The following is a 54129-nucleotide window of genomic DNA, read 5'->3' as shown; positions in this document are numbered from 1 at the left end:
CGGTCCGGGGTGCGCAGCACCCCGGGCACGCCCCGGGCGGCGCGGCGGCCGGGCCCCGGCCTGCTGCTCCCCGCTGATGGGGTTTTTCACGTCGGCCGGGCCGCGACCCGCGCCGGGCCGTTCCGCTGCCGCGTCCGCCCGGTGATCGGTTCGTCGCCCTCGCTGCGCCCTGCGAGGGCCTGCGCTGCGCCCCTGCGGGTCGCAAGGTCGGGCGGTGTTGGTGCGGGCATGGCAAAGGCCCCCAGGGGGTTCCTGGGGGCCCGGGCGGTGCGCGGTGGGGCGGGTGGGGTCAGTTGGTGGTCGTCAGTGCCTGGAGGAGGGTGTCGGGGGCGGGGGTGGTGCCGGTGGCGAGGTGGCGCACGCCGCCTCCGGGCGGCGGCCATGGTGCGCCCCGTCCGAGGGGGTGGCGGCGGGAGGTCGCGGTGCGCCAGCCGTGCAGCTCAGACCAGACCAGGGCCGGGGCCGGCGCCGCGGGTGCGTCCAGCGTCACAGCGGCTACGCAGACGTTATCCGGGTGCTGCACGACCGGAGCCGCCTCCGAGGTCGTCCAACCGCGTGCGTGCAGCGCCTTGGCGACGTCCGCGAGGTAGGGCAGCGCCTGGCGGCCCCGCAGGACCGCCTCGGCGCGCACAGCGGCGCGCCGGGTCAGGCCAGGCGAGTAGCCGAGTTCGGTGGCGGCCTGCGCGGCGTTGAGCCCGCGCTGCTGCATGCGGTCGGCCATGCGGTCCGCACGGAGCTGGGTCAGCGCGCTCTGGGCGGTGTTGCGGTGCACGCCCAGCTGGTCGGTGACGCCGGCCGCGGTCAGTTCGGGGTCGTCGTCCAGGAGCTGGGCGACCCGCGCGAGGAGTTGGTCGCGCGGGACCTGGTCGCCGGCGCCGGTGGGGCGGCCGCCCCCGCCCCCGCCGGCTCCGTGCCGTCGCGGTGTGGGGGTGTGGTCGCGTACGACGTGGCGGGGCCAGTGCTCGACACCGTGGACCAGGGCCAGGTGCTCGGCCACGGCCGGGTCCTTCTTGCGGGTGTCCCACTGGTACGGCTCCACCCCGCGCAGCGCGGCGGCCTCCTGGCGGTCCAGGAGATCCTCCTCGTCATCGCGCGCCGGCAAGGGCGGGAGCAGCCGGCCGGCGAGGAAGGCGTCGATCTGCTCGCCGTCGTAGAGCCGGGTGCGGCCCGCGTTCAACGGCGCGGGGAAGCCGTCCGCCTGGTGCTGGCGGGTGTTGAGCAGGGTTTGCAGGGCGATGCCCTGCTGCGCTGCGATGTCAGCCAGGGTGCGCACCAGGTGCCGGCGTCCAGCACGGATCATTCAAGGCCTCCCGCGTCCGGCACTTCACCGGAAGACGTGTCGAGAAAACAACACTACAGGTTTTCCTACCGGCCAGAGGGTCGGGTAACCTGCGAGATGAGCACGCGCCCCTCGGGGTGGTGTCTTGGGTCGGCCGGCACCCGTGTCACCCGCCCGTGGGCGGACTGAGGGTGCCGGCCACTGCTATGGCCGGCTGTGCTCCTTCGCGCGATCCTCAGCCCCGTCACTGCGACTGCGGTAAAGAGCGCCTATCCAGTCAGAGTTGCGAGCAAAGCCGCCACGTCGACACGTCCTCTGGCCGCCCTGGGGCGCTGCTCTTCACGCTGGTGGCGGGACCGTACATCGGTGACTGCAAGCGGGAGAGGGCGACAGCCGGGTGCTGACCATCAACGTGGCCGTACTACTGGCCTTCATCGTCGTGATGCGACTGCGGCGGCGCACCCAAGCGCGTAGCCGACTGGACGAGAAGATGACCGTGGTGATCGTCTTGGTCCTGGGGGTTCTCATCGCTCCCACGCCCTTCGGGCACAGTCTGGGGCAGATGATCGGCCAACTGGCCAGCAGCATCACCCACGCCAGCTCCTAGCCCGCCGGCGGCGGGCAGAACGCTACTCGGCAAGCCGACCCCGTCAGGCTGTGGGGCGCCGCCTGGTGCCGTCGCCGCGGCCGTTGAGCGGGATCAGGGTTTCCAGGTGCGCGCCCTTGACCCAGGAGCCCAGCAGGTCGCGGTGGAGGGCCACGATGTCGTGGCGCAGCGCCAGTCCGAGTGCGGCCTTGGTGAACGCTCGGCTGGTGGTGACGAGCAAGGCGACATCGGCGCCGTGCTCCAGGCGCGCCGTACCGACGAACTTCTGCATGTCGTGGGAAGGGACGCTCCGGTGCGGCGCGTACTTCTTGCACTGGACGACGATCTTGCGGCCATCAGCCAGGTAGCCGACCACGTCCGCGCCCAGGTCACCGCTCTTACCGCTGACCATGACCCTCGTGCAGCCGTCGCGCCGGCACAGGCCGGCGACGTAGCGCTCGAAGTCCTGCCACGACAGCCCATCGACCTCAGCCATCGACAGCTCACGCGCCCTGGCCTCCTCCTGAGCCCGCCACACGCGATCCTGGCCGACCGCGCGACGGTGCGCCCCAAGCAGCACCCAGCAGACCGCCGTCACCCCGACAAGGCCCAGCACGCCCACCAGCACGGGCCACACCACCGCCCAATGCTGGACCAGGACCACGACGAGGACCACGGCGACCGGCACAGCCCACCCCTGGACCTGCCGGCGCGTCCGCTTCTTCATACGCCAACGCCGTCGACGTCCCGCCATCACTCCCCCACTTCCCAGTCGGTGCCAACCGCAGCAGGCCAATCCCTCAACGTGCGCTTCCGGATGGTGGCGGCCGAGCCGTCCTTCGCGGGGCGACTTTCAGTGACACGGCGGAAAAGGCGTACAAGAATGGCCGTGATCAAGCAGGCGCAAGGGATCGGCGCCCGGTAGCGGCGACGCGTCGCGCCGATGGACCGCCTGAAGGGTCCGCAGCCGCCGACCACTGGCGCCGTACCGCGAGGACGTCCGCGATTACCAGGTGGCGGACGTCGTGCTCTAGGTCGGCCTTGGGGCGGCGAGACCTCCGGTGGCCGCCCCGGGGTCGAGACCAGAGGTGCCGAGCCACGAGACATGGCGGTCGTTTCTCCGGACGACCTCGGGCACCACGGACCGGCCTACACACCGGCAGACGGCACAGCCGCGGCGGGGACGCCACGGGGCGGTCCGGCATACCAGCGGGTGGTGCCAAGGCGGGCAGGATCACCGGATCGGACGACCGAGGCCGCGAGCGGGTGCGGTCCGCGACACGGGTGCAGCTGCAGCGTCCCGATCGGGCCGGGTCGGTCAGGCCGCTGAGTGATGGCCGGTTGGATGCTGTCGGCGTACCCGACGCCGATGATGGCAACTAGCCGGTAGGCCGATCCCCCATCTGGGTACAGAACGAGGGAAGTCAAGTGACTGGCTGACCAGTTCACGGGGGGTGCGGCATGGTTGTCAGTCCGACCTGCTTCACTACGGGCATCGAATCTGGGGAGAGTGGCGATATGCCTACGGTGATTCACAGAACGCGCGAGGAAGTGTTAGCTCAGCGCCAGCAGCTGCTGGACGAGCAGCACATGACCTACGAGGAACTACGCGACCGTGCCGCGGTCTACAGCCTCAGCATGGAGCAGCTGATGGTGTGGCACACCATCGAGGGGCTGGACTACCTTCTCGAAGGTGACTGCTGAAGCGGTGGCTACGCCGCATGACTTGGCGAGAGAGTTCGCCGACAAATTGACATCGTTAACGCGGGGTGTCCTTGGTGAGGGCGCCCCGCGTTTCCATGCCGTCAACGTTGGCTCAAGAGTTCGAGTATCCCCACTCAACGAGAACGAAGTCGAGGCCAACATCCCCGTCAGCATCAACGGCGAGCCACGCCTGGAGCTGTTGGCCCGGTATTACTGCTGCTGGGACGGGTCAAGTACCTTCCTCGCGACCGACAAAGCAGACATTCACGTCTTCTATCGGGGTATCGCCGATCCCTTGGTCCGCTTCGAGTACGTCAGAAGCAGCAAGGAACCGCCCGGGGCCCACATCCAGGTTCACGCCCATCGCGACGAGATGGCCTACCTGCTGCGACTGGCAGACGCGGGTCGCCCGAAGCGAGGGATGAAGCACGACAAGCTCCCACGGCTGTCCGAGATGCACCTTCCCGTGGGAGGCCACAGAATGCGGCCGGCCCTGGAGGACGTACTGATGTTCTTGAAGCGCGAGCTCGCCATCGACACGGCTCCAGGCTGGCAAGCGGTGATCAACGAACGCTTGCAGGAGTGGCGAATCGTGCAGCTCAAGTCCGCAGTACGAGACCATCCTGAGGCTGCGGCCGAGATCCTTCGCGTCCTCGGCTACGAGGTCACGGAGCCCAAGATCGGCACCCAGCGGGTTGATCCCGACTCGGTGAAGCTCTTCTGGCCGTAGAGCCCGCCTTAGGCGGCCAGCCTGGCCATGCCGGGCCCAGGCAGGCGCCGGACACGGACAGGCCAGACATGGTCGCCGTGCGCAGCCGACCGGCTGGCCGGATCGGGCGGCGCGGGCCAGTCGGGCTCGGCCTAACGTTCACCTCGTCCTGTCTCGGTTTGCCCAGCACGGGTGGTTACACGAAGGGGTAGAGGGGGACTCGCTGGCCCGTGTCGTGTTCCCAGTGGTGTTGGAAGAAGTCCGGTTCGCCGCCGAGAGCGCGCACCAGCCTCACTGCCTGCTGCCAGGTGATCGACGTCTTCCCTCGCAGAAGAGCCCCGATTTCATCTGCGGTCAGCGCACCGTCTGTTGCTTCCGCCAGACCCCGCAACGACGGGCAACCGGCGCTCTTATACAACGTGCGGAGTCCGGCAGCGAGAGAGGTTCCCGATGGTAGCCGCGCCGAGGGTCGAGGCTGAGGCATGCTCGTTTGGCGTCCTGGCGATGAAGCCCTGTCGTGCTTTTTGTGGTCCGCCCACACCTTATAGAGCGCGTCGGTGTCTGCTCCTAGCGCGACGGCGATGCGCTCGGTGAGCTCCCACGTGGGCCATTTCTCGCCGCTCAGGACCCGGGAGAGGTAGCTGGCGGAGACCCGCGCTCGCAGGCCGAGCTGACGAAGGGGTAGGCCGCTGGCTTTCTGCATGTGCGAGAGGACAGGAGCCAGCGCGCCTTGGGACCGCAGCCTTCCTGGTGGCTGGGTGTCTGCCTGGCGGCGCGCACGGTCTCCGGACAGGGTTCTGCTTGGGGCGGCCACCCGGGTCGCCGGCGGCAGAACCCGTTGGCCCAAGCGCTTACGGCAGACCTCTTCACGGTAGGAGCGCCTGACCGTCTCGGAGCTCAAGCCCATCGTCGTTGCCACCGCTTCCCAGGTGAGGTGGCGCTGCCGGGCCAACAGCACGACGCCTGAGGTGATCGTCTCTGTGCGCTGTTGGATGAGAACGGCGTACTCGAGGACCTCCTGGGCTGCGACCGGGTTGAGGAGCAGACGCGCGAGATGCCGCAGTTCCTCCTGCGTGTTGCGGGCAAGTTCAAGGACTTGGAGCTGTTCCTCCGACGGTCCGGCCGCGCTCTCGCCTTTGTTCTTCATCCGGGCTCGATAAGCGGCCTGCCTACAGGCCTGACCGCAGTACCGAGCAGGGCGGCCTCGGCCACGTTGATCGTCGATGGGGTTGTTGCAGTACCCGCAGAGTGGATCGGGTGCGTTGTGCGTCACAGTCATCGAAGGGCGCCTTTTCTAACAGCCCGCTTGCCGGGCTTGCGTCACACCAGCGGTGAATTCTGCCCTTTTCGTGAGGGCGTGAAATGTCCAGGAACCGTGCCGGGCGAAACCGGGCTCCGCCCGGCACGGCAGCCAGACATGGTCAGTGCTCGACCGCGTAATGCCACATCACTCGGGCGATGGCCGTAGAGCCTGCAGCTGCGAGCGAGACGAGGACCTTGCGCACCCACCTCTGCGGCCGGGAGATGAGGATCACCGGCCATACGGGGATGGCGACAAACGATGCGTGAACCGGTCGTCCGTGACGTTGGGTATTTCCGTCACGGCTGTTAGGGTCTAGACCGTGGAACGGCCCCCGACGTGGGGGTTTGCTCCTGTTGCGATTCGAGGATCGTGTCATAGCACACTCCTTTGGATTGTGTCATCTGGGCAGCGTGAACTCCATCAACGGGGTCGCACCCCCTCAGGAGTTCACGCTGTCGTGACCATAGTCTTACGGGCTGTGTTCCGCCAAAAAGCGATCAACGAGCCCCGGGAGCCGTAATGCGGCAATTGCCGGGCGCGAAATCGGGCATAATTTGCCAAAACGGCGTGTCGCATGCCTGCCCGATGCGGAAATCCGACCGTATTTTCCCGAACTGGACCGTAACCACCTCGGCAGTTGGTAGGGGGCTGAAAACTCCCTGCCTGGTACGCCGACTCTCGAGGCAGACGCGATGAGGGGAAAGCCTCGGAGAGCGCCGGCTTGAGGACGTGGGCTCACTGAGCGAGCCGTGGCACCCGTGCTGCTTCAGTGAGCCGTTCGCCGGGCTTCTCCTGACCCAAATCCACTGACACTTCACGCCAGGCGATCCCGGGGGCGAAGATGGGTGCGCGCTCGTAGGCAGCGTGCATGGTCCGCAGCTGAGGGGGAGAAGGATGGCTAGGCGGGGTTTGTCGCGGCAGGAGCTGAATCGGCGGCAGCGCGCGAACCGGTTCGTCGGGCGGTCCAGTCAGCTGACCGCCTTCCGGGACAATCTGGCCCGCGACCCGCAGGCCGAGGACTGTCACTATTTTTTCCATGTGCACGGCAATGCTGGGGTCGGCAAAACGACCCTGGTGCGGCAGTGGGAAGCTGCCGCGCGCGCCCAGCAAGCGGCCACCGTCTACATCGATGACGACGTACACAGCGTCATCGAGGCGATGGAGACGATCAGCGCCCAGTTGCAGCGCCAAGGTGCCGCGCTGAAGCGGTTCGATGAATTGCTGGCGACGTATCGCCAGCGCCGGCACGAGGCCGAGAGCGCGCCGGCGCCGGCGACGCCCGCTGCTACCGGCTCCGGCAGTCGGCCGCCCTCGGCGGTAAGCACAGCTGTGGCCGCGGCCGGTCTGGCCGGCCTGGGGATGGTTCCGGGCATGGGGCCGGTGGCGGGCGCCATGGACAGACAGAACCTGGCGCAGCTCACCGACCGGGCGTGGAGTCTGGCCGGGGCACGCTTTCGCAGTCACGACGATGCCAAGCTGGTCGTCTCTCCGCTTCAGGTCCTCACTCCAACCTTCCTAGACGACCTCGGCAAAGTGGCGGAGCGCCGGACGTGGGTAGTGCTGTTCATCGACGTGTTCGAGGTAACGAGTCCGGTGATCGGCGAATGGCTACGGGACGTCCTCACGACAGACAGGTATGGAGAGCTGGAGGCCAATATCATCGCAGTGCTGTCGGGGCAGGGACGCCTCGATCCCGCCGTATGGGCCGACAGCCGAGCTGTAATTCAAGACGTGCCGCTGGACGTGTTCAGCAAGGAGGAGGCCCGCGAACTGCTGGCCCGCCACAGCGTCACCAACGAGCCGATCGTCGAACTCGTACTGGAGCTGACTGGGCGACTGCCGGTCCTGGTCGACCTCCTCGCCCAGGCCCGCCCCCAGAGTGCCGACGATGTCTCGGACCCCTCCGAGACCGCGGTGGACCGCTTCCTCAAGTGGATCACCGACACCGCCCTGCGCGATTCCGCGCTCGCCTGTGCCCTCCCCCTGCAACTTGACGAAGACATCTACCGTGCCACCGCGCCCGAAGGGGCCGCCGACGCATACGCGTGGTTGTGCGGGCTTGCTTTCGTCAGTGGCCAGGTAGGGCGTGCCCGCTACCACGACGTCGTCCGCGCTCCCATGCTGCGCCTGCAGCGCACCCGCTCCGCCACCCGCTGGCGCCAGCAGCACGAGCACCTAGCCGCTACCTACCGTCGTCGGCGTGAGACCCGCGAGGTAGCCCTCGATGGTCACGAGACCGACACCGACTGGCTGGAATCACGTCTTAACGAGACGTACCACATGCTGTGCGCTGATCCGCTCCGGGCATGGCCCGAGGCGTTGGCAGACCTCGTTGACGCCTGCGATCAGGACATCGCCGTCGTGCGCCGATGGGCGCAGACCCTCATGCTGGCTGGCCGAGACACAGATGACCCGCTCTTGCTCCGGTGGGGGCCACGCGTGCAGCAGGCCGCCGAACAAGAAGCGGGCACCATCGCCGTCCTGGGCTGCCTCCTCGGTGCGCCGGAACTCGCCCCTGCTACACGCGCCCTGGCACACGCCCTACGTGGCCGCGACTACCGCCTCGCTGGCGCATACGACCAAGCCCTTACCGACTACGCAGCGGCTCTCGACCTGACCCCCGACCTGGCACGCGCCCACTACGGCCGCGGAGAGACTTACCGCCTCACAGGGCGCCATGCCGAAGCGCTCACCAACCTCAACCAAACCCTCGAGTTGGCGCCCACCGAGAGCGAGTACCTGCTCTGCCGCGCGCTGATCCACGAGGCCCTTGAGGACGACGACGCAGCGCTCGCCGACTTCAACCGGGCCGTCGAACTCGACCCCACCGAAGTCTGGATCATTGCAAACCGTGCCGCATTTCACATTGGGGGCGGGCGCTATGGGGACGCCGCCATCGATCTGACCCGCGCCATCGAGCTCAACCCCGACCACGTTGGAAACCTCACTGCCCGCGGTCATATCTACCGCACGATGAACCGTAACGAAGATGCTCTCACCGACCTCACCCGCGCCATCGAACTCAACGCCGACAATGGATGGGCTCTCGCAATCCGTGGTGAGGTCCACCACTCGATGGAGCGCTACGACGATGCCCTCACCGACCTCACCCGCGCCATCGAACTCAACCAGGAATCAGCCCTCGCCTATCGCGGCCAGACCTACCACTCGATGGGGCGCTACGACGATGCCCTCACCGACCTCAGCCGCGCCATCGAACTCAACCAGGAATCGGCGTGGATCGTTGCAAGCCGCGGTCACACCTATCACGCGATGGGCCGTTACGGCGATGCTCTCACCGACCTCGATCGCGCCATCGAACTCAACCCCAATGACGCATTGAACATCGCCGACCGCGGTCTAACGTACCGCCAGATGAACGATTACAGCGATGCTCTCACCGACCTCGATCGCGCCATCGAACTCAAGCCCGATGAAGGCTGGTTCTTCGCCATTCGGGGTGAAACTCATCATCTCACGGGAAATTACGAGGATGCTCTAACCGACCTCACCCGCGCCATCGAACTCAAGCCCGATGAAGGCTGGTTCTTCGCCACTCGGGGTGAAACTCATCATCTCACGGGAAATTACGAGGATGCTCTAACCGACCTCACCCGCGCCATCGAACTCAACCCCAATCAGGAATTGGCACTTGCGAACCGCGGCGTGCTCTACCGGGAAATCGGACGCTACGAGGATGCCCTTATCGATCTGCTTCGAGCAGTGAAATTCAACCCTGACCTGGCCTGGTGCCACTACCACATCGCGATCGCGATGCACGTCCTCAGTCGAGCCGGGGCAGAGGAGCATTGGCAGATAGCTACAGAATATTTTGAAGCTAACATCACATCAGGCGCCTACTCGGTAACCGATGCCAAGGGAAACCTGCTCGTAATGCGCTGCGGGGCGTCTGACTGGCAAAGGGCCGCTGAGGAACTTCAGCAGTTCCTTGTAAGCGGTCCAAGGATTCCTAGAATTCGGGAAGCCCTGAATGATCTTCGGGACATCGAAGTGAGCCTGGCCCTGGACTCGGTCGCTCTTAGGCCGTTGCTGGAGAAGTTGGAGACAGCCATTGAGGCCGCAGGCGTCCCTCATCCCTGAGGGAGAGGCGTTCAGTACCTGACAAAAAGACCTCGGCTGCCGTGCCAGCCACCAGGAGCGCAACCCCTGCTGAGACACCCCCGACCGGCATGCCGTCAAACGCCTGACAGCTCGGCTATCCGGCCAGGGGTACCTCAGCAGGCCTCCCCGGCGTTGGAGGAGCCCTGCCCACTCGCGTTCGATCCCGCGTTCCTGGTCCGCAGGTGCGCTGGCGCGGGTCGTCGCTGGTGCCAATCGGGGCGCTGTAGCCGAACCGCGCCCGGGCCGTGACGACGTTGCCGGTCGACGTCGCGGCCTGCCGACTGGCGCGGGCCCGCACCCGCGGCGGCCACCGACCGCGGACCTCGCCCGCAAGCCAGTCGGCCAACTCGGGGCGGGGCCGGCGGATCTGGTCGCGCACGTAGCGCTCCAGCGTGCGCTGGGAGATCCCCAGCAGCTGCGCGACCGGGCGCGTGCGGCCGGCCTGGCGCACGAGGAAACGCATCTGCGCCGGGCGACTTTGGCGCCGGCCGGGTCGAGGTGCGTGCGGCGGCCGCGTCGAGGCTGTCGCGGATGATGCCCACGAACGTGGCTCCAGTCGAGGAATCCGAGCTTGATCGTCTGTGCGGGTCGTAGAGCGCCGATCTCCGCCCCGGATGAGGAAAGGGGCACCGGGGCGGGTGATCGTCGGCGTACGGGGCGCGCAGGCGGCTTGGTGCGGGGCGAGGGCGATGCCCCGCCCGCCGCTACCAGTTGGGTTCGTCTTCGGCGGTCATGTCGCGCAGGCGTGAGTAGTGGAACTGGTGGGCGACGGTGATGGTGCAGGTGGGCCCGTTGCGGTTCTTGCTCAGGATCAGGTCGCTCTCCCCGGCGCGGGGGCTCTCGGGGGTGTAGGCGTCCTCGCGGTGCAGCAGGATGATCCCGCTCGCGTCCTGCTCCAACTGGCCCGAGTCACGCAGGTCCGAGGTCTGGGGGACCTTGCCCTCGCGGTGCTCGGAGCCGCGGTTGAGCTGCGCGCAGCAGATGATCACGGCGCCGGTCTCCTCCGCGAGGATCTTGATTTCGCGGCTGACTTCGCTGACGCGGTCGTAGGTGGACTGCCGCGGCTCGCGCCGGTCGGTGTACATCAGCTGGACGTAGTCGATGACCACGAGCGGGGCCTGCCCGGTCTGCCGCATGATCGCCTTGATGCGGGTGCGGACCAGGCCCGGGGTGACGCGGGGGGTGTAGTCCATCCACAGCGGCAGCGCTTCGAGGTCGGGCAGGCGCCGGGCGATGCGGGTCCAGTCGTCCTCGGTCACCGCCTCTCCGCCCTCGGTGAGGTGGTGCAGGGCGACGCGGGCGCGGCTGGACAGGACCCGGTTGGTGACCTCGGAGCGGCCCATCTCCAGGCTGTGGACCAGCGTCGGCCGGCCCGATGCCGCGTTGGCGAGCGCGATGCCCAGCGTCGCGGCGGACTTGCCCATCGCGGGGCGGCCGGCCACCACGATCACGTTGCCCGGACGCATCTTCAGCACGGCGTCCAGGTCGGTCAGCCCGGTGATCGCGGCGGCCGCAACCGTGGTCTCCAGGCTGTCGAGGTGGTCCTGGAGGCCGTCCGCGAACCGGCCGAACAGTCCCTCGTCGCCGGTTTGGTCGGCGGCCAGGTGCTCGAGTTCGGCCTGGTGCGCGGCGATCGCCTCGCCCACGCCCTCCGGGTCGCTCTGACGGGCCGTCTGCATCCCGCGCACCAGGGCCTGCTGGTAGCGGCGCAGGCGGGCATAGCCGTGGACGATGTCCGCGTAGTACTCCACCTCCGCCGCCACGCAGGCCTGCGCCGCGATCAGCGACAGCTGCGCGGCCCCGCCCGCCCGCGCGAGGTCGCCGGCCCGGCGCAGCTCCGCCTCCACCATCGGCACGCCGGTCGGTTTCGAGCGGGCGTGCAGCGCCACGATCGCCCGCCAGATCGCCTCGTGCTGCGGGCTGTACCAGTCCCCCGGATCCGCGAGGACCCGCGCGGCGCCGGGGATCGGGTCGTAGGCCGGCGTGGCCATCAGGCAGGCGCCGAGCACCGCGGCCTCCGCGCTGACGCTCACCGCCTCCGGCGCCTCCGAGAGCTGCTGCTCCGAGATGCCGAGCGTGTCCGCGCTCATCGCTGCCCCCCACGCATCGCGGCCTCGATCGTGACGCCCGGGTGGGAGCACCGGCGGTTCGGCTTGTCGTCGTCGTCATCGAGCACCCAGCCGAGCTGGTCGCAGGCCGGGCACGCGGCCCGCAGCGCAGCACGCTCCCGCGTCGACGGGCCCGCGGCCTCAGCGGCGGCCGGAGCAGGCTTGCGGTAGCGGCGCAGGTCATCAACCCACCCGGGCAGACACTTCACCCACGACGTGGCGCCCCGGGTGTTTTTGAAGATGTCGGCTTCCAGCGCCCGGCGCTGCGCATCGTCCATTCCGCTCAGCGTCGGCCAGCCCTGCGTCCGCATCGCACGCAGCAACCGGGGCGCGCACTTCCGCGCCGTCGACAGACCGGCCTGCCACTGCTCCATGCCCTGGAGGAAGTCGCGGGCAGCTTCGAGTTCCTCTGCGGGGAACTCGCGCCCCTCCTCCCGCTGTGACGGGAGCGATCCCGAGGGACGGGTGAGGGGGTTGGGGGAGGAGGAATCCTCCTCCTCCGGGGGGTGTGGGGGGTGGGAGCCGGATCGCGGATTTTCCGCATTCCGGCTCTGACCTGGCGAAACGCGGGTTTCCAGATCGCGGGTTTCCCGCGATTCCTCCCCGGAATGCGGGAAACCCGCATTCCGGCTCTGACCTGGCGAAACGCGGGTTTCCCGCGATCCGGCATTTTGGGGATCGCGGGTTTCCCGCATTCCGGCGTTGACCTGCTGTGTCGCCGTGATGCCCAGGTCGACGTACTGCGTGTTGTTGGCCGGATTGCGGAACACTCTGGTGACCCAGGTCGGACGCTGGCTGGCGGCATCGAAGACCGAGACCCGGGCGAGGTGGCCGGCGCTCGTCAGGCGCTTGGCGATGGCGTTGTAGCGGTCCTTGCCCATCTTCCAGCCGCGTGCCTGAAGGTCTGTGCGGATGGCGTCCATGGTCGACGGCAGACGCGGATCACGTAGCAGGAGCTCTGCGAGGACCCCGAGATCCTCGGGCTGGAGGCCCGGCGTGCGAACGAGTTCCCGCCGCAGGATCACTTCCTCCGGCGCCTCCCAGGCGCGTTCCAGATAGCTGGATTCGAACTCGTCGGTACTCATGCGGCACCACCGAACGGGCCGCCGTATGTGCTGGGCAAGATCCATCTCCCCTAGTAGGGGAGCCGTGACCGAATGTGTGACCTGACGGGTACACAGAGCAATACTGGTCTCCGATGGGGCGAGACCCGTATCCTGGGTACAGGTGACCCACACAGACCGCGAGGTCTGCGGGCATCACCCCGGCGAGGTCACCTCACCGGACACGACTCGAAGCTGTGATGAGCGGGCGAGTCGATTGCTAGGAAGCGGTCCCGTTGTGGCGACGGGGCCGCTTCGTCTTTTCAGCGGCTAGGTGGCGGTATCACTGGCCTCCTTGCCTTGCAGCCCTATCGTCGGATGTGCTACTGCCAGGCGCTTGAGCAGGTGAGCGTAAGCCTCCCGGTGGGGGGCCCGCGGCTCGCTCTCGCCGCTCTCCCAGCGCGCAACCGCTAGTCGCTTGACCCCAAGAGCATCAGCGACCTGCTGCTGAGTCAGGCCTCCCGCCCTGCGGAGTGCGCCACGCGCAGGGTGTGGCGGAAGCGCTGGACGTTGATTGAGGAGAGCATCGACGGCGCTGATCAGGTCTGCGCCCACAAGTACCTCCCTGGTATCAAAATTGATTGCTCGAAAGATACACCATGGATGGGTTGCCGGACCTTCGACATGCCCACGGGTGTCTCGCGTGTTGCTCGCATGAGGTGCGGTTTTCAACAGACGCTGGCCACGCCTCAGATGTCGAAGGCGCGACATCGCGCGGCGGCGGCTTCGAGGGAAGATGCATCGCGGGGATTCCGCACAAGAGCGCCCGCCATCACGTGCGGCCTTCGGCACGGCGTAGGGTCCATGCCCGTGACCCGCGTCGTGTTCTTTGACCTGGATGGCACGCTGGCCGACCGACAGTCGGCGCTCAACGACGCCCTCACTCGCCTCTGCAGCTCCCGCGGACTCTCCCCTGCTGCCGAGCGGTGGCTGCGCATCGAGCTGGCCGACCGCGCAACCGCCAGCGATTTCGCCCGACTCCAGGACGCCTTCGGCCTGAAGATGTCGGCCGCGGATCTGTGGCAGGAGTACGTCGATCTCATGGCGGCCGCCGTCACCTGTCGCCCCGAGGTCATCGAGGGCCTGGCCCGCCTGCGCGCGGACGCCTGGACGATCGGCATCGTCACCAACGGGGCCGGCGACATCCAGCGCGCCAAGCTCGCCAGGACCGGCCTCGCGGACCTGGTCGACGGCGTCGCTGTCTCGGGCGACCTGGAGATCCGCAAACCGGACCGGCGCCTCTTCGACCTTGCGGCCCGCCGCTGCGGAGTGAGCCTCGCCGCTGGCGGCTGGATGGTTGGCGACAACCCTGCCGGGGACGCCGGCGGTGGGCACCAGGCCGGCCTGCGCACCATCTGGCTGCGCGGCCGCCCCTGGCCAGACGGCCTTCCCCCGGCCGACCACGTCGTCGACGACGTCACCGACGCCATCACCATCCTGCTCAACGAGACGGAGTAGCACCGTGACCGTGGACCAGCCGACCGTCGGCATTCTCCACCCCGGCAGCATGGGCGCCGCCGTCGCCGCCTGCGCCGCGCCCAGGGCTGCCTCGGTCCTGTGGTGCGAAGCCGGGCGCAGCACCGCCTCCGCGACCCGCGCCGCGCAGGCCGGCCTGACGCCCGTGGCTGCGCTTCCTGAGCTGCTGGAGCGCAGCGACATCGTCATCAGCCTTTGCCCGCCAGCCGCAGCCGAGGACCTCGCCCGCGACGTCGCCGACTGTGACTTCACCGGGGTGTACGTGGAAGCCAACGCGATCAGCCCCGAGCGCGCCCAGCGGATCGCCGGGCTGCTCGAACCTGGCGCTGTCGTTGTGGATGGTGGTGTCGTCGGATCCCCGCCGGTGCGAGGCAAGGCACCGTCCCTGTACCTGTCCGGGCCGGCCGCTGCGACCGAGCGCATCGAGGTGCTGTTCGCAGGCACCGCCGTCCGCACGGTGGCGCTGGGTACGGAGATCGGGAAGGCGTCCGCGCTGAAGCTCGCATACGCGTCGTTCCAGAAGACGAGTCGGGTCCTGGTGGCGCTCGCGGTTGGCATGGCGCGCGAGCACGGCGTCGACCAGGAGCTCATCGAGGTCGCCTCCCGGCGCACCGACTCGTACCTCTCGGAGCCGCAGTACATCGCCACGACTGCGGCCCGCGCGTGGCGGTGGGGCCCGGAGCTGGAGGAAGCCGCCGACACGCTCGCGGCCGCCGGCCTTCCGCCGGAGATGCTGCGCGCGGCTGCGTCCACGCTGGCACGGTGGCACGACGCCAAGGACGACGGCGAGCTCACGCTCGCTGACGCTCTGGACCGCCTCGCCCAGCCGTAGCCCGCGCTCATGCCGACGTGGCTCCCGCCCGCTGCGCCAGCAGCTGGTCGATGAGCCGCGCCGCCTCCTGCGCGGTTGCCTCCGTGGTGTCGACGGTCAGGTCCCAGGCCCTGCCCGGGTGCGCATCCAGATCCTCGCGGGTCGCGTCCCACGCCACCAGGCGCGCCGCGGTATCGCTGTCGCCACGCCCCGCCGACCGCTGCTCGGTCACCTCGCGCGGGCACCACAGCAGCACCACCGACCAGTTGGCCAAGTAGCCGTCGAGCAGGGCGCCGATGCCGTCGACCTGCCCGAGGTGCACCACCGGCACCCCCGCCGCGAACGCCGCGTCCAGGCCGGGCCGGTCGATCACGTACGTGTTGCCGTACCGCGCGTTCGCGTAGACGACATCGCCCGCAGACTCCAGCGCACGCAGCTGTTCCGCCGTGCCCATCCGGTAGCCGGCCGACTTGCCCGTCCCCACCTTGAGCCGCGCGAACTGCGCGTACCGCCGGCTCAGCTCGGTGAGCGCCGCAGTAACGGTGTCCTTGCCCGAGGCCGGCGGTCCGTACAAGACCACGCCCTGACGCCCTGTCACGCGTACATCGCCCCCATCGCCTGCCGGGCCTGGTCCGCGAGCGTGACCGCGGTCCCCAGCCGGTTGTCCACCACCAGGTGCGGGACCGCGGGGCGCAGGTCCAGGTCGATGGTCGCCATGTACTCGTCCCACCGCGCGAGCTTCCACGCATCGCGAGCGGCGGACCGGAAGGTGATGTATTCGCGCATCGACTCCTCGTCGCAGCGCACCCACACGGGGAAGACGTCGACACCCATGGACGCGGCCCGGTTGGACAGGCGCTGCATCCAGGACGGGTCGGTCATCTCGGAGATGAACGGGGCCGAGAGCACGGTACTGATCCCGCACTTGATGTTCGCCATGGCCGACTGCATGAGGCAGTCGTACTCCACCGAACGGACGCGTTCCCGGTAGAGGTCTGTGTGCCTGTCGTTCGGGTCGCCGCCCAGCGCCACCAGGAGACGCTCCACCAGCGGACGGGTCAGCGGGTCCTTGTCGAGCAGCGGCCAGCCCGTGAGCTGGACGAAGAAGCGGGCGAGTTCGGTCTTCCCGGAACCGGCGTATCCGCCCACCAGGATCAGGACGGGGCGGTGCGGGTCGCCGCCGGTGTGCCGGCGCTTCCAGGCGTCGATGATCCGCTGCTGGAGAGCGAAGTGCCCAGCATCCTCGGTACCCGGCGAGATGCGGTGGATCGCTCGCTCAACGGCAAGGACGTGGGCGCCGTTGAGGCGGTGGTCCATCGGCGTCAGCACGAAGGATGTCTCCTCCCCCGGCAGCGCGGCACGAAAGCCGAGGTCCGGCTCGGTCGCCCGGTAGAGGAGGCAGTAGGCACGTCGGTAGTGCGGGCCCGGGTAGACCTCGCCCTGTTCGTGCTGCCACAAGGTCTGGGGATTCGCGGCCGGAATACCTTTCAGCCTGGCCTGCTCGGCGACCTCGCGAAGGCGCTCGCCAGCCCGCTCCAGAGTCAGCCCATGACCCTCGCGCTGCTCGCGCAACTTGTCCGGTTGCCACCCCGATCGATGCTTGCCCACCCTGTGCCCCTCCGCCATCGTCATGGCCGCGACCCTAGATCCAGGACCGCGAATCCCATGTGTATGGGGATGTTGAAAACCCGTGTATGGCGCTGCGCACGAGCTTCGACAAGCCCTTGTGATGTTGTTTCTTTGCATTCGCGAGTGTGATGGCCCCCACCTGATGACAAGTCACGAGGGGGTCCCAGATGGTCGGGCGGGGGTGCTCAGGCATCGAACGCGTACTCCAACACGTACGCCGCTGTGTCCATGGTCATCTCGTTCACCTCGACTGCCCGCAGCGACGCATCGAACGCACTTCGACAGAGCTTGATTACGGGGCGCTCCAGCGGCATGGCCAGACCCTTTGCCTCCTCGGCAACGGGCAGCCGGCACCGGATCTCTTCGCGGAAGTGAGCAGGTGCGTGCCCGATCTCAGCGAGCCGGGCGTATGTGCCGCCCTCGCCGGTGTCCACGCTCATGATCGCTGTGTTCTCGGCCAGGTCGAGTGGCAGGTACGAGGTCGCGAGCATGACGGGCCTGTCGTCCAGCACGAAGCGCCGGGACCGAGCGCACACAAGCTCATCCTCGTCAACGTCGAGCATTCGGGCGATGTGTCGCGGCGCGGCCACCGTGTCTACGCGGACATCGATTGTGACTGGGCGCTCCTCATCAGCGGACCAGATGGACTTGCCGGCACCCCACTGCTCGCGTGCGAGTCGCTGGATGCCGTGACGTCGAATCGGGCGGAACTCGATGACGCGAGCGCCGGCCCCCTTCTTCGTCTCCACCAGGCCCTCGATCCGCAAAATCTTCAGAGCCTGGCGGGCCGTCAGCGCAGCGACCTCGTACCGAGTGGCGAGCGCGCTCTCCCCCGGGAGCCGGTCGCCGGGCCCGTACTCGCCGGACTCGATCGCCGCCTTCAGGTCGTCGGCGATCCGCTGGTACTTGGGCCGCTGTTCGCCCACATCACTGGCCATTTGTCTCCCTACCTCGCTAGCGATCCTACGGCCGCTGACTACCGAGGAACTGGTAGGGGCGCCCCGGTCTGTGGCGGCGCCACAGCAAAGAGACTACCTCGTTAGCGTAGTACTTGACATCGTTAACGAGGATTGCTCTACTGGGGATCACGCCGGACCTCGCTAACGAGGTGGGAGTGTCGAAGAGGCACCCCGTTTGTCCGTGCGAGCCCTGGGATGACGCCCTCCGGCGGAGTTCCGCGGTGACTGCTCGTTGAAAACTCCACAGAGGCGCAATCCGGGACGACATGAGCCGAACCACCCGCCCTCCGAGGCCAGGCAGGCGGCTCCTCTGGACACCCCGGCCCCGTCCGCAGGGGGTGCGGACCGCCAGCCCGCAGGCGGAGATGCGGGACAGGCAACTGCGACAAGCCAGCCCTGCCGCGCGAAACAGCTCTCCGAAGCACCTTGTCCCTACCGCCCGCTCTCGCGGGCGACAGGCGATTTGAGCGAGCGCGCGGTGACACAAGGCAAAGATCGCGGCCCCGTAGGTAGCAGTACTGACCGGTTCGATTCCGGTCCGGGGCTCCACGGCCTACGCGCCGCTCAGGCCTGGGTAACCCGCCCGGTCATCTCAACCGTTCCAAGGAGCCGTTGTGTTCGGAAAACACCGCGAGGCCTGGCAGGCGAAACGCCGCCATGCCCAGCTCATGCACATCGCCACCGACGTTGTCTGGCGGAAGGACGTCGGTCTCAGCACTCGCTGGGACCGCGAGGAACTCGCACGCCTCTTCGCGGGGCGCGTCTACTCCAGCCGCGGTGAGTCGATCGAACCCACTGACGCCTTCCCGTACATCGCCGCGGCGCTCGCCGATCGCGGCATCTCGCTCCCGTGTGGACCGGCGGAGCCGGTCAGCGGCTGAACTCCGAGCGACCACAGCGGCCCCACCGGTTTCGGTGGGGGCCGCCGTGGCTGCTCGGCGCAGCCACACGCACGACAGCCCCGGGCACCCTGCCCCGGGCTCGCTGGTCACCTGCGCAGAAAGGCAACCCGCATGCGCGTCAGCATGACCCCCACCGCCCCGCAGCACCTGCCCGGCGACATCGACGTCGAGATCGGGCCGCGCCGTCCGGGAGCCGTCTACCAGAACGTTTCCGGCGCCTTCGAGGTGCTGGCCCTGATCACCGATCCGGTCCGGGCCGCACAGATGCTCAAGCGCGGCAGCGCCCGATGGGCGCTGGTCGTGCGTGACGTCCTGCGCGCCGATGGCCAGCCGTTCGTCATCGGCTCGGTGTGGACGACCAGTGACTACCTGGTCCGTCCCGCCAAGAGGTCGCCGGCCTTCGAGGCTGCGGCCTGAGCGTCCCGCGCTCCCCCTCGCCGCCGACCAGCCCCACGCAGGCCGGCGACGTCGGAGACCGCAGGAAGCGGTTGGTGCGCGCCCGGGGCGGCTACCCCGGGCGCGCGACACAGGAACACCCCTCGAAAGGACCCCCTGTGCGAGCAACGATCATCGCACGACGAGTACCGCGTGCGGCTGCGGAACCGGAGCCCCGGCACGACCGGCCGGCCCCCCAGCCCGCGCCCGCCCGGCCCCACCCCACCGCTCGCGCCGTGGCGACGCCGGAGCAGCGCCTGGGCGTGCTGCTGCTGCGCATCGTGCGCGAGCAGGACGACCGCATCCCGCCGGAGCGGCGCGTGCCGCGCACCCGGGCGGAGATGGAGGCCCGGCAGCGGGCGGCGGAGGCGACGCGATGAGCGACGCCGACGACGAGCGCCGCCGTGCGGCGGAGGCGATGGAGCAGGCCCGCCAGCAGGCGGCGCAGGCCCTGGCCGCCTCCCAGCAGGCACAGGCCGCGCTCGCTCAGACCGTCGCGCAGATCCCCAACCGGTAGGAGCCGAAGATGCGTTATCGGATGATCCGTCGCGCCCTCCGGCGCCTGAGTGTCATGGCGTCGTGGGCGTGCCCGAACTGCGGCTGCCTCAACCCCGACGGTCACGTGAGCTGCGGCTTCTGCTGACCGTGGCCGCTCACCTCATACGGATGGCCCGCGCCGCCCAGCACCGGGCGGCGCGGACCATCCGCCGCCACGGCCTGCGCCACCCCGCCACCCGTCACGCCCTGGCGCTCGCCGCCCGGGCGGCCGCGTGGGCGTGGGAGGCCGGCCACCACGTCACCGACCTGCACCCCCACCCCCCTCGACAGGACGAACCATGAACCGCCCGGCTCGCCTCACCGACCTCTACGACCGGTACATGACGGCAGCCAAGCTCCACCGCGCGCACAGCGAGTCCTGCGACACCTGTCGACCCGACGCCCCGTGCGAGACGGGCCGGCCGCTGTGGGAGCGCTTCACGCGCCTCCAGGACGCCTACCTCACCGAACTGTGCAAGCAGCAGCACTGACCAGGAGATTGCCATGTTCCCTCGCATCGACACTGCGCCCGACGTCATCAGCACGATCACGGAGTCGGTACGTGAGCACCGCAGGCGCCTCGCCAGCGGCAGCCGGTATGTCTCCCACTACGGCACCGACAGGGAGACGGTAGGCCGCTACCAGGCGGTTGCGGACGCGGTCGTGGAGGCCGAGCTGCACATCGCCTTCAGCAAGCGTTCCGGGGGGGGGCTCCGAACTGGACCGAGGAGCACACGGTCACCTTCACCGCGGTCGCGCGCTGCACGGGGCACGGATGCACCGACCCCACGCACAAGACTGCGAAGAGCGAGGCGTTCCTGCTGGACGCGGACGCCGACGAGACCGCCCCGAATGCGCTCCCGCTGATCGCTACGGCCCGCGCCTGGGCGCAGAAGCACGCCGAGACATGCCGCGCCCTGCCCTACACCGGCCACTGACCACCGCCGCCGCCTCCTCGGCGGGCGGCTTCACGCAGGAAGGAAGAACAGCATGGAGTGGAAGAAGTGGACGGCGTGGTGGACCCCGCGCGGGGTGGTGCTCGGTGTCCTCGGGCTCATCACCGTAGGCATCGCCATCCTGTCGGTAAGGGTCAGCTACGAGATCCTCAACCCGCACTTCGGCCTGTGGGCCGCGCCCACGGTCGGCGCGCTGGATGCCTTGTGGGTGATCTTCCAGGCCACGGAGATCCTGGCGGGCAACGACAAGGCGCGCGTCCGTCGCGTGCAGTGGGCCGGCCTCGCCCTGACCGCGCTCAACGCGGCGATCCCGACCTTCGAGCTGATCGCGCACGCCGACAAGGCCGGCTTCGACATGGCCTACGTGCTCACGCCGGTCGCGATCGCCGCGTCCAAGGGCACCTGGTGGCTCGTGCTTCCCTCACTGGGGCGCAGGGTCTCCGGGGACACCCGGTCGCAGATCGATGAGCGGCGCCAGGACGTCGCAGACCGCCTGGAGGTGATGCGCGCCGACGCCGCCCACCGCGTCGAGCTGCTGGAGGCCGCGACCGAGCTGGAAAAGCAGGTCGCTCGGGCAGAGACGGCCTACCGGCTGTCCGTCCTCAAGACCCGCCAGGCCACCACCGAGGCGTTGCACGAGCAGGCTCAGGCCACCCAGGCGGCCATCGAGGGCAAGCCGCTGCCGGATCTCGTCACGGCGATCACGCTGCCGGAGCTGGAGACCTGGACGCCCGTCACACCGGCCCTGCCCGCCGGGACGGGCCGTGACGGTTCCGGCACGGCAGCCTCTGACCGACACGGCGACGGCACGCAGGTCAACGCGGGTGCGGCGGATTCCGGCACGGCGCCCGGCACGCCGGGCGTGACGGAAAGCGGGACGCCGTCACGCTCCTCCGCCCCGACCGTCACGGTAGAGCAGCTCGCGGCCGTCGCGGGCGTGCCGGTTCCCGTGGTCGGCGAGCGGCTGACCGATCCACAGATGGACGTCGTCCTGCGCCACCTGCGCTACGCCGACGAACCGCCGCGCTCCTACCGCCAGGCCGTGAGCGACTTCCGCGACGCCGGCTACGTCGGCAGCGAGGAGCGTGTGCGCCGTGTGTGGGGCGGCCTGATGACGAAGGAGGAAACCCCCCGCCCCGAGGCCCCCGGGCCGCGTCAGGCGTCCGAGGAGACGGACACGGACGACGACTCGGAGGATGCCGACGCCTGAGCAGGCGTCACATCTCGTCCGGCACCACCAGTGAGGGCCAGCCCGCGCGCCGCGGGCTGGCCCTTGCTGCGACTGCCGGAAGCGGCACGCAGTCGAGCGTGCAGACCCGGTGAGTGACCTGGTGAGCGAACTGTGCGTTCGCAGACCGCAGGGAGCAGACCCGGCGAGCACCCCAGCCCAACCGGACCCAAACCCCCACGTCGGCGCGGTGCGCCGCGACACCGGCATGGGCCGATACGACAAGGAGCAGCGTGGCACAACGCAACTCGCGCAGCAGGCGTTACCACGACCATGACCACTCCGGCAGCGACGAGCTGTACGGACAGGCCGCGGGCGCCGTCGGCGGCATCGTGATCGTGTTCGGCGGCCTCGCCGCGATCAAGGACAAGTTGGGTCTGTCCTGGCCCGCGACCGTCCTCGTGACGGCCGGCGGGCTGGTCGGCCTCGGCTACCTGGCCTGGCGCATCCGCAACACCGCCCGGCGCCTGTGGGCGCGCGAGGACGGCAAGGAGGCCCCCGCGGTCCTGCGGGAGGAATCCCCCGCCGGAGAGGCCGCTGTCGCGCCGGACCTGGCGCACCCGCAGCTGACGTCGACGCTGCTCACGGCCGGAGCCATCGGCCGCGACCAGGTCATCAGGGCCGACGAAGTCACCATCGAGCAGGTCAAGACCGGCACGGTCTACGACTTCCTCATGCCGCCCGGCCGCACCTACGGCGACGTCGAACGTCGCCTGGGTCAGGTGGCCGGCGTGTTCGGCGTGACCCGGCTGCACCTGACGCTCGATCGCAGCCGCGACAGCGAGCGGCGCGCGCGCCTCCTGGTCCTCGACCAGCCGCCGTTCACACAGCCCTTCCCCACGCCCACCAGGGCGGAGATCGCGGCATTTCCCGGCGTGCCCTTCGGGCACGACGTCACCGGCCAACTCGCCGGCGTGCCGACCTTCGAAAAGGCCTCGCTCCTAGTCGGTGGCATGACGCAGATGGGGAAAACCACGCTGATCAACGGACTCATCACGTGTCTGCTGATCGCGTACGGCGAATTCGACCTGTATCTCCTCGACGGTAAATTCTGCGGGCTGACCAGGTTCTCGAAAATTGCCACCCGCTACGAAGCATCCGATCAGCCCGTCGTCTTCGAAAGCATCGTTGACGAGCTGAATACGCGCTCCGAGCGGCGCTACACGAAAATGCAGGAAGCCATCAAGAACCGGCAGCCTGCACCGAAGTTCCGGCCCGTCTTCTTCATCGTGGACGAAGCCGCCGACTTCTTCGCCAACGACGGATCCAACGAAGGAAAGGAAGACACCCGCCGCATCGCGGAAAAAACCCGCTCCCTGGTCGCAAAATGCCTGGAGTCCGGTATTTCCACGATCCTGCTGACACAGCGGCCGGCACAGAACGCCATTCCAGTCATGGTGCGCGACCAGTTCCTCTACCGCATGTGCATGTATGTGGCTTCAGAAGGAACAGCCAAAGTTGCACTCGGAGACACCTACTTCGAGACCGTGGCCCCGATCAATCCCGCCCTCCTCAACCCCGACATCAAGGGGCAGGGTGTCCTGTTCGCAAACGGGCGGTCGACACTCCTTCGCGGCTTCGACTTCCACGACAAGTTCGTCTGGGACGTCGTGGACGAAGTGGAAAGCCGACAGCAAAAGGCGGTCGAAGAAGCGCCTATTTCCCCGCTCAAGCAGGGCATCGACTTGATGCGACAGAAGGGCGTCGAGTTTATGCCCACGTCCGAGCTGGCCCCGGCTCTCGGCATCGAAGAAACCACGCCGGTCATGCAGGGGAGACGACTGTCGGCACTACTGGGCGCCGCGTCGAGCAAGGACGACAAGGGGGTGCGGGGCTACCGGCTCACGGACCTCACAGCAGCCCTTATGTCCGGGTCATGACCCGATCTGCATCCGCCGGACCATCTGCCAGGCATCCGCCGGGCATCCGCCGGACGGCACGCGTCCGGCAGATGCCCGGCGGATCACGGCAGATCTCTGGCAGATCTCTGGCAGATGGCAATGACGCTCCTGACCTGCACATACACCCGAATCCCAGCTGAAGGAGGGATGAGGCTCTTGAAGGCCTCCACAGCGGTCACGATCGGCGTGGGAGCGACCGCGGCCGTCATCGTGGCCGCGCTCGTCCAGGGCGCCGGCGACGACCCCCTGTCCGCCGCGCTCAGCCTCGCCGTCCCCAGCCAGTACAAAGGGCTGGTCGAGCAGGCCGCGAAAATGTGTCCCGAGGTCAGCCCGAATCTGCTGGCCGCACTCCTCACGCAGGAATCGGGATTCAATCCGAAAGCCCACTCATCGGCGGGCGCGGAGGGTATTGCGCAATTCATGCCCGCCGCGTGGGAATCCCACGGAATCGACGCCAACGGCGACGGAAAGCGGGACGTGTGGGATCCCGAGGACGCGATCCCGTCGGCGGCCGGGTACCTCTGCGACATAGCGAAAGACGTCAAAGATGTCCCCGGTGACCATCAGAGCAACATGCTCGCCGCCTACAACGCAGGATCCGGCGCCGTCCACAAATACGGCGGTGTGCCCCCATACCGGCAGACACAGAACTACGTCCACACAATCAACGCCCTCGCCCGCCAGCCCGGACCTGGAGGAAAGACCCTCACGGGAAACCAGGCCAATACCGCGATCGACGCGGCGCAGGGCATGCTCGGCACCCCGTATTCGTGGGGTGGCGGAAACGCGAGCGGCCCGAGCACGGGAATCTGCTGCTCCCCCGCAGGGCACTCCGGCGCGAGCATCGTCGGATTCGACTGCTCGGGCCTCACGCTCTACGCCTACGCGAAAGCAGGGATCTACCTGCCTCGCACGGCAGCCGAGCAGTACACCGCATCCGAGCCGGTAAGGCCCGGAGACCAGCGTCCGGGAGATCTCGTTTTCTATGGCGCGACCCCCGGCGGTATTCACCACGTCGGTATCTACATCGGCGGCGGATGGATGATCAACGCTCCGAAGCCCGGCACCAAAGTTCGATTTGATCGGCTCGATTCGATGACCGACCTGTATTCGATCGCCCGCCCCGTACCCCACGCCCAAAAGGAGATCTGACCATGCGCGCGTTCATCACCCTCGCCAAGCCCGTCGACATGTCCGGCGGATTCAGCGACTTCTTCAAGACCATCGGCATGACGGGCGGGGGCCTGGTCACCAAGGGCATCGCGGCCGTGATCGCGATCATCGCCCTGCGGATGCTCCTGTCACTGTCCCACGACCCCAAGGGCGCCCTGCGCAAGGGCTCGATGGCGCTCGGCACGCTGTTCGTCGCCGTGATCCTCGCCCTCTACGGCAGCGAGCTGTTCTCCACCGTCACCAGCGCCAAGAGCTGAGGACCGCATGGCCATCCTCGACAAGGCCGCCAGCGACCCCTGCGCCAAGATGTCGGGCCTCGCGCTCGACTACTGCCGCAGCGGCTCCAAGGGCGGCGGCAGCAAGTGCACCGACATCCCCGGCCCGGCCAAAGACCTCTGCGAGTCCGGGGGCGCCGGCGGGGGCGGTTCCGGCATCACCGACAGCGCCTCCGAGGAAGTCAAGAGGCTGGCCGACAGCCTGATCGGGACGCTGAAATCACTGATCGCGTCCAAGCGCAGTTGGGCGCCCCATGACGCCACCAGCGGCCTGTACAAGCCGTTTCTGGAGCTTGGCCAGCACCTGGCTGTTGCGATCTTCGTGTGCGTGATCGTGGTGTGCGCCCTGACTGCCTGGCAGGGTGTACCGCGGCTACGGCAGATGGGAGCCTCGACTGGGTCCGCGCTGGTGGCGGTGGCCGGCATGGCCGCCGTCCCCGGCGCCGTGGCGCTACTGAACAGGGCGATCAGCGCAGCGTTCTCGGCAGCGTTCGATAGCGACGAGACCACCCTGTTCGGCGCGATCAGCCACGACATGGAGAGCGGAGCGGACGCGAAGAACCCGTTGGCGATCCTGATCATCATCTCCGCGCTCGTGGTGGCCTTGGCGTTCGCTGCCTTGGTGTTCCTGACGCGCAACCTGGGCATCCTGGCGTTCGTCTGCATGGCGCCCCTCGTTCTCGCGTCCATGGCTCGCAGTGGTGATGTCTCAGCCGTCAGGGCGTGGGCGCAGCGGCTGCTCGGGCTGATGTTCTGTCCGTTCGCGCTGCTCCTGGTCGCACCGTTCGTGAAGGCGGCACAGGGCTCGCTCGTGGTGGATGCCGTACTGCTTGTCGCGGCGGATGCCTTGATGCTGCGGATGATCTTCCATGGCGTGCCCTACGTCGGCCCTCGCGTGGCGGGCGCCATACGGGAGCTGGTGGAGCGCCACACCACCAACCCCATCGGCCACGCCATGGTGCGGGCGGGCGTGCCGAAGGTCTACGAGCAGGAGAACAGCCCGCGCGGGCACCGGACGGTGGAGACGCCGGGCCGGGCCATGCACCAGGACCGCGGAGTCCTTTACGCCGCCTACGGCGTGAAGCAGCGGGAGCGCTCGCCGCGGCTGACGACGGAGTCGGCCATCGCGAATGCCCAGCGGGAGGCCGGGCGTAGCGCGCAGATCAGCCAGGCGCGCCGCGAGGCACGAGAGGCCGCCGGCTACCCGACTCCTCGCCGCACGGCCGCTTCCGCTTCTGCGGACGCTGCGGGCGGTCAGCCTCCGCAGGTACCGAGTCGACCGGCTCAGGCGCCAGCCGCCCGGCCCAGGCCGCCGGAGCCGCGCAACCAGTAATCCCGGCAGCACCCGGCCCGCGGCGGTCGCCACCACGGCGACCGCCGGGGGCCGGGGCCCGTCCGGCCACACCCCTGATGGAGGCAAACCCGTGTACACGCTGACGCCCGGCTACCGAATCCCCGCTCTGCAGCGCGGCCTGAGCCCCGCCGAATCCCTGCTCACCAAAGCCAACGCCGGTATCGGCAGCGCCGTGCTGATGTCCGCGCTCCTCTCGCCCCCGCCCGCCTGGACGTTCGGCGCGGTCGGCGCCGCTGCTGCGCTGATCAACGTGGCGCCAGGGCCGCGATCGATCGCTCGGTGGGCCACGGTCGGCTACCGGCACCTGCGCGAGCGCGGTGTCCCCGACGCCATGACGGGCCAGGCCGGGACGACGGCGACGTGGGGCGTGTATCCCGAGCACGGCACCATGCAGGATGCGCACCGCCGGACCGCGTTTCACGAAGCGGTCTCCCGGGCGCTGACGTTCGCCGGTGGGCAGACCCGCAACGCTGGTGTCCAGGTCCACATCACGCATCACGCAACGGTCGGCGAGTACACCGAGCACACACAGACGATCTCCGTGCACGTCCCCAAGGCGCTGGTGAGTCAGCCGGACCGAATCCTGGACACCGTGCGCGGAGAGTTCGCCCGCCTCGGCAGCCTCGCCCCCGTGACCCCGCAGCCGGTGCCGGCCGTGGTCGGCCGAGGCTCCGGGTGGGTCGAACTCGAGGACGGCCGGCACGCGGCCACCGCCCGGATCACCGCGTGGCCCGACGAGGACAGCGGCGACCTGATGGCCCGCCTCCTGCTGGGACACACCGCCGACCGCTCCTTGGCCGTCCTCTACCGGCCGCTGCCCGCCGCGCAGTCCCGCCGGTCCGCGAAGTGGCAGTCGGCCGCGAGCGAGGCGTTCACCACGGACAAGGTCAAGGCCGCCGCTCAGGAACTGGCGGGCGGTGCCACGCACGGCGCCCTGGTCCAGGGCGCCGCCCTCGTCGACCTAGACGCCTACCTCACGGTGTGGGGCGAGAGCCCCGAAGACGTACGCGAGGCCCGCTGGCAGGCGTCGCTGAGCGCCGACCGGCACCGCATCCGCCTCGACTGGCTGCCCGGCCAACAGCACCGCGCCCACGTGATGACCACCCCGCACGGAGCCTCCACCAGGAAAGGGGCGATCCTCTGATGATCCGCCTGCCCTCCAGCCACGCCGCCATCACCGCCCCCCTTGTCGCCTCCAACACCAGCTTCCCCGGCATCCCGATCGGCCGTTCCCTGCTGGACGGCCGCCGGTTCTGCCTCTCCCCCGTCCTGGCCGACGCCGCCCTCCTGCCCTCTACCAACTCTCTGGCGCTGGGTGGGCTCGGCTCCGGCAAAAGCACGACGTCGAAGGCGCGCATCCGGCGCGAGATCCTCCAGCACGAGCACCAGGCCGTCGTCATCGACTCCTTCGGCGAGGACAACGCCGGCGAGTGGGCGCCGCTGGTCCGCTCCCTCGGCGGCCGGGTCGTCCAGGCCGGGACGTTCACGCTGAACCCCTGCTCCGAGCTGTTCCCGCCCGCGGTGCGCGAGCAGCTGGTCCGCTCGCTGATCCTTGCGGTGGAGCCCGACGCGCTCAGCCACCAGGCCACCCACGCTCTCCAGCATGCCCTGGCCCATCCCAAGGCCACGTCGCTCAACGGGCTCGTGGACGCGCTCGTTGCGCCGGAGGACGGCCGGTGGCCGGCCGCTCGGGTGACCGAGTGGGGCGAGCCGGCCGCGCTCGCCCTCTCCCGCTACACCGAGGGCTCCCTAGTCGGCCTGTTCGATGGGCAGGACGCGAGCCTGCCCGAGACCGACCTGTCCATCCTGTCCTTCGACTTCACCGGCCTTGACCGCAACAGCCCGGCGATCCCGTCGCTGATGGCGGCCGTGTCGTGCTGGGCAGAGCACGTGTGGCTGCCGCAGTCGACGGCCGTGCACCGCCACCTGGTCATCGAGGAGGCGTGGCAGATCCTCCTGTCTCCCGCCACCAGCGAGCTGATCCAGCGCCTGCTGAAGAACAGCCGGAAGGCCGGCCTGTCGCTGGAGGCGGTGATGCACACGCTGTCCGACCTCGGGGAAGGGCGGGCGCAGGACCTCGCGCGACTCTGCGAGGTCGCCCACGTCGGACGCCTAGGACCTGAGGAAGCCGCCCTGGTGGGAGCGCTGTTGGGCCTGCCCGCGTGGGCCATCGACATGATCCCCAGCCTCGACCCGGGCCAGGCCGTGTGGAAGATCGGCGCGAGCCACGTCGACGTTGTCCAGACGGTCCTGGACGACGAGGAGATCGCGCTGACGGACACCTCCGTCCGACGCCGCACCGCGCAGCAGCTTCTGGTGCTGGACCAAGAGGAGAGCGAGGACGCGGGCAGCCACCAGCTGGCGATCGAGCAGGAGGCCGATCCGCTGGACCTCAGCGACGAGGACGCCCGTGAAGACGAGATCCCGGCGACGCTTGAGCAGCTCCTGTCCAACCCCGCCGACCAGCCCGAGGACGGGTGGGACTGGGAGATGCCGCCCAACGTCATCGACCCTCGTCACGCGCACGCAGTGCAGGCTGCCTTGGAGGGCCGATGCAGCGAAGCAGCTGAACTCGCGGCTCTCGGAGAGCGCGAAGACATCGCTGCCCATGGCATCAATTCCCCGCAGGCTGCTTCCTGGTTGTCGACGCGTGCCCGCGTGGCTGACGTCTGCGGAAACCCCGCCCAAGCCCAGCAGCTCCGTGCCACCGTCGTGAACATGAGAAAGGAAGAGGGCGTGGCCAAGACCGATGCCGACTGGTTCACCGGGAAGCAGGACGCACCGCAGTGGTACGCGGGACAGCCTGTGCCGCCCGCCCCCGTGGCACCGCCGTCCGTACCGCCGGCCGACGACCCCGGAGGGCGAACCAGCCGACGCCGCACCTGGTCCTACGTCGCTGCGGTTGCTGCTGCGAGCATCGTCACCGCCGGAATCGTGCAGCACACACACGAGGAACAGCAGAAGCACGAGCGCGCAGAGAAGGCGCTCGCCTACAAGGGGCGGGCTGGAGCAGCCCTTCACCTCGATGGCGTCCACGCCTATGCCATCGCGCAGTGGAGCACTCACCGGGACAAGGTCACCGTCGAGCTGCGGAGCTACTTCGACAAGAACGCGAAGTTCCTGCACATCGAGGCGGATGACAAGAGCGCGTCCAGCGTCAGGGAGGACGGGTGGTACCCCCGCGACCTCGAAATCACCCTCCCTGTCACCGACCCCCTCGCGGACGTGACCGTCAAAGTGGCGGTCGGCGGGAAGACCTGGCACGACGGATCCTCGGGCATCGTCCGGACCGTGCGCCTGTCGCCCTCGGGAGTTGCCTACGACGCAGAGAGCGGACGGCAGTTGCCCTCCGACCTCTGAACCCAACGCACACCATGCTGGCGGCCCCGCGCTTCTCGGAAGGGCGGGGCCGCCAGCGTCTTTCCGGTCGTTCCGCCAATCGGACGACAAAACTGACGTTGGGCTGCCCCGCGAGCTGGACGCGGCTCGCGGGATAGCCGGGTGCTAGCTGCTCATCCGAGGGAACGGCGTGATGATGGTGGAGGTTTCCGGCTGCGCGTCTGCCCCGAACGCAACGTGGGAGGCAGGCGCTTCGTCGGCAACGAGAAGCTCCGGCTGCGCGAACTTCCTGGTGGCTTCCAGAACGTCGGGGACGGGGAATTCTCGACGCTCGATATAGACACGCGCGACCTCCCGGTCGATGGGGCTGGGGAGGTCCACTTCCTTGGGCATCTTGAAGTTGGTTTCACAGAGGGCCTGGACGATCCGCCACCCCTCATAGAAGACCTGCATGAAGCTGCCGTCGTGCGGCATCGGGCAGACGATCAGGTTCCTCTGTTCGTCCTTCTTGATCGCGTCAGAGGATCCCGACTTGCTGGGAACGATGGCGACCCGCAGTCCCCTGGCTGCTTCGAGATGCGATCGGTTGATCTTGACCGTGGTGCCCACCCAGTGATCGGGCTCAGTGGAACCGAGGAAGAGGTCAGCCTTCCACAGGCCCCTGATGCTCTGAGGCAGCTGGGCGCGGGTGCTGGGACGCCGGAACGCAGCGGCGAGCCGGTTGAGATGTCCCTTCAACTTCACGGGCTGCCCACGCTCTCCGGACAAGACCCTCGACTCGGTCGTGACGAGGTCGATCTTCGTGGAGATCAGCTGCTGAGAGCCGCTCTTCTCGATGGCGAACAAGATCGATGACGGGTCGCCTCGGTTGATCCGACAATGGCCGAGGGCATCGGCCACCCGCTCGACAACGATGGGGACCCCGTTAACTACCGCATCGTGAACGGCGTATTCAAACGCGATCCCGGTGTCCCCATCCCCCTGACTCCTGATCTTGCCGAGGAGCTTAAGCTTTATGTCCTCGCGCTTCCCGATCGCACTGAGCATGTCCTGGCCGATCGAGTGATAGATCCCCGCGATGATCGGCCGTGTGACCGCCACGAGGGCGCTCACCTCATCAGCGACAGGGTTGTTCTGCTTCTCAACGCGAATCTGCACGCATCACCAGCTTCTTTGCGGGGCGCCCCTAGGCACCGAACCAGGAGTCCCGCTCACCCGTCTGTCGGCACTCCTCACCTCAACCCTAGGCTGGGGGTCTGACACCTGGTTCGGATAAGCTGGCGACGTCGGTTTCGACGTCCTGGGCTGCGTCGCTGACGACGCGTACGAGGGCAGGGCCTGGGCGCCGGTCAACAACGTGACCGACCTCCTCAGTGCCTTGACTGGGGAGCTGATGCACGATCCGGACGTACGCTGCCTGCCCACGACCGCTGGGTCGTCACGACCAGGTAAGACGACCCTGACGACCCTCCTGCGGCACGCGCAGCCACGTGCCCGGAGTCCGCAGCTACCACCCCCGCTTTCAGCCCCGCAGCCAGACCCTGGCTGCGGGGCCTTTTTGCGGTCACACGGCCGTACATGCGAAGCGCCCCTGCTGTCCCGGACATCGGTTCGGGACAGCAGGGGCGCCGGTCGGCCCCCGACGTCACTCGCTGGGCAACCGGGCTACGAGAAGCTCCGCCACCTCGTGCAGAGCGTCCGAGGCAAGCGAAGAGACGAGCACCTCCACGATCCCCGCGGGAGAGGGATCCGGAATGGTGAGAGGCGACGTGGCCCGCCCGGCTCGATCGGCGTTAACGCCGTTAACGGTGGAGCTCGCGGGAGGCCTCTCGCTCGGGTCGTTGTCGGAGGTCTTAACGGCGTTAACGGTCGGCTCCGGCTGAGCCTGGGCGTGGTCCTTGCGAGGTGATCGCTGGCGGGGGGTCTTAACGGCGTTAATGGCGACCTCGGCCTCGACCGCCTGCTGCTCCTTCGGCATGCGGCCGATGCGGCGCGCGGGCTCTACCCGCAACTCCCCCGTCTCGACCTTCTCTTGCAGTTCCGGGGTGAGCTCCAACAGCGCCAAACGTTGCGAGACCCAGGCCGGCGTCTTGCCGAGCCGCACGGCAACCTTCCCCTGCGAGCCGTGGACTTCGACCAGAGCCTGGATTGCCTTGGCCTGATCCATCGGCGGCACGTCCACCCGATGCACATTCGCGATCAACGCTGTCTCAAGGATGTCTGCCGCGCTGGTGGCCAGATCATCGTTGACGTCGATCCGAAGCTCTCCGAGCCCGGCGAGATGAGCGGCGGCCAGACGACGGTTGCCGTCGATGACCACGTACTCGGCATCACCAAGAAGCTCCTCCTGGCCAGGGTGCGCCGACAGGAACGTGCCCCGCCGCACCACAGTGACCGGCTGGACCTGTCCCCTGACCCGCAACGATTCAGCGGTCTCCTCGACATCGGAGAGCTCTTCCCGCGGGTTGAACGGGTTATGCGCCAGCGCAGCCAGATCCACCGCGGCCGGCGGCCGCCGGCCCTCACCCTTGAGGATCTGTGCACGAGTCCTCACCTTGCGCGCGGGCTCAGCCGACTCCGCTGCCTCCGGGTTGATCGCGAACCCCTGCGTCACACGCTCACCCTGGTTACGGGGCTTCGTCTGCCTCATACCGCCAGCTCCTTCGCCAGATCCCGCATCGCGTTCGCGTGCTCACTCTCGGGGGCGTACTCCAGCAACGGAATCTCCCCGTCGCTCGCCTCGCGCCCTTCCTTGAGGTCCCCGATGACAGCGAGAACTGCCGGAGAGGCGCTGCGCTCCCACTGCTCCTTGTTCTGGCTGACGAGCTTTCCGCGGCGGCTGTCGTAGGCGTTGACGACCAGTCCCAGGTAGTCGACCTTGATCCGGCCCTTCACGCAGAGGTCATTCATCTGCTTGGTGAGGAGCTTGAAGGCCCGGTGGGAGGCCTTGTTGGCCCACACCGGAGTGATCACGCCCGACCGATCGGCGAGCTCGCCCTCCCGTCGGCGTACGTAGTAGAGCGCGGTGTCCATGTTGAGGCCGAGGCTGGGCGGCCCGTCGATGATGATGACGTCGTAGTCGGCTTCCAGCGGTTCGAGTGCTCGCTCGAGCGCAGCCTCACTGAAGGACACCTTGGACAGCGACACGTCGCGAAGGAACGCGTCATCGGATGCCGGCAGGAGATGCAGCCGCTCGCCGAACCGCGGATGGTCCAGTGCCACGAGCAGGTCGTGGATGTCGCCCTTCGCGGTCCCCTCCATGTGCATGAGGAGCGTCTCCACGTCGTCCTCGTACATCAAGTCCTCGAACCCGAGCTCCGAGGTGAGGTGGCCCTGGGGGTCGTAGTCGACGATCAGGACCCGCTTGCCTGACTCCGCCAGGGCCTGTGCGACGCCGCTGCTGATGAAGGTTTTCCCGACGCCGCCTTTCTGGTTGGCGACTATGACCCGCGTGACCGGCTGGGCAGTCAGAGGCGCAGTCGGCGAGGGATGGGCCTCCAGCCAGAGACTGAGCGCCTGGGCGAGTCCCTGAACGTACGTCACGCCGCGGTCGGCACAGGCTTCCTTGAACTTTTCGGGCTCGCCGGGAGGCAGAAACGTGCCCCAGGTCTTCGCTCCGTCAGTGGCTACTTCGGGCGGATTCGGCAGGTCGTACCACGCCCGGATGGCATGCTCCGCAGCGTCCTGGATGTCCATGCCGTGCTCGAACGCCCGGATCTTCAGCAGACGACGAAGCTGAGGCGTAAGAGCGGTGATTAGCTTCTCACGGTCTCCGCGAGGGCTTGGGATGCTCATGAGGCCGAACATTACTAGGTCGGCTGGGTAATGGCAGGTAATCGATCCGCAACTGCGACAGGTGTCCCGAATGCCTGCTCCTGCCATGAGCCGAACGGGCATGCAACCGGGCCCAGTTGATTGAGGACGCAGCCGCACCGCCCAATCTGGCGCTACGGCGCTCCCAAGGGAGAGCACGAGGCGCTGGGAACCCCGCGGCTCACGAACATCCACCGGCTTGGGCGAGCACCACAAGCCCCCTGCTCAACACTGGAGGCAGGCGCCGTTCAGCGTCAGCGATCCTGAACGAAGCTTCCCTTGCCGTGGGTGGTGACGATCAGCCCGCGGTCGCGCAGTTCCTGGATGGCGCGGCGGGCGGTACCGAGGGCTACGCGGTAGGTGCGGGCCAGGTCGCGCTCGCCGGGCAGCCGGGCGCCGGCGCTCAGCTCGCCAGCCTCGATCTGCCGCTGTAGTTCGTCAGCCAGCTGCGCGTACACCGGTACGGGTGAGCTAGCGCGGAATGGGCCCTCCGGGGTGTCCTGCTCGTCGTCCATGGCCGCACGCTCACATAAGGGACAGCTCCCCGCAGATCTGAACAGCTCCATACAGCTCTATGGAGCTGTAGTGGGCGGTACGCTCGGTTCCGGTGCAGTCCCCGCGCTCTCGATCGGCGCGGGGCGTGACGGGGAAGGCGAGCGACATGGGCTCAAGCTGGCGAAGCAGCGGGAGCGGGGCCGATGCCGGCCCGGTGCAGCAGGCGGTGGAGGCACAGCAGATGCGCGTGGATGAGGCGTGGCGCGCGTACACCGGCCACACCCGCAAATGCACGCCGTGCGCGACGGGTATCGACTGCGCGAAGGCTCAGACGCTCAAGGCGGTATGGCGCGCGACCAAAGCGACCTGACTCGCGGTCGGCGACTGCGCCGGCCGGGCGTTGCCGGGGGTGGCTGGCATGCTGCCGGGCATGGACGAGTTCGTGCCGCGCCGGGTGTACGGCGCTGATCATGACGACCCGGACCCGGGCCCGCGGCCCGGGCGCGAGTACCGGGAGTTGGTGGGCGGCCCGCTGGACGGCCTCCTGGTCGACGTGACGGGCTGGGACGCCGAATCCCTTGTGGAGGGCGCCGCGCTCTGCACGGAGATCGGGCTCTACGGGCCCGGCGGCCGGGCCATGTACGGGCCCCGCAACGGTCAGCCGGCCAAGTGGGACTGGGAAGGCGACTCCCTGAGCAGAGCCTGTTCAAGGGCCTGCGACCGAGCTGTATTTCGCGTTCTCTATCGTTTCGTCTGTGACGAAAGATCCGGTGGGTGACGGGCAGGAGCGGCGGTCGGTGCGCGAGCAGCTGGTCGCGCGCACGTGTGCGTGGTGCGGGAAGCCGGTGCCCTACAAGGGCACGGGGCGCCCGCCGAAGTACTGCACCGCTGCTCACCGCACCCGCGCCTATGAGCTGCGCACGGCGCAGGCCCGTGCGGGGCGCCCGCCGGGCGAGGGCGGCCAGGTCCAGGAGCCTGTGGTGCGGGTGGTGGAGCGTACGGAGACGATCGTGCGCACGGTGGTGCGCCGGGAGCCGGGCGAGGTGCGCGAGGTGCCCGCGGCCCGGTTGAGCGGCGAGCCGTACACCCTGCCCGAGGACGCGGTGGAATGGGCGCAGGCACTCGCGCACCTGCGCCGTACCGCAGAGGCCGGCGGGCTGCCGGACGTGGCACGCGAGCCGCTCGCGCGTGCCTGTGAGGCCGCCGCCCGCGCCCTGCGCAGCCCGCGGCCCTAGTCGGTGCCCAGGTCGCTGTCGGGCCGGCAGCCGGGGCAGGGTTCCGCGCCGGCCGCGAGGGCCTCGATGGCCTGCTGGCGGGTGCAGGCGTGGCCGCCGTCGTGGCGGGAGATGAAGAAGCAGTTGGCCACGTGCAGCCGGATGGGCCGCCCGTCGTCGTGATGAACCCACCACGGCCGCTGCGCTGCCCGGCTCGCCTGTATCTGCTGGCCGCGCCGACTCTCCGCGTGGAGCGTCTCCTGCTGGATCCACACGTCGATGCGCGCGAGGTCCTGGAGAAGGAAGCGGCGCAGGAACTGAAGGAGCTCCATCCGCGACGAATCTGCCGGGTCCGGGCTCACGGGGCCGCCTTGGCGGCCGGAGCGGCTCGCATCACCAATGGTCCGGGTCGGCTTCCCGGCGGGCGCGGCAGGTCGGACAGAGCGGGTTGCCACCGTGGCCGTAGCGGTGAGTGGGCTGGTGGCAGCGGGCACACGGGCCCACCTGCTCGGACGGGCACGCCGGGGCGACCGGTCTGCGAGGGGCGGCAGTCTCCATACCCGCATTATCGCGCATACGTTCGAATCAGGTGCGATGGGCGCGAGTCGGCCACTCGCGGCGTTCAGCGGCCGTAGGCGCTGTGGCACAGGGATGCCGCCTGCGGGATGACGTGGTCGGCTCGGGCGCACAGATTCCGCATCTGGGAGGTCGGTGCCGTGCGGCGCCGCGAGATGCGGACGGGTGCGGGCGCCCAGCGCGGGCGGGCACGGTGGTGCGGACGCTGGAGCGCCGGTCGCGGCCTCCACCGGTAGTGCCGGCCACCGGCCGCGCCGGTGAGCTGCCGTACGTGCCGATCCGCTGCGGCGACCCGCTGGTGCGGCCGGTGGACGGCGGCGTGGTGCTCCTGGTGGGGCGCTGGCTTGCCCATGGTGGTGAGGCGGGAGACTCCTGCTGCCTGAGTGGGGGGAGCCGGCCGGGTGGAGACGAACGCGGCAGCCGCCCGGACCCCGGCCGCAGCGGAGGCGGGCGTGGCCCGGGGCGCCGCGGGCTGCACAGTGGTGCAGCCGGTCACCAGGGCCGCGGCGAGCAGCCCGGCCGCAGGAGCCTTTGCGGCGATCATGGAGCGCATGGTGCCCACTGTGCCGCCCGGGTCCGCTGCGCTGGTGCCGGCGCACGGCCGGGCCACCGCAACGGATGAACCACCGGGGCCGGCAGGTGGACGACAGTGAGTGGCACGATCGCGGACCCTGCAACCTACGCCTGAGAGCACCCGTTGATGGTCGCGTCGTGGGTTGTCTGCGCGGTGGACTGGTGACGGAAACGAGAGGGCGGAGTTGGGCGTCGACGATGGCGGCCACTTGGCCCGGCCCCGGGGGGCCGGGCCTGTCTGCCGTGGTGGATTGCGGTCAGCTCGGCTGTCCTGTGGGCATGATCGTGACCTGCTGGAGGTTGACCCGCGGCGGCTGGGAGGCGAGGAAGCCGACGGTGTGGGCGACGTCCTCGGAGGTCAGCCACTCCATCGTGTCCTTGGATCCCTCCAGCCACTCGCGTGCGGCGGAGAACGTGACGTGGCTCTGGAGTTCCGTGCCGACGATGCCCGGTTCGATCGCGGAGACGCGGACGTTCTTCGCGCCCAGTTCGGCGCGCAGGTGCCGGGAGAGGTGCGTGACGTACGCCTTGGTCCCGGAGTAGACGGCGAAGTTCGGGAAGATGTTCTGTGCGGTGATCGAGGAGGTGTTGATCAGGTCGCCGACGCCGCGCTCGGCGGCGGCCTGGACGAGCTGAGGGACGAACGCGCCGATGGTGTTCATCAGGCCGGTGATGTTCAGGTCGATCTGGTGCTGCCACTGGTTGGTGGCCAGCTCCTCGATCGGGGCGGGGAGCATCACCCCGGCGTTGTTGAACAGGATGTCGGCGCCGTCGAACGCGGCGGCGACCCGGTCGGCCGCGGCGCGTACGGCCTGCGCGTCGGTCACGTCCACGGCGAGCGCGAGCGCGGTGCCGCCGTTCTTCTCGATGCGCCGGACCAAGTCGGTGAGCCGGTCCTCGCGCCGGGCGATCACGGCGACCTTCGCGCCGAGTGCGGCGAGGTGCTCGGCGGTGGCTTCTCCGATGCCGCTGGATGCGCCGGTGACGACGGCGACGCGGCCGGTGAGGGGGGCCAGGGGAGTCAGCAGGCTCATTGCGATGTACCTTCCGATGCGTGTGCAGTGGCGGCCCGGTGCCGCTCATCCAGAAGAACACCGCCTGACCTGCGGAAAAGGGCCCCGATAGGGCACTGCGGTGACTGGTACCGGCAGGGCCACCCGCAGCGCGAAGTGCCGCACGCGTGTGGCGCGACACTGGGGGTATGGACAGCCGAAGCGAGCTCGCCGACTTCCTGCGCACGCGGCGCGGCCGCCTGAGCACGGACCAGGCCGGACTGCCGGACGACGGCCGCACCCGCAGGGTTCCGGGGCTGCGCCGCGACGAGGTCGCCCGCCTGGCGGGGATGAGCACCGAGTACTACACGCGCCTCGAACAGGGCCGCGCGGGCAACCCCTCGCCGGAGGTCCTCGACGCGCTGTGCCGCGCCCTGCGGCTGGACACGGCCGAGAGCGAGCACTTGCGGGACCTGCTGGCCCGGCCGAGGGCCGGCGGGCGTCGCGCGCCGGCCGCGCCGCAGCGCGTACGGCCCGGCCTCCACCTCATGCTGCAGACGCTGGAGCACGTGCCGGCGTACGTCCTGGGCCGGCGCACCGACGTCCTGGCCTCGAACCGGCTCGCCCGGGCCGTCCTGACGGACTTCGACGCGCTGCCCGCGCCGGCCCGCAACCTGGCGCGCTACTACCTGCTGGACCCCTCCGCGCGCGAGAGCGTGGGTGATTGGGAGCGCATCGCCGCCGAGACCGTGGCGATCTTGCGTCTGGAGGCAGGGCGCCGTCCGCACGACCGGCAGCTCGCCGACCTGGTTGGTGAGCTCACACTGCGTTCACCGGAGTTCACGACGTGGTGGAACGACCACCGGGTGCTGCGCTGCACGCACGGCCGAAAGGTCCACCACCACCCCGTGGTCGGTGACCTGCACTTCGACTTCGAGTCCTTCCCCGTCCCCGGGGACGCCGAGCAGACCCTGTACGTGTACAACGTGGAGCCGGGCTCCCCGAGCGAGGAGGCGCTGAGCCTGCTCGGGTCCTGGAACTCACCCGCCCCCGACACCACACCCTCGCACCGCGCCTGAACCAGCCGCGGCGCGGTGGCGAGCAGATCAGGCGCCGGTTTCGTCGAACCATGCGCGTAGGGCCTGGAGGAGCTTTTCCGGTTGTTCCTCGGCCAGCCAGTGGCCGGAGTCCTCGATCGGCCGGACGGTGACGTCGTCGGCGACCTCGAGGAGCATCTTCTCGGCGATGGGCAGAAAGAAGCTGGCCGTCCCTCCGAGTGCGAGGACGGGCATTTTCAGCTTGCCCTTCTGCGCGAGGACGCGCCGGTTGTCCTGCGCGTCCTTCTCGAAGGCCCTGAACAGTTCGAGGCCGGCGCGCATGGCCCCGGGCTGCGTGTAGTCGGCGACGTAGCGTTCGGCGTCCGCCAGGGAGATCGCGTCGGGGTTCGCGCTCAGCCTGACGTAGAACGAGCGCAGGTAGTCGAACTCGTGGCCGGCGATGAGCATGTCGGCGGCGTTGTCGGCGGCGCCGTGCAGGTGGAAGTGCCAGATCCTGTTCTGGCTGTACGTGCTCGTCGCCACCGCGCTCTCATACCCGTTGGTGCCCGGGATGGGGGCCTCGGAGACCATGAGGCGCTCGACTTCCTCGGGCCACAGCGAGGCATAGGCGTAGCCGACCAGCATTCCCAGGTCGTGGCTCAGGACGGTGATCGGGTTGCGCACTCCGAGATGGTGCAGCAGAGCCCTCAGGTCGCCTGCCATGGTCTGCTTGTCGTAGCCGCCTGCGGGCTTCGAAGAACCGCCGGCCCCGCGGACGTCGGGAGCCACGACGAACCAGCCGTCGGAGCGCAGCGGCTCCATGATGTGGCGCCATTCCCACCATGTCTGGGGCCAGCCGTGCACGAGCAGGAGCGTTCGGTCGCGCCCGCCGTCGACGGGCGCAGTGCCGGCGCTCACGTAGTGGATTCGCAGGCCCTCGCGGTGGAACATCCCATGGTGGAGGTCAGGCATCGTGCAACTCCTGCGACGGGCGGCTGCCGCCCACCGCGTGCAGTGGGCGGCATCACGCGAGGTGCCGTGTGGCCTTACGCTGTGGCGGCCTTCACGTGCTTGCGGATGTGCTCGGCCCACGTCTCCGGGTCGTCGACCGGGCTGAAGTGCCCGGTGTTCTTCATGAAGTGCAGGTCGAAGTCGCTGTAGTAGTCGCCCAGCGTGTCGCTCCACTCGGTGGGGAACAGCGCGTCGCTGTCCGGCCACAGGATGGTGATGTTCTTGGAGAACCGGTCACCGGGCGCCGGCTTGGTCTCGTTGGCGTAGAACGTGATGGGGTTGCCCTCTGGGTAGCGGAACCACATGGCGCTGGCCACGAACGCCCCGGGCGCGGAGTGGTTGTCGGTCAGGTGGTCCAGGAGGGCCGCGGGTGCCGGCGAGCCCGGGGGCGACCAGCTCTCCAGGTTCTCGCGCAGTGCCGCGCGGACGGCTTCGGGCTTGCCGTCGATCAGGTCCTCCACCAGCCGCGTCTTGTACATGATCGCGTGAAGGAAGGCGTTGACGGCCTTCTCTTCCAGGATCCGGCGCCCGACGCCCAGGGTGGGCGGTGCGATGACCAGGGAGCGTGCGAGGTCGGGGCGCTTCATGGCGATGGTCTGGACGGTGAAGCTGCCCACGTCGTACCCGCACAGCACGGCATTGCTGATGCCGAGTTCCTCCAGGAGCGCGATCACCCCGTCCACCTGGCCGGTGAGGGAGTAGGCGTTGCCCACATTGTCGAGGTGCTTGTCGGACTTCCCGTACCCGCGCAAGTCCGGGGTCACGACATCGACGTCGTCGCCTAGGAGCGGAATGACTCGTTCGTACTCCTTGTGATCTCCCGGATTGCCGTGCACGAGCAGGACGGGGGTCCCTTCACCCGAGCGCTCGTAGTGCAGGCGGAAGCCTTGAGTCGGCTGCGAAAACGGCATGATGCCCGCCTTTCCGCTGGGCCTCGACCCGCGGCGGACCATCGACTCCGTGGTGCGGCCCACGCTGCGGCGGAGGCTCGGCAAGTACTTTGTCGGCTTCCAATACTTTATGGGGAGATTGTGCGGTCTGCACGCGGTCTCTATCCCGGCGCTCCGGCACCCTCGTGTCCGTCTGTGGCCTGGACGTGTCCGTGCTGGGCCGGGCCGCTGCGGGCCCGGACGACCGGGGCGATGAGCCGGTCGTAGACCTGGGAGCCGACGATGCCGCCGATGAGGGGGCCCGCGATCGGAATCCACCAGTAGCCGCTGAACCACTTGAACGTACCCGGCAGCGCGAGCGTGCCCCACCCCTCGAAGAAGGTGAACAGGCGAGGGCCGAAGTCACGGGCCGGATTGATCGCGTAGCCCGCATTCGTCCCGAAGGTAAGACCAATGGCAAAGACCACCAGGCCGATCAGGAACGGCCCGAGGTGGGACCCGGGTGCCAGGTTCTTCTTGTCAACGAGCGCACAGATGGCCACGACAAGGACCCCGGTGCCGACGATCTGATCGAGGAGCGGTCCCCACCACGAGTCGCCGAAGAACTGGGCCGGGAACGTCGCGAAGATCGAGAAAGTGTTGATGGACTGCTGCCGCCCGGTGCCCGCCGTGAGGTTGAAGGCGTCGATCGCCCAGTGGTAAGTGGCGTACACGAGCGCGGCCCCGACGAACGCGCCCGCCAACTGGGCGCCCCAGTACGGCAGCACCCTGCGCCAGGCGAGCGCCCGGCGAACCGCGAACGCCAGGGTCACCGCTGGATTGAGGTGCGCCCCCGTGACACCGCCTGCGATATACGCCCCGACCATCACGGCGAGCCCCCAGCCCCACGAGATGATCAACCAGTTGCCGGAGCCGAACGGCTCGGCTTGCCGACCCGACGTCGGCAGGCCCACAACGGCTACGGCCACCGATCCGCAACCCAGCAGGATCAGTACCAGCGTGCCGAGGAACTCGGCCAAGACTTCACCGCCGAGCCCCTCAGCACAACCACGCCGCCGCACACCCTGAACAGCCACGTCCACTCCCCTCTGCCGGGCGGCTGCACGCCGCGCTCACACCGTGCCGACGCTAAGGGCAACGACGCGACCCGGCGTCCCGACAGCCGCAGGGACAGGGGGATACACCCACTCGGCCGCATTCGTAGCGCGCACGCCGGCCCTGCCGGCGAAAGAGTGGGCGCCGGCCGTCGCCGCAGCCTGCTACGGCGCCGGGTCGTAGGTGACGCGGGTGTCGTCACAGTCGGCGGCGTCCTGTTCCAGGGCGGCGAGTTCGGTCGGGTCGGCGGCCAGGCGCCAGCGCAGTTTCGTGGAGACCCAGTCGGAGAGGTAGTGGCACTGCGCGTCCGCGGCAGGCGGCATCCACTCGGCCGGGTCCTGGTCGCTCTTGCTGCGGTTGGACTTCGCGGTGACGGCGACCAGGGAGCGGGGGGAGGTGAGGTCGTTGGCGTAGGCCTCGCGGCGGGCCGGAGTCCAGTCGGAGGCACCGGAGTCCCATGCTTCGGCGAGGGGCACCATGTGGTCGATGTCGAGACCGGACGCAGCCGTGACAGTGGTGTCGTCGTAATACGAGCGCCAGGCTCCGCCGGTGATCTTGCAACCGGGCCCGACCGACGGAGCGGTGACGGCTTCCTCGATGAGGACCTCGGCCCGGGTGTTGCAGCCGTCCTTGTCCGCGTCGATCCAGTGCTTGAACTTCGCGCGCTCGTAGCCGGCGCGCGCTTCGGGCGCGACGGTCAGGGCGTGGATGCCGTCGGCGACCGGCATGGTGGTGGGGGCCGGCATGTTCGCGCGGGCTGGCGCCGCGGCGATGAGGGGCAGGGCGGTCAGCAGGGCGAGGCCGAGGGCCCGCAGGGTGGTGGTCATGCCTGTTCGTAACGCGGGCCGGCCCTGTCCCGCTCTGTATCTGACGCTACGTCACTCATTTGGTGGGGCGGGCGCTCGGGGCGCGTGGGTAGCGCGTGCGCGCGGGACGCGCACGGACTGGCAGGGCTACTACATCATGCTGTGCACTTCCGGCACGACCTGTGTGGGAGCGGGCGCGGACAAGGGCCTGGGATGGCCAGCCCGGTGCCCCTGGGGACGATCGTGGCCTGGGTAGGCTCGCGGTGAGCGACAGCGAACGAGTACGCCGCAGGAAACGGGGTTCACGTATGGATTGGCAGGACTACGCGTTGCGGCTGGCGTCGATGTCTCGGGAGCTACTCGCGCAGGATTCCGTGGAGGGGACGCTGGAGTGCATCACGACGTCCGCGGCCGCGTTGGTGGAGGGCTGTGAGGCGGCCGGTGTCCTCGTCTTGAATGGCCAGCGCGTGCACAGCCACGCTCCGACCAATGTGCTGGTGGTGCAGTCCGACATGCTCCAGGAGGCCGTGCAGGAGGGCCCCTGCTTCGACGCCAGCCGCAATGGGGAACCGGTCTACCGCCTGGCCGATTTCGCCGAGGGCTCCGGCCGGTGGCCGCGCTTCGCGCCTCGCGCCCGTGATCTCGGCATCGGCAGCATGATGGGCTTCCTGCTCTACACCGAGGAGCAGCAGCTGGGCTCGCTCAACCTGTACTCGCACCGGCCGGGTGCCTTCACCGACGACAGCGAGACCGCGGGCTGGGCCCTGGCCTCCCACGCGGCGGTAGCCCTAGCCGGGGCCCGCACGACCCAGCAATTCCAGCAGGCTATGGACAGCCGCAACACCATCGGCGCGGCCATGGGCATCATCATGGAGCGCTTCCACCTCACCGAGGCGAAGGCCTTCGACACGCTGCGGACCCTCTCCCAGGAGCGCAACATCAAGATGCGCGACCTCGCCCGCCAGATCGCGGACAGCGGCGACATCGAACGCTGACACGCTGTTGCGAGCCGCAGGTCACCTATACGGCGGCCGCCGGCGGGACGGGCGCGACCGGGCGGGAAGGGTGACAGGGTGCTGTCTCCGCCGATCGCGCCGATGCTCGCCCGTCCGATGCCCGCCCTGCCGCCGGCGGGTCGGGCGCCGATGTTGTATCAGCCGAAGCTGGACGGTTTCAGGGTGATCGTGTTCGTCCGCGACGGCGCCGTCTACCTTCAGTCGCGGCGGGGCGCGGACCTGACGGGCGCGTTCGTGGACGTCGCCGCCGGCGGCGTCCAGTTCGCGGGGGAGGACGTCGTCTTGGACGGCGAACTCGTCGTCCTCGGCCCCGAGGGGCGCCTGGACTTCGGGGCGTTGCAGCAGCGCGCCCGCCGCCGCGGCCGGACCACGACCGCGGCCGCCGTCGCGCACCCCGCCCATGTGGTGGTCTTCGACGTCCTGGAGCACCGCGGCCGCAGCCTCCTGGGCCGCCTGCAGGCCGAGCGGTGGGAGCTGCTGGTCGAGCTGTTCGCCCGCCGGGCCCTGCGGGCGCCGTGGACGCTCATCTCGTGCACCCACGACCGGGAGCAGGCGGCCGGCTGGCTGGAGCCGGTCTATGCGTCGGTCGGTATCGAGGGGGTCATGATCAAGACCGTGGGCGGCGTGTACCGGCCGGGCGAGCGGACCGGCGCTTGGTCGAAGGTCCGCGCCTACGACACCACCGAAGCGCTCGTCGCCGGTGTCACCGGCCGCCCGAGCGCGCCGACGACGCTGCTTCTCGGCCGACACGGCCCGGGTGGGCGTCTGTGCCTGGTCGCTCGCACGACACCGCTCGCCGCGACCGACCGTGCCCTGCTCGGTGCGCTGCTCACGCCGGCCGGGCCCGGGCATCCCTGGCAGGACGTCAGGTTCAGCGCGTCGTGGGGCTCGCGGGAGCCGCTGGAGTTCACGCCGGTCGAGCCCGAGCATGCGGTCGAGTTCCGCACCGACAGCGCCGTCGACCCGGCACGCGGCGGGGGACCGGGGCGCCACCGTCACCCCGTGCGCTTCCTACGGCTGCGCACCGACATGGACCCGGAGACACTGTGAGAGGCCGCCGGCGGGTGTCGGGCCTCCTTCCCCGCCGACGGCCCCCGGCCGCTCCATGCCCGGCACCCGCCCCAAGGGGCGGGTAGAGGCCGGGGCCGGGGAGGTTAGTGCCAGGCGGTGCAGACGGTCTTGGTGCCGGGGCTGGTGGCGCAGGCGCGGGCGGAGTAGCCGGGTCCGTCGTAGCGCCATCCGCCGGTCGTCGACTGGAGCGCGGGCCGCTTCGCGTCCATGGTCGACCCGGGGCGCACGTGGTAGCTGCCGGCGCGGCTGGCGCGCCCGCCGTGGCGGATCTCCAGCCACACCGAGCCGCGCTCGGGGATGTAGGCCGCGCCCAGGACGTGGTCGTGGCCGGCCTGGCGCCGGACGTGGAGCTCCACCAGGGCCCCGGGGTGTCCGGCGGCCTGAACGCACAGCCGGTCGCCGGCGATCCGGCACCCGGCAGCGGAAGCCGGCGCCGCCAAGGCCGGGAGGATCGCCGCGGCGGCCAGCAGTGCGGTGATGATCGTTCGTCTCATATCGGGTCAACCCCTGGGTGGGCGGGGGGACACGGGACATCACCCGCAGGGGGACGACCGGTCGGCCGCGAGCGCCGCACGGTGGGCCGGCGCTGACTTGCCCTACAACTGGCCCTACAAGTTGCCGTTCAAGTGGCCCTTCAACTTGCTCTTCAAGTTGCCCTACAACTTGCCTCGGGCACTGCTCGTTCCAGGGCGGCCCGCCCGGGTTGACGTGCGGGTCCAGGGAGTTGCGAGGACGTACTGCCGACGCCGACTACTTCCCTCAGGCACCCTGCCGGGAAGTCCGGCTCGGGATCCGCCGGCTCCCGGGAATGGTTCAGGCGGGAGCGCCGGCGCCGGGCCTGCTTGGCTGGTGACCGCCCGTTCCCAGGGCGCGCCGGGGGCCGGGAGCGGGCAGTGCCGGGGGTGTGGCGAGGACGCCGCGGGCGCGCAGTTCGTTCAGGTCGGGCAGGCGCACCCCGGGCAGCGTGTTGCGGAGGTCGGCCTCGGGGGCGCGGACGCCGTGCGGAGAGTTCGCAGGACCGGAGCCTAGGGCACGTCGTGCAATCACGTGATCATCGTATGCCTCGCGCGCACGTGCGCGCGAGGCCGGAGGCGGGTGGGAGGCGGGCCAGACCGCCCGCCGCTGCGGCACTTCACGCGCGCCGGCGGCCCATGACCTCTGCCCCCGTCATACCGGTGCTGAGGCGGATCCAGACGGAGCACAGCGCAGCCCACGGTGCCAGCTCAACGACTGTCACGAGCACCAGGCCGAGCCACGCGTCGCCTTTTACGGGCTGGTCGAACATGAGGTAGTTGAAGTAGCCCACGGTGCCCACGGCTACCGCGAGCAGCGCCCATGCCCACGGATTGGATGGCATCAGCTCCAGGAAGGCGCCGGCCACCCCGAGCGCGACCACACAGAACAAGGGAACCCCCGCAGCCTCCAGTGAGCCAAGCCCGTGGTCGTGGTGCAGGGACGGATAGACGGTGACGTCCAGCACCACCGCCATGGCAATGGCGTATAGGCCGAGCAGAGTGATGGTGAGGGCGGTGGCCCAACGGGGCCACGGTGGACGCCTCTGACGTCCGGAGCCCTCCACCTCGTTTGCGCTTGGGTGATGAGTCATGCACGCATTGTGCTGGGTGCTGGTGGAGCCGGGTGAGCGTTCATTCAGACTGCCCTGAGGAAAGACGAAATTCAGCTCGGCCGCGCCAACCTGAACAGGCCTTGACCTGCGAAAGCCTGGCGCCCCATCAGGAAGCCGGCGGCCCGCTGGCCGCCTGTGGTCTCGTGGTCAGCGGCATGCGCACGGGGCGGGTGTGTCTGTGGTGGTGCCGGGGAGCGGGGAAGCTCGCCGTGGGCAGCCTGCAGTGCTGCTTCCGGAAGTCTCGGGGCCGAGGGCCGCCTCGGCCTGCCCGAGGCTGCGGATCTGCCCGCTACCTCGTACGGGTCGGCGTGGCGGGGCCAGACGACCATTCGCGTGTCCGGTTGATCACATTCCGCTAAGACGGGCCAACTTTTTTTACTTCCGAATTATCCCTTTTGGTCCTTCGGGGTGTTCCTCTGCCCTTACGTCTCACGGAGCGTGACAATTCGCCAATGCCCCCTCGGACCAGGCGGTTTCAACGCCTCCGGGAAGGCCGCAGAGCTGACGTGTTGTCTAGACCGCTCGCAAGGATGGCAGTTGCGATCCCATTCGAGCGACATTCGCCGCAGCGTTGACCCGGTAGTCTCATCTCAACTCTTTCCAGAGGTCGGTTGGAGGGCTCCGCGCGGGCACTACCACCCGGGCCGGGTCAACAGACCCGGTCACCCCTCGAGGAAGGAGTTCGGCAGCATGGCCGACTCTGAAAGGTCGCCGCAGGAACGGAGCGATGGGGCTCCCGGTTCGCAGGACCAGGACGATCTCCTGGAGAAGCCGAACCGGCCCGTTGAGCTCCCGGACTCGCACGACCCGGAGGAGCCGGACGGCGTGACGTGGCAGACATGGGTCAAGCTGGCGACGGAGGTTCTCCCTCTCGTCACTGCGATCCTCGTCCTGATCCACGGCAACGGCGGATGAGGAAGGCAACCTCACCCGCCGCCTGATGCCGATGCCGGCAGACGTGGCCCGCGTTCTAGATTCCACTCCTGGACGCGGGTTGCGTCGTTTTTAAAAAGTGGACGCACGTGCTCCTGTGAGGGTTACCCACGAGTCACAGCATCACGCTGTCGCACTGACCCTGCCGCTTATGCACGCCCAGTGGAACACGTTTTACCCCTTACCGGTACCACCACCGCGCGTAGATGCCGATATTTGACATGCTGTCAGCGCTCTCGACTAGGTCACGAACGACGACCCGTGACCCTTAACGGTACCCTTCGCGTACGGGACGCAATTGCAAGGAGGTCCGGGATGGCCCGCGGAACAGCGAAGTTCGACGCCGAGATCCTGCGCTCTCTACGGCAGAACAAAGAGGTCGACGGCCACAAGCTCAGCGCCGCCGACCTCGCCCGCGCACTCAAGACGTCGAAGTCCAGGATCCTCGCCTACGAGTCGGGAGCCTCCGTACCCGAACGCCCTAGGATCCTGGAACTGGCCCGCATCTTCGGCGTCCACCCCCGCGAGCTCTACGAGCCCGGAGGAAACCACCTGACCCAGATCAAAGACCTCCGCTCCTACGCAGGACTCACCGCCGCCGACCTCGCAACTCAACTCAAGATCAGCCGTACCGCCTACCGCGCCCTCGAAACGCAGGCCGTACTCCCCGCCCGGGACGGCACCCTGCTCCTGAGGCTCGCAGACCAGCTCCACGTCCCCCTTCGCATGGTGCACCGAGCCCTCAACAACCACCCCGCAGCAGCCTCCCGCCGGGACGCGATCGCCGACCATCTCGGCCACCTCTTTCAGCGAGGCCGAGAACGCCACCGCCTCGCCGTCGTCAACCCTGACGAGGACGACCTGATAGCCGTCGCCGCACTGCTGCGACGGCCCGTCAGCGTGGTGTGCCGGCTCGTCAACCTCGAACTGAGCCTGTACCGAAGCATGGTCAGGCGCTTCGCCGCGCTCGAAGTCGAAGCGGCATACGCCCAAAGCGAGCGCCAGGCAAACGCGGCAGCCACAGAGCGTGAAGACCTCCGAGCGCGCCTGGACACGGCACCCGCAACCGCCGCATCGACGCTCGCACGCTTTCTCGCCGAAGCGCTCACGAGCCAGGAGTGGCGCACCCTCGCCACCCTCGTGATGCCCAAGAACACGATCTCAGCCGCTCAAACCGATCCATTCTGGTACGAAAGCGATGACCCCTACGAAGGGCTCATCGCGCGAGGACTCGTCCTCGTAGACCACGAACGACGAGCCGACGACATCCAACACGTCATAGTGACCACCGAAGGCCTCACCCTCACCCGCCGCCACCGCAACCGATACGGCGCCCTCTACCCCCGCATCCCCGCACCCCGCATAGCGAACGCACTCTGGTCCAAAACTTCGCCTGTTGCCACATAGTCACCGCATCACTGGTCAGCGAGCATGAGGACCACGCCCCGGGGCCCGTCGACCCCGGATGGTCTTACGCGCGGGTGCCGGAAGTCCCACGCGGGAATCGGGTGCTGTTCATCCGGCGGCGGGTTGGGGTGCGTGCAGGGCCGCGGCGACGTTGCGGGCCGTGGTGGCGGTCTGAGTGGGCAGGTAGGTGTCGAGGGCGTCGACGTCGTCGCTCAGGCGCGTGGAGAGGCCGTGCAGGCAGGCTTGCGTGAGGAGCAGCATGGGGTCGCTCTCGGGCGTGCGGGCTTGTTCGGCAGTCCGCTGTCCCCAGGAGTAGTCCATCCCGTTCTCGTCGTCGGCCTCGCTGGGGGCGGGCTCGCCCAGGAGGCCGGCGAGTAGCTGCTGCTCCGAGGAGCCGGGTCCGGCGGCGCGGCTGCGCTGCTGGTCGGTCTGGAGGTACCAGTTGATTCTGTCCTGGCTCATGCCGTCGCGCTGGCAGTAGGCCGCGATCAGCAGGGAGGCCTTGTCGAGGGAGTCCGCGGCGTCCGTGGCTCGGTACAGCGTCATCCGCTCCCAGTCGTGTACCAGGTCGGGCTGGGTGTAGCGCAGCACTTCCTCGCACTTCAGCACCGCTTCGGCGACCAGCTGGTGGATCATGTGGCGCAGCGGCTCGGGCATCGGGCTCTCGTCCATACCGGCACGCTAGAGCGGCTGCGCGCTGGCACCGGCGGGCGACGGGCACGTGGTCCCCCAGACGGACGCCGCGGCAGTGGACCTGCCACCCTGGTCGTCCGCGCCCAGCGCGGCTCGCCTCATGAACGGATCACCTGATGCCAGACGACCCCATCGCCCAGAGCGGGGCCGTCGCCGCGATCGGTCGCGGCGATGACAACTCGCCCGGGTCGACGCGGCCCTGTCCGTGATCAAGTCCGATGTCCTTCACCTCCGGGTGGAAGCCGGGTCGGCCGCCACCCGCCTCGCCCTCATCGAGGACCGGCTCGCTGCCCTGGAGTCCAAGATCGACCGCAACCATGCAGAGATCGTCGGCCTGTTGTCACGGCTGGTGGGCGAGGACCCGAACGCCATCTGACCCCCCTCCGTACACGGGCAGGGCCCGGAGCCGCCTGGCTCCGGGCCCTGCCCGTGTGTTCGCCTCAGGCGGCTTCCCAGTGGTGGGGGCGGGCGCCGCGCCATTCGACCCACGCGGGATCGTCCAGCAGGCCCTCAGGGTCCAGTAGGCCCGCGGCTTCGAGGAAGACGATCAGGTCGTGGTCGGAGTGCGCGAGACCGACGATGCGGTCGCGGATGGTGACGCGCCGGCCGCCGGTGGCCGACGGCCGGTGCACGACGATCGGAACATCTGCCATGCTCCCCAGCCTGCACCCCTGGCCCCCGAGCCGCCGCGTCCTCCCGGCCAAGCGGCGCGCGGGGGGTGGAAACCGCAGACTCAAACAGCATGCAGAATGCCAGATTGGCATTCTGCATGCTAGTTTGTGGTCATGGTGATGAGTACTCAAGATCTGCTGCGGCTCACCGTGGCCGCCTTGATGGCGCAGACCGGTGAGCGGCAGTCGGACCTTGCTGCGGGTATCGGGCAGACTCAGGGCCAGGTGTCCCGCAAGCAGAAGGGGCAACGCTCCTGGTCCCTCGATGACGTCGACTTGCTGGCCGCGCACTACGGGATGCTCCCGCTGGATCTGCTGGCGGGGCCGACGCACGCGGCCGAGAGGCTCGCCCCCGCGTTGCACAGTCGGGGCGGACGGCAGACACCGCCGGCTCCCGTGCCCACCGTCGGCAGCCCCGCACCCGTCACACCCCCGCCCGCCGTGCCCGCTGCGCCGCCCGCGGAGCGCGTGCCGGCGCCCCTCGCGCCGGCGCAGCCCGAACCGTCGCCCGAGCAACCGCCGGCCCCGGCCCCGGCCCCGGCCCCGGCGCCTCGGCGGCGCACGTCCCCCTCCGCCCCCCTCGCGGACGAGATCCGGGCGACGGTCACGCGGACCCTGACGGAGCACCAGGGCGACCTGGAGACAGCGAAGGCGGCGCTCACCAGGAGCGCGATTCCGGACGTGATGGCCCTGTTCAAGTTCTCCCGCGTCGGCGGCCGCTACGAGCACACGGAGTTCCCTCCGACCGCCGACCTGTTGAAGAAGAAGAGCCAGAAGGGCGCCGACGAGGTGTGGGAAGGCCGGCCGAAGTGGCGCGCGAGCGAGCTGCACCGCGCCGCCGGCGCGGGCCTCATGCGCCTGGACGTCACCGCCCTGGACATGAACGCCGCCTACCTCGCCGCGCTCAAGACCCATCTCCCGATCGGCCGGCTGGTGCCCTCGCCCGGTGACGAGGCCGCCCTCGACCCCCGACGCTCGGGCATCCACCGCATCACCCCGCCCCAGTGGACGACCTCCGACCTCCCCAATCCGCTCGGCGCCCGGAAGGTCCCAGGCGACCTGTGGATCGCAGAACCCACGCTTCGCCTCCTCCTCGACTGCGCGAAAAACGGCCTGTGCAAGGCGCCCACCATTCACGAGTCGCTGACGTCTGGCAGCACCGAAGGGCTGCTCGAGAAAATGCGCCGCGCCCTGGTGGAAGTACGCAAGGAAGCCATCGCGAAAGACGACGAACTCACCACGGAATACGTGAAGTTCATGTATTCTAAGTTCGTGTCCACCATCGGAGAATCCAGCGCCAACCGCGAGATTCGACGGCCCGACTGGATGCACATTATCCGAGCGCAAGCATTCGCGAACCTCTGGCGCAAAGCACAGAAGGCACACGCGTCCGGACTGACAGTCATCGAAATGTCCGGCACCGACGAATTGCACGTCGCCGGTGACTGGCGCCAGGTGTTCGGGGAAGGCCGCGACCTGTCCCAGGTGAAACAGAAGCGCACATACACGCTCGGAGGCGACCAGTAATGGCCAGAGCATCCGAACTGTGGCCCGCATGGCAGCAATTCGGCGCCCAGGGCAAGAAAGGCGCCGAAGCCCTCATGGCCGAAGTCGACCGCCTCGTCCGAGAAGGCGGCATCACCTCACCCATCACCACCCACCGCGGCCTCAACGCCCGCCTGCGCTACCTCTCCAGCCCCGCCGGGAAAAAGGCACTGCAAGAGCACGGCGTCAGCCCCCGCCTGCTGCGCTCCTGGAAGGCCGGCAGACACCCCAGCGCGGCCAAGCGCGACGCCGTGGAGAAGGCATACCAGGAGCGACGCCGCGCGAACCTGATCCGCTCCGGCGCCCTCGTACGCCTACTCAACAACGATGGCCAAGGCCGACGCATCGAGATCTACCCCGTCGACCAGTCCCACGTCCTGGGCGGCTACTCGGCCGGCCCCGGCACCGGCGGACGCGCACGCCACAACGTCGACCAGGTCCGCAGCATCCAAGGCCGCTACATCTGGGACGACGTCGTGGCCGCCTACGCGGACGGCGACGTGGACGCTATGGACGACATCTGGCTCGACGTCATCCAAGACCTCGACTCCATGTACGCCGCCTACGCCTACGTATCGAGCATCAGCATTGGCGCCTGACCCCCACACCCCGCCGAAGGCCCCCGGACGTCGTACCAGGCGACTAGGGGCCTTCTCGCGTTCCAGGGCGCAGCAGGACCGCCGAGGCGCAGCAAAGGCGGCGAGAGGGCCCTCAGAGCCTTTTCTCCCGGGCGTGGCCCAGGGCGCCACACGGCACGCCGCACACTTCCCTAGCGGGCCTTAGCGGCCGAAACGCCGTGCGCCTTTGGCGCGTTCACCGGAAACCGGCCCCTGAACGGCCTATGGCCACAGTGGCTTCGTTCCCTTTCAGTAGCAGCGTTTGTCCAGCCGTTTGGGCAGCGAGTGCCGGTGCGGGCCTCATGCATGTTCGCGTGAAATGACGTCAGTGCATGTGACGGCCCGCCGCCCCTCAAGGCGGCGGGCCGTCGAGCCCGGACCGTCCGGCGTCAGAACGGCAAAGAGGCCCGTCTGTCAGCCTCCGCTGCCAAGCGCGTCGAGAATGTGTCGCCAGGCAGCCGCGCCCAGGAGTGCGTCAGCTTCGGGTGTGCCGCCGTATTGGAAGTGCGGGGAGGCCGACACCGGGCTTTCACCCGGAAGTCGTGGTCGGTGGCCAGCATCATGGCGAGTGATCAGCTCCACCTGGACGTCGGCCGAACGCCGACGTTGCGCCAACTGTTCGGCGAAGGGCAGGGACGGCCACATCGCGTCGTCGCCTCCCGCGACAAGCAGCAGATCAGCCTGGGCCTTCTCAACAGGTATCTCCGCCGAAGGAACCAGATGGTTGAAGGTCGTCTCGCTGAGTTCGTACCATCCGCGGATCGCCACCGGACCGCCATTCGGTTGTGTGGCCGGCCAGGTATCGTCCATCGGTACGAAGGGAAGTGGCTGCTCCCGCCACGTCCAGGACGATCGGTAAGGCAGCCGTTTGCCGTCGCGGCCTGGTCCGACGTTGCACCAGACCCGCGAGGTCGGCGACAGCGCAATCACCAGGTCCACGCGCGGGTCGTGCACTGCGGTGAGCAGAGCTGCTTCAGCCCCTTTGGAGACGCCGAGGATGCCGATGCGGCGCGCCCCACTGGAGCGGAGAAGATCGATGGCGTTGATGAAGGTTTCCAAGGGGACTTCGCAGATTCCCGGAGACTGTCCGGGCCCACCGAACCAGCGGATCGCCAAGGTCGCAATGCCATGCTCGGCAAGGATGCGTGCTCTCTCACGTTCGATGCGTCCGCTGGAGCCCGCCAAGACCAGAACGCCGACGTCAGAGCCAGCCAGTGGAGTAATCAGGACGCCTTCCCAAGGGTTGGTTAGCTCGTGCTCTGTCAGTTGCATGTGGTACCTCTGCCGTCTGCCATCAGGTGCTCGGTGTGCTGGGGCAGCCTATTCGGCCTTGGTGCCCCGCACGGGTGACAGGCGATTCCGCGCTGACCCGCTATCCGTGGAGGCGAGAGCAGGAGCTCCCACAGCTGGCCGTGGCTTCGGCCCGGGTCGGGTGGTGGCGAGGCGGTAGGAGTTTCGACGTCACTGGGGCACTTGCCAGGACAGCATCGAGGTGCTCCTGGCGAAAGGTCCTGGTCATGCCGCAGATGTCCAAGGTCGAGTTTGGTCCGGCGCTACGTCTCAGACCGGAAGCCGAAGATCGGCAGAAAGGAACCGCCCCTACGGGCCGCCGCTATTTCGGTAGACCCATTTTAGAGCGCTTGTGTATCGGTGCCCGCCTCTACGGGGGAAAAGGAAAGGCTGTTTTGGGGTGCTGGCAGGGTATTGCTATTCATGCATATTTGGGGAATTTTTGCAGGGTTAGGGAGTGTTTATGGGAATTAGTAGTATAGACCAGTTAGGGGGGTGGTTGTTGGTGTGTTGTGGTGATGGTTCGTCAGTTCGGTGTGTCGTGGCGGGGTTTTTCGTGCGGTGGGGGCGGGTACATAATGTAGTGATGCAGGGACGAGGAGGAGAGAGGCCGGCCCGGCATCAAGCACCAGGACAACGGAGACGCCCCATCAGAACCACGTAAGACCAGGGGATTTCCCCGAAACGAGGTCCCCGCTCCTCGTAGCCAGCCAGCAGGACCGGCCGAAGGCCGGGCCCGGACCGAAGGTCCGAGGTCACCGAAGGTGACCAGCCAAGGGAGGCCGCAGGCCGACCGATCGCGCGAAGCGCGGTGGCATCGCTGGCGTTCCGTAGGAACGCGCGTCGTGTCTCCGAAGGTGACCGCGCG

General features: G+C 68.8%; 56 protein-coding genes and 1 pseudogene. 30 read left to right on the top strand and 27 right to left on the bottom strand.

Features of this window, described 5'->3' with window-relative positions; genetic code table 11:
• Positions 1–289: 289 nt before the first annotated feature.
• Positions 290–1300 carry a DUF6292 family protein gene (locus tag L1885_RS02165; protein WP_235795211.1) on the bottom strand — a complete coding sequence of 337 codons (1011 nt, stop codon included), beginning with the start codon at positions 1298–1300 and terminating at the stop codon, positions 290–292.
• A gap of 376 nt (positions 1301–1676) precedes the next feature.
• Here L1885_RS02165 and L1885_RS02160 point away from each other — a divergent pair, with 376 nt between their 5' ends.
• The gene (locus tag L1885_RS02160; protein WP_235795210.1) at positions 1677–1886 is read left to right on the top strand and encodes a hypothetical protein; all 210 of its coding nucleotides are present in this window, start codon (positions 1677–1679) and stop codon (positions 1884–1886) included.
• Positions 1887–1929: 43 nt separating this feature from the next.
• Here the strand turns inward: L1885_RS02160 and L1885_RS02155 are convergent, their stop codons facing one another.
• Positions 1930–2592, bottom strand: a complete 663-nt coding sequence (locus tag L1885_RS02155; RefSeq protein WP_235795209.1) for a restriction endonuclease — start codon at positions 2590–2592, stop codon at positions 1930–1932.
• 824 nt (positions 2593–3416) lie between these two features.
• On the opposite strand from L1885_RS02155, the gene L1885_RS02150 reads away from it, so the two are divergent.
• Positions 3417–3569 (top strand): hypothetical protein, encoded by a 153-nt coding sequence (locus tag L1885_RS02150; protein ID WP_235795208.1) that lies wholly within the window; start codon positions 3417–3419, stop codon positions 3567–3569.
• Positions 3559–4299 carry a hypothetical protein gene (locus L1885_RS02145; protein ID WP_235795207.1) on the top strand — a complete coding sequence of 247 codons (741 nt, stop codon included), beginning with the start codon at positions 3559–3561 and terminating at the stop codon, positions 4297–4299. The genes L1885_RS02150 and L1885_RS02145 overlap by 11 nt, the downstream gene beginning before the upstream one ends.
• A gap of 175 nt (positions 4300–4474) precedes the next feature.
• On the opposite strand, the gene L1885_RS02140 is transcribed toward L1885_RS02145, so the two are convergent.
• Positions 4475–5425: a helix-turn-helix domain-containing protein gene (locus L1885_RS02140; RefSeq protein ID WP_235795206.1), complete on the bottom strand. Its 951-nt coding sequence runs from the start codon at positions 5423–5425 to the stop codon at positions 4475–4477.
• A 1065-nt stretch (positions 5426–6490) separates the two neighbouring features.
• On the opposite strand from L1885_RS02140, the gene L1885_RS02135 reads away from it, so the two are divergent.
• Complete coding sequence (locus tag L1885_RS02135) at positions 6491–9682, top strand: tetratricopeptide repeat protein (protein WP_235795205.1); 3192 nt, start codon at positions 6491–6493, stop codon at positions 9680–9682.
• A gap of 115 nt (positions 9683–9797) precedes the next feature.
• Here L1885_RS02135 and tpg read toward each other — a convergent pair whose 3' ends face one another.
• From tpg to L1885_RS02115, 4 genes are all read right to left on the bottom strand, one after another.
• A complete protein-coding gene (gene tpg / locus L1885_RS02130; protein WP_235795204.1) occupies positions 9798–10166 on the bottom strand; it encodes a telomere-protecting terminal protein Tpg in 369 nt (122 codons plus the stop codon).
• A gap of 241 nt (positions 10167–10407) precedes the next feature.
• The gene (locus L1885_RS02125; RefSeq protein ID WP_235795203.1) at positions 10408–11793 is read right to left on the bottom strand and encodes a replicative DNA helicase; all 1386 of its coding nucleotides are present in this window, start codon (positions 11791–11793) and stop codon (positions 10408–10410) included.
• A complete protein-coding gene (locus L1885_RS02120) occupies positions 11790–12896 on the bottom strand; it encodes a hypothetical protein (RefSeq protein WP_235795202.1) in 1107 nt (368 codons plus the stop codon). Before L1885_RS02120 ends, L1885_RS02125 begins: the two co-directional genes overlap by 4 nt.
• A 288-nt stretch (positions 12897–13184) precedes the next feature.
• Positions 13185–13625, bottom strand: a complete 441-nt coding sequence (locus tag L1885_RS02115) for a helix-turn-helix transcriptional regulator (RefSeq protein WP_235795213.1) — start codon at positions 13623–13625, stop codon at positions 13185–13187.
• A gap of 99 nt (positions 13626–13724) precedes the next feature.
• Between L1885_RS02115 and L1885_RS02110 the strand changes: the two genes are divergently transcribed.
• Both L1885_RS02110 and L1885_RS02105 read left to right on the top strand, forming a co-directional pair.
• Positions 13725–14372: an HAD family hydrolase gene (locus tag L1885_RS02110; protein WP_235795201.1), complete on the top strand. Its 648-nt coding sequence runs from the start codon at positions 13725–13727 to the stop codon at positions 14370–14372.
• Between the two features lie 10 nt (positions 14373–14382).
• On the top strand, positions 14383–15222 hold the full coding sequence (locus L1885_RS02105) for a DUF1932 domain-containing protein (protein WP_235795212.1): 840 nt from the start codon (positions 14383–14385) through the stop codon (positions 15220–15222).
• 7 nt (positions 15223–15229) lie between these two features.
• Here the strand turns inward: L1885_RS02105 and L1885_RS02100 are convergent, their stop codons facing one another.
• The 3 genes from L1885_RS02100 to L1885_RS02090 form a co-directional block, all read right to left on the bottom strand.
• Positions 15230–15799 carry a phosphotransferase-like protein gene (locus tag L1885_RS02100; RefSeq protein WP_235795200.1) on the bottom strand — a complete coding sequence of 190 codons (570 nt, stop codon included), beginning with the start codon at positions 15797–15799 and terminating at the stop codon, positions 15230–15232.
• A complete protein-coding gene (locus L1885_RS02095; RefSeq protein ID WP_235795199.1) occupies positions 15796–16833 on the bottom strand; it encodes a P-loop nucleotide/nucleoside kinase family protein in 1038 nt (345 codons plus the stop codon). The genes L1885_RS02100 and L1885_RS02095 overlap by 4 nt, the downstream gene beginning before the upstream one ends.
• A gap of 182 nt (positions 16834–17015) precedes the next feature.
• Positions 17016–17768 (bottom strand): GntR family transcriptional regulator, encoded by a 753-nt coding sequence (locus tag L1885_RS02090; RefSeq protein ID WP_235795198.1) that lies wholly within the window; start codon positions 17766–17768, stop codon positions 17016–17018.
• 635 nt (positions 17769–18403) lie between these two features.
• On the opposite strand from L1885_RS02090, the gene L1885_RS02085 reads away from it, so the two are divergent.
• From L1885_RS02085 to L1885_RS02025, 13 genes are all read left to right on the top strand, one after another.
• Positions 18404–18670, top strand: a complete 267-nt coding sequence (locus tag L1885_RS02085; protein WP_235795197.1) for a hypothetical protein — start codon at positions 18404–18406, stop codon at positions 18668–18670.
• A gap of 132 nt (positions 18671–18802) precedes the next feature.
• A complete protein-coding gene (locus L1885_RS02080) occupies positions 18803–19108 on the top strand; it encodes a hypothetical protein (RefSeq protein ID WP_235795196.1) in 306 nt (101 codons plus the stop codon).
• Between the two features lie 254 nt (positions 19109–19362).
• Positions 19363–19506 (top strand): hypothetical protein, encoded by a 144-nt coding sequence (locus tag L1885_RS02075; protein WP_235795195.1) that lies wholly within the window; start codon positions 19363–19365, stop codon positions 19504–19506.
• Entirely contained in the window at positions 19503–19643 is a 141-nt protein-coding gene (locus L1885_RS02070; protein ID WP_235795194.1) for a hypothetical protein, read from the top strand. Before L1885_RS02075 ends, L1885_RS02070 begins: the two co-directional genes overlap by 4 nt.
• A gap of 128 nt (positions 19644–19771) precedes the next feature.
• Positions 19772–19966, top strand: coding sequence for a hypothetical protein (locus L1885_RS02065; RefSeq protein WP_235795193.1), 195 nt, complete (start codon positions 19772–19774; stop codon positions 19964–19966).
• Complete coding sequence (locus L1885_RS02060; RefSeq protein WP_235795192.1) at positions 19963–20154, top strand: hypothetical protein; 192 nt, start codon at positions 19963–19965, stop codon at positions 20152–20154. The genes L1885_RS02065 and L1885_RS02060 overlap by 4 nt, the downstream gene beginning before the upstream one ends.
• A 499-nt stretch (positions 20155–20653) precedes the next feature.
• Positions 20654–21829, top strand: a complete 1176-nt coding sequence (locus L1885_RS02055; RefSeq protein WP_235795191.1) for a hypothetical protein — start codon at positions 20654–20656, stop codon at positions 21827–21829.
• A gap of 251 nt (positions 21830–22080) precedes the next feature.
• On the top strand, positions 22081–23727 hold the full coding sequence (locus L1885_RS02050) for an FtsK/SpoIIIE domain-containing protein (protein WP_235795190.1): 1647 nt from the start codon (positions 22081–22083) through the stop codon (positions 23725–23727).
• A gap of 168 nt (positions 23728–23895) precedes the next feature.
• On the top strand, positions 23896–24900 hold the full coding sequence (locus tag L1885_RS02045; RefSeq protein WP_235795189.1) for a bifunctional lytic transglycosylase/C40 family peptidase: 1005 nt from the start codon (positions 23896–23898) through the stop codon (positions 24898–24900).
• A 2-nt stretch (positions 24901–24902) separates the two neighbouring features.
• Positions 24903–25178 (top strand): hypothetical protein, encoded by a 276-nt coding sequence (locus L1885_RS02040; RefSeq protein ID WP_235795188.1) that lies wholly within the window; start codon positions 24903–24905, stop codon positions 25176–25178.
• A 7-nt stretch (positions 25179–25185) separates the two neighbouring features.
• Positions 25186–26529 carry a hypothetical protein gene (locus tag L1885_RS02035; protein WP_235795187.1) on the top strand — a complete coding sequence of 448 codons (1344 nt, stop codon included), beginning with the start codon at positions 25186–25188 and terminating at the stop codon, positions 26527–26529.
• Between the two features lie 91 nt (positions 26530–26620).
• Positions 26621–27694: a hypothetical protein gene (locus L1885_RS02030; protein ID WP_235795186.1), complete on the top strand. Its 1074-nt coding sequence runs from the start codon at positions 26621–26623 to the stop codon at positions 27692–27694.
• Positions 27694–29910 carry a putative type IV secretion/conjugal transfer ATPase gene (locus tag L1885_RS02025; RefSeq protein ID WP_235795185.1) on the top strand — a complete coding sequence of 739 codons (2217 nt, stop codon included), beginning with the start codon at positions 27694–27696 and terminating at the stop codon, positions 29908–29910. Before L1885_RS02030 ends, L1885_RS02025 begins: the two co-directional genes overlap by 1 nt.
• 144 nt (positions 29911–30054) lie before the next feature.
• On the opposite strand, the gene L1885_RS02020 is transcribed toward L1885_RS02025, so the two are convergent.
• The 4 genes from L1885_RS02020 to L1885_RS02005 form a co-directional block, all read right to left on the bottom strand.
• Complete coding sequence (locus L1885_RS02020) at positions 30055–31047, bottom strand: hypothetical protein (protein WP_235795184.1); 993 nt, start codon at positions 31045–31047, stop codon at positions 30055–30057.
• A gap of 487 nt (positions 31048–31534) precedes the next feature.
• Positions 31535–32539, bottom strand: coding sequence for a ParB/RepB/Spo0J family partition protein (locus L1885_RS02015; protein WP_235795183.1), 1005 nt, complete (start codon positions 32537–32539; stop codon positions 31535–31537).
• A complete protein-coding gene (locus tag L1885_RS02010) occupies positions 32536–33684 on the bottom strand; it encodes a ParA family protein (RefSeq protein WP_235795182.1) in 1149 nt (382 codons plus the stop codon). The genes L1885_RS02015 and L1885_RS02010 overlap by 4 nt, the downstream gene beginning before the upstream one ends.
• 272 nt (positions 33685–33956) lie before the next feature.
• On the bottom strand, positions 33957–34217 hold the full coding sequence (locus L1885_RS02005; RefSeq protein ID WP_235795181.1) for a GntR family transcriptional regulator: 261 nt from the start codon (positions 34215–34217) through the stop codon (positions 33957–33959).
• A 146-nt stretch (positions 34218–34363) separates the two neighbouring features.
• Between L1885_RS02005 and L1885_RS02000 the strand changes: the two genes are divergently transcribed.
• The 3 genes and pseudogenes from L1885_RS02000 to L1885_RS01990 all read left to right on the top strand — a co-directional run bounded on the left by L1885_RS02000 (position 34364) and on the right by L1885_RS01990 (position 35432).
• Positions 34364–34567: a hypothetical protein gene (locus tag L1885_RS02000; protein WP_235795180.1), complete on the top strand. Its 204-nt coding sequence runs from the start codon at positions 34364–34366 to the stop codon at positions 34565–34567.
• Positions 34568–34627: 60 nt separating this feature from the next.
• Positions 34628–34885: pseudogene (locus L1885_RS01995) on the top strand (hypothetical protein); the annotation flags it as partial.
• A 67-nt stretch (positions 34886–34952) separates the two neighbouring features.
• Positions 34953–35432 (top strand): hypothetical protein, encoded by a 480-nt coding sequence (locus L1885_RS01990; RefSeq protein ID WP_235795179.1) that lies wholly within the window; start codon positions 34953–34955, stop codon positions 35430–35432.
• On the opposite strand, the gene L1885_RS01985 is transcribed toward L1885_RS01990, so the two are convergent.
• The 3 genes from L1885_RS01985 to L1885_RS01975 form a co-directional block, all read right to left on the bottom strand.
• The gene (locus tag L1885_RS01985; RefSeq protein ID WP_235795178.1) at positions 35429–35743 is read right to left on the bottom strand and encodes a DUF6233 domain-containing protein; all 315 of its coding nucleotides are present in this window, start codon (positions 35741–35743) and stop codon (positions 35429–35431) included. The two genes, L1885_RS01990 and L1885_RS01985, sit on opposite strands and share 4 nt — an antisense overlap.
• Positions 35744–36033: 290 nt before the next feature.
• Positions 36034–36531 (bottom strand): hypothetical protein, encoded by a 498-nt coding sequence (locus L1885_RS01980; RefSeq protein WP_235795177.1) that lies wholly within the window; start codon positions 36529–36531, stop codon positions 36034–36036.
• 286 nt (positions 36532–36817) lie between these two features.
• The gene (locus L1885_RS01975) at positions 36818–37594 is read right to left on the bottom strand and encodes an SDR family oxidoreductase (protein ID WP_235795176.1); all 777 of its coding nucleotides are present in this window, start codon (positions 37592–37594) and stop codon (positions 36818–36820) included.
• 167 nt (positions 37595–37761) lie between these two features.
• Here L1885_RS01975 and L1885_RS01970 point away from each other — a divergent pair, with 167 nt between their 5' ends.
• The gene (locus tag L1885_RS01970; RefSeq protein ID WP_235795175.1) at positions 37762–38631 is read left to right on the top strand and encodes a helix-turn-helix transcriptional regulator; all 870 of its coding nucleotides are present in this window, start codon (positions 37762–37764) and stop codon (positions 38629–38631) included.
• Positions 38632–38658: 27 nt separating this feature from the next.
• On the opposite strand, the gene L1885_RS01965 is transcribed toward L1885_RS01970, so the two are convergent.
• From L1885_RS01965 to L1885_RS01950, 4 genes are all read right to left on the bottom strand, one after another.
• Positions 38659–39561 (bottom strand): alpha/beta fold hydrolase, encoded by a 903-nt coding sequence (locus tag L1885_RS01965; RefSeq protein WP_235795174.1) that lies wholly within the window; start codon positions 39559–39561, stop codon positions 38659–38661.
• A gap of 74 nt (positions 39562–39635) precedes the next feature.
• A complete protein-coding gene (locus L1885_RS01960) occupies positions 39636–40511 on the bottom strand; it encodes an alpha/beta fold hydrolase (RefSeq protein ID WP_235795173.1) in 876 nt (291 codons plus the stop codon).
• Between the two features lie 140 nt (positions 40512–40651).
• Positions 40652–41566, bottom strand: coding sequence for an MIP/aquaporin family protein (locus L1885_RS01955; RefSeq protein ID WP_235795172.1), 915 nt, complete (start codon positions 41564–41566; stop codon positions 40652–40654).
• 183 nt (positions 41567–41749) lie between these two features.
• Entirely contained in the window at positions 41750–42412 is a 663-nt protein-coding gene (locus L1885_RS01950) for an HNH endonuclease family protein (RefSeq protein WP_235795171.1), read from the bottom strand.
• Between the two features lie 323 nt (positions 42413–42735).
• Between L1885_RS01950 and L1885_RS01945 the strand changes: the two genes are divergently transcribed.
• Both L1885_RS01945 and L1885_RS01940 read left to right on the top strand, forming a co-directional pair.
• On the top strand, positions 42736–43386 hold the full coding sequence (locus L1885_RS01945; protein ID WP_235795170.1) for a GAF and ANTAR domain-containing protein: 651 nt from the start codon (positions 42736–42738) through the stop codon (positions 43384–43386).
• 102 nt (positions 43387–43488) lie between these two features.
• Positions 43489–44457 carry an ATP-dependent DNA ligase gene (locus tag L1885_RS01940; protein WP_268983480.1) on the top strand — a complete coding sequence of 323 codons (969 nt, stop codon included), beginning with the start codon at positions 43489–43491 and terminating at the stop codon, positions 44455–44457.
• A 104-nt stretch (positions 44458–44561) separates the two neighbouring features.
• On the opposite strand, the gene L1885_RS01935 is transcribed toward L1885_RS01940, so the two are convergent.
• From L1885_RS01935 to L1885_RS01925, 3 genes are all read right to left on the bottom strand, one after another.
• Positions 44562–44972 carry a hypothetical protein gene (locus tag L1885_RS01935; protein WP_235795168.1) on the bottom strand — a complete coding sequence of 137 codons (411 nt, stop codon included), beginning with the start codon at positions 44970–44972 and terminating at the stop codon, positions 44562–44564.
• A 319-nt stretch (positions 44973–45291) separates the two neighbouring features.
• On the bottom strand, positions 45292–45525 hold the full coding sequence (locus L1885_RS01930; RefSeq protein WP_235795167.1) for a hypothetical protein: 234 nt from the start codon (positions 45523–45525) through the stop codon (positions 45292–45294).
• 85 nt (positions 45526–45610) lie between these two features.
• A complete protein-coding gene (locus L1885_RS01925; protein WP_235795166.1) occupies positions 45611–45967 on the bottom strand; it encodes a hypothetical protein in 357 nt (118 codons plus the stop codon).
• A gap of 828 nt (positions 45968–46795) precedes the next feature.
• On the opposite strand from L1885_RS01925, the gene L1885_RS01920 reads away from it, so the two are divergent.
• Positions 46796–47020, top strand: coding sequence for a hypothetical protein (locus tag L1885_RS01920; protein ID WP_235795165.1), 225 nt, complete (start codon positions 46796–46798; stop codon positions 47018–47020).
• 333 nt (positions 47021–47353) lie between these two features.
• A complete protein-coding gene (locus L1885_RS01915; RefSeq protein ID WP_235795164.1) occupies positions 47354–48445 on the top strand; it encodes a helix-turn-helix transcriptional regulator in 1092 nt (363 codons plus the stop codon).
• Between the two features lie 108 nt (positions 48446–48553).
• Here L1885_RS01915 and L1885_RS01910 read toward each other — a convergent pair whose 3' ends face one another.
• Positions 48554–49117: a hypothetical protein gene (locus L1885_RS01910; RefSeq protein WP_235795163.1), complete on the bottom strand. Its 564-nt coding sequence runs from the start codon at positions 49115–49117 to the stop codon at positions 48554–48556.
• Between the two features lie 226 nt (positions 49118–49343).
• On the opposite strand from L1885_RS01910, the gene L1885_RS01905 reads away from it, so the two are divergent.
• Positions 49344–49514, top strand: coding sequence for a hypothetical protein (locus L1885_RS01905; RefSeq protein ID WP_235795162.1), 171 nt, complete (start codon positions 49344–49346; stop codon positions 49512–49514).
• A 64-nt stretch (positions 49515–49578) separates the two neighbouring features.
• Here L1885_RS01905 and L1885_RS01900 read toward each other — a convergent pair whose 3' ends face one another.
• The gene (locus L1885_RS01900; RefSeq protein ID WP_235795161.1) at positions 49579–49791 is read right to left on the bottom strand and encodes a hypothetical protein; all 213 of its coding nucleotides are present in this window, start codon (positions 49789–49791) and stop codon (positions 49579–49581) included.
• Between the two features lie 132 nt (positions 49792–49923).
• Here L1885_RS01900 and L1885_RS01895 point away from each other — a divergent pair, with 132 nt between their 5' ends.
• Together L1885_RS01895 and L1885_RS01890 are read left to right on the top strand one after the other, a co-directional pair.
• Positions 49924–51336, top strand: coding sequence for a helix-turn-helix domain-containing protein (locus L1885_RS01895; RefSeq protein ID WP_235795160.1), 1413 nt, complete (start codon positions 49924–49926; stop codon positions 51334–51336).
• Complete coding sequence (locus tag L1885_RS01890; RefSeq protein WP_372481840.1) at positions 51336–51953, top strand: hypothetical protein; 618 nt, start codon at positions 51336–51338, stop codon at positions 51951–51953. The genes L1885_RS01895 and L1885_RS01890 overlap by 1 nt, the downstream gene beginning before the upstream one ends.
• 432 nt (positions 51954–52385) lie before the next feature.
• Here L1885_RS01890 and L1885_RS01885 read toward each other — a convergent pair whose 3' ends face one another.
• On the bottom strand, positions 52386–53243 hold the full coding sequence (locus tag L1885_RS01885) for an acyl-CoA thioester hydrolase/BAAT C-terminal domain-containing protein (protein WP_235795158.1): 858 nt from the start codon (positions 53241–53243) through the stop codon (positions 52386–52388).
• Positions 53244–54129: the final 886 nt, after the last annotated feature.

This window comes from Streptomyces fuscigenes (assembly GCF_021556455.1).
GTDB lineage: Bacteria > Actinomycetota > Actinomycetes > Streptomycetales > Streptomycetaceae > Streptomyces > Streptomyces fuscigenes.
The sequence above is the reverse complement of the archived record's forward strand: the minus strand, read 5'-3'. Positions and strand labels throughout refer to the sequence as shown.

Coding starts and splice junctions, on each gene's coding strand:
- L1885_RS02115 (WP_235795213.1), bottom strand. CDS start 13,625: ATGTCGCGCCTTCGACATCTGAGGCGTGGCCAGCGTCTGTTGAAAACC.
- L1885_RS02070 (WP_235795194.1), top strand. CDS start 19,503: ATGAGCGACGCCGACGACGAGCGCCGCCGTGCGGCGGAGGCGATGGAG.
- L1885_RS01910 (WP_235795163.1), bottom strand. CDS start 49,117: ATGGACGAGAGCCCGATGCCCGAGCCGCTGCGCCACATGATCCACCAG.
- L1885_RS02120 (WP_235795202.1), bottom strand. CDS start 12,896: ATGAGTACCGACGAGTTCGAATCCAGCTATCTGGAACGCGCCTGGGAG.
- L1885_RS02165 (WP_235795211.1), bottom strand. CDS start 1,300: ATGATCCGTGCTGGACGCCGGCACCTGGTGCGCACCCTGGCTGACATC.
- L1885_RS01915 (WP_235795164.1), top strand. CDS start 47,354: ATGGCCCGCGGAACAGCGAAGTTCGACGCCGAGATCCTGCGCTCTCTA.
- L1885_RS02155 (WP_235795209.1), bottom strand. CDS start 2,592: ATGAAGAAGCGGACGCGCCGGCAGGTCCAGGGGTGGGCTGTGCCGGTC.
- L1885_RS01940 (WP_268983480.1), top strand. CDS start 43,489: ATGCTCGCCCGTCCGATGCCCGCCCTGCCGCCGGCGGGTCGGGCGCCG.
- L1885_RS01885 (WP_235795158.1), bottom strand. CDS start 53,243: ATGCAACTGACAGAGCACGAGCTAACCAACCCTTGGGAAGGCGTCCTG.
- L1885_RS02025 (WP_235795185.1), top strand. CDS start 27,694: ATGATCCGCCTGCCCTCCAGCCACGCCGCCATCACCGCCCCCCTTGTC.
- L1885_RS01935 (WP_235795168.1), bottom strand. CDS start 44,972: ATGAGACGAACGATCATCACCGCACTGCTGGCCGCCGCGGCGATCCTC.
- L1885_RS01965 (WP_235795174.1), bottom strand. CDS start 39,561: ATGCCTGACCTCCACCATGGGATGTTCCACCGCGAGGGCCTGCGAATC.
- L1885_RS02080 (WP_235795196.1), top strand. CDS start 18,803: ATGCGCGTCAGCATGACCCCCACCGCCCCGCAGCACCTGCCCGGCGAC.
- L1885_RS02035 (WP_235795187.1), top strand. CDS start 25,186: ATGGCCATCCTCGACAAGGCCGCCAGCGACCCCTGCGCCAAGATGTCG.
- L1885_RS02005 (WP_235795181.1), bottom strand. CDS start 34,217: ATGGACGACGAGCAGGACACCCCGGAGGGCCCATTCCGCGCTAGCTCA.
- L1885_RS01975 (WP_235795176.1), bottom strand. CDS start 37,594: ATGAGCCTGCTGACTCCCCTGGCCCCCCTCACCGGCCGCGTCGCCGTC.
- L1885_RS01985 (WP_235795178.1), bottom strand. CDS start 35,743: ATGGAGCTCCTTCAGTTCCTGCGCCGCTTCCTTCTCCAGGACCTCGCG.
- L1885_RS01925 (WP_235795166.1), bottom strand. CDS start 45,967: ATGGCGGTGGTGCTGGACGTCACCGTCTATCCGTCCCTGCACCACGAC.
- L1885_RS02055 (WP_235795191.1), top strand. CDS start 20,654: ATGGAGTGGAAGAAGTGGACGGCGTGGTGGACCCCGCGCGGGGTGGTG.
- L1885_RS02090 (WP_235795198.1), bottom strand. CDS start 17,768: ATGGCCAGTGATGTGGGCGAACAGCGGCCCAAGTACCAGCGGATCGCC.
- L1885_RS02140 (WP_235795206.1), bottom strand. CDS start 5,425: ATGAAGAACAAAGGCGAGAGCGCGGCCGGACCGTCGGAGGAACAGCTC.
- L1885_RS01950 (WP_235795171.1), bottom strand. CDS start 42,412: ATGACCACCACCCTGCGGGCCCTCGGCCTCGCCCTGCTGACCGCCCTG.
- L1885_RS02125 (WP_235795203.1), bottom strand. CDS start 11,793: ATGAGCGCGGACACGCTCGGCATCTCGGAGCAGCAGCTCTCGGAGGCG.
- L1885_RS02015 (WP_235795183.1), bottom strand. CDS start 32,539: ATGAGGCAGACGAAGCCCCGTAACCAGGGTGAGCGTGTGACGCAGGGG.
- L1885_RS01920 (WP_235795165.1), top strand. CDS start 46,796: ATGGCCGACTCTGAAAGGTCGCCGCAGGAACGGAGCGATGGGGCTCCC.
- L1885_RS02000 (WP_235795180.1), top strand. CDS start 34,364: ATGGGCTCAAGCTGGCGAAGCAGCGGGAGCGGGGCCGATGCCGGCCCG.
- L1885_RS01960 (WP_235795173.1), bottom strand. CDS start 40,511: ATGCCGTTTTCGCAGCCGACTCAAGGCTTCCGCCTGCACTACGAGCGC.
- L1885_RS02040 (WP_235795188.1), top strand. CDS start 24,903: ATGCGCGCGTTCATCACCCTCGCCAAGCCCGTCGACATGTCCGGCGGA.
- L1885_RS01890 (WP_372481840.1), top strand. CDS start 51,336: ATGGCCAGAGCATCCGAACTGTGGCCCGCATGGCAGCAATTCGGCGCC.
- tpg (WP_235795204.1), bottom strand. CDS start 10,166: ATGCGTTTCCTCGTGCGCCAGGCCGGCCGCACGCGCCCGGTCGCGCAG.
- L1885_RS02010 (WP_235795182.1), bottom strand. CDS start 33,684: ATGAGCATCCCAAGCCCTCGCGGAGACCGTGAGAAGCTAATCACCGCT.
- L1885_RS01900 (WP_235795161.1), bottom strand. CDS start 49,791: ATGGCAGATGTTCCGATCGTCGTGCACCGGCCGTCGGCCACCGGCGGC.
- L1885_RS01970 (WP_235795175.1), top strand. CDS start 37,762: ATGGACAGCCGAAGCGAGCTCGCCGACTTCCTGCGCACGCGGCGCGGC.
- L1885_RS02045 (WP_235795189.1), top strand. CDS start 23,896: ATGAGGCTCTTGAAGGCCTCCACAGCGGTCACGATCGGCGTGGGAGCG.
- L1885_RS01980 (WP_235795177.1), bottom strand. CDS start 36,531: ATGATCGCCGCAAAGGCTCCTGCGGCCGGGCTGCTCGCCGCGGCCCTG.
- L1885_RS01895 (WP_235795160.1), top strand. CDS start 49,924: ATGGTGATGAGTACTCAAGATCTGCTGCGGCTCACCGTGGCCGCCTTG.
- L1885_RS01945 (WP_235795170.1), top strand. CDS start 42,736: ATGTCTCGGGAGCTACTCGCGCAGGATTCCGTGGAGGGGACGCTGGAG.
- L1885_RS02060 (WP_235795192.1), top strand. CDS start 19,963: ATGAACCGCCCGGCTCGCCTCACCGACCTCTACGACCGGTACATGACG.
- L1885_RS02095 (WP_235795199.1), bottom strand. CDS start 16,833: ATGACGATGGCGGAGGGGCACAGGGTGGGCAAGCATCGATCGGGGTGG.